This is a genomic window from Streptomyces sp. 2P-4 (assembly GCF_030167965.1).
In the GTDB taxonomy this organism is placed as follows: domain Bacteria; phylum Actinomycetota; class Actinomycetes; order Streptomycetales; family Streptomycetaceae; genus Streptomyces; species Streptomyces globosus_A.
Genome location: NZ_CP095011.1, coordinates 6,697,596 through 6,751,290, shown reverse-complemented (window position 1 = coordinate 6,751,290; position 53,695 = coordinate 6,697,596). Strand labels below are relative to the sequence as shown.

At 75.9% G+C, this 53,695-nt stretch carries 57 protein-coding genes and 1 pseudogene (2 of these 58 only partly in view); 34 read left to right on the top strand and 24 right to left on the bottom strand.

Annotated features, from left to right (window positions below; all coding sequences use genetic code 11):
• Window positions 1–1,029: the 3' portion of a hypothetical protein gene (locus MUK52_RS30205; RefSeq protein WP_284581532.1), read on the top strand. 255 nt of this gene lie to the left of the window's left edge; 1,029 of the gene's 1,284 nt are visible here — the last part of the coding sequence; its start codon lies beyond the left edge, outside the window; it ends in the stop codon at window positions 1,027–1,029.
• Between the two features lie 97 nt (window positions 1,030–1,126).
• On the top strand, window positions 1,127–1,579 hold the full coding sequence (locus tag MUK52_RS30200) for a hypothetical protein (RefSeq protein ID WP_284581531.1): 453 nt from the start codon (window positions 1,127–1,129) through the stop codon (window positions 1,577–1,579).
• Window positions 1,580–1,604: 25 nt separating this feature from the next.
• Here the strand turns inward: MUK52_RS30200 and MUK52_RS30195 are convergent, their stop codons facing one another.
• Window positions 1,605–2,489, bottom strand: coding sequence for a nuclease (locus MUK52_RS30195; protein ID WP_284581530.1), 885 nt, complete (start codon window positions 2,487–2,489; stop codon window positions 1,605–1,607).
• Between the two features lie 225 nt (window positions 2,490–2,714).
• A complete protein-coding gene (locus MUK52_RS30190) occupies window positions 2,715–3,389 on the bottom strand; it encodes a hypothetical protein (RefSeq protein ID WP_114056001.1) in 675 nt (224 codons plus the stop codon).
• 280 nt (window positions 3,390–3,669) lie between these two features.
• On the opposite strand from MUK52_RS30190, the gene MUK52_RS30185 reads away from it, so the two are divergent.
• The 4 genes from MUK52_RS30185 to MUK52_RS30170 all read left to right on the top strand — a co-directional run bounded on the left by MUK52_RS30185 (window position 3,670) and on the right by MUK52_RS30170 (window position 8,903).
• On the top strand, window positions 3,670–5,073 hold the full coding sequence (locus tag MUK52_RS30185; protein WP_284581529.1) for a hypothetical protein: 1,404 nt from the start codon (window positions 3,670–3,672) through the stop codon (window positions 5,071–5,073).
• Window positions 5,074–5,177: 104 nt separating this feature from the next.
• Window positions 5,178–6,428, top strand: coding sequence for an AAA family ATPase (locus tag MUK52_RS30180; protein WP_114056003.1), 1,251 nt, complete (start codon window positions 5,178–5,180; stop codon window positions 6,426–6,428).
• Window positions 6,425–7,759 carry a vWA domain-containing protein gene (locus MUK52_RS30175; RefSeq protein ID WP_284581527.1) on the top strand — a complete coding sequence of 445 codons (1,335 nt, stop codon included), beginning with the start codon at window positions 6,425–6,427 and terminating at the stop codon, window positions 7,757–7,759. The genes MUK52_RS30180 and MUK52_RS30175 overlap by 4 nt, the downstream gene beginning before the upstream one ends.
• Window positions 7,760–7,979: 220 nt before the next feature.
• On the top strand, window positions 7,980–8,903 hold the full coding sequence (locus MUK52_RS30170) for an SDR family oxidoreductase (protein WP_114056005.1): 924 nt from the start codon (window positions 7,980–7,982) through the stop codon (window positions 8,901–8,903).
• A 40-nt stretch (window positions 8,904–8,943) separates the two neighbouring features.
• Here MUK52_RS30170 and MUK52_RS30165 read toward each other — a convergent pair whose 3' ends face one another.
• Window positions 8,944–9,996, bottom strand: coding sequence for an aldo/keto reductase (locus tag MUK52_RS30165; RefSeq protein ID WP_114056006.1), 1,053 nt, complete (start codon window positions 9,994–9,996; stop codon window positions 8,944–8,946).
• A gap of 238 nt (window positions 9,997–10,234) precedes the next feature.
• Here MUK52_RS30165 and MUK52_RS30160 point away from each other — a divergent pair, with 238 nt between their 5' ends.
• Entirely contained in the window at window positions 10,235–10,813 is a 579-nt protein-coding gene (locus MUK52_RS30160) for an NUDIX domain-containing protein (protein WP_246042576.1), read from the top strand.
• A 148-nt stretch (window positions 10,814–10,961) separates the two neighbouring features.
• The gene (locus tag MUK52_RS30155) at window positions 10,962–11,177 is read left to right on the top strand and encodes a hypothetical protein (RefSeq protein ID WP_114056008.1); all 216 of its coding nucleotides are present in this window, start codon (window positions 10,962–10,964) and stop codon (window positions 11,175–11,177) included.
• Window positions 11,178–11,197: 20 nt separating this feature from the next.
• On the opposite strand, the gene MUK52_RS30150 is transcribed toward MUK52_RS30155, so the two are convergent.
• Window positions 11,198–12,094: an MBL fold metallo-hydrolase gene (locus MUK52_RS30150; RefSeq protein ID WP_114056009.1), complete on the bottom strand. Its 897-nt coding sequence runs from the start codon at window positions 12,092–12,094 to the stop codon at window positions 11,198–11,200.
• A gap of 147 nt (window positions 12,095–12,241) precedes the next feature.
• Here MUK52_RS30150 and MUK52_RS30145 point away from each other — a divergent pair, with 147 nt between their 5' ends.
• The 3 genes from MUK52_RS30145 (at window position 12,242) to MUK52_RS30135 (ending at window position 14,464) form a co-directional block, all read left to right on the top strand.
• A complete protein-coding gene (locus MUK52_RS30145; protein WP_114056010.1) occupies window positions 12,242–12,457 on the top strand; it encodes a hypothetical protein in 216 nt (71 codons plus the stop codon).
• A complete protein-coding gene (locus MUK52_RS30140; protein WP_284581526.1) occupies window positions 12,444–13,838 on the top strand; it encodes an amidase in 1,395 nt (464 codons plus the stop codon). Before MUK52_RS30145 ends, MUK52_RS30140 begins: the two co-directional genes overlap by 14 nt.
• A gap of 74 nt (window positions 13,839–13,912) precedes the next feature.
• On the top strand, window positions 13,913–14,464 hold the full coding sequence (locus MUK52_RS30135) for a TetR/AcrR family transcriptional regulator (RefSeq protein WP_114056012.1): 552 nt from the start codon (window positions 13,913–13,915) through the stop codon (window positions 14,462–14,464).
• A gap of 242 nt (window positions 14,465–14,706) precedes the next feature.
• Here MUK52_RS30135 and MUK52_RS30130 read toward each other — a convergent pair whose 3' ends face one another.
• Window positions 14,707–15,498 carry an SDR family NAD(P)-dependent oxidoreductase gene (locus MUK52_RS30130; RefSeq protein ID WP_284581525.1) on the bottom strand — a complete coding sequence of 264 codons (792 nt, stop codon included), beginning with the start codon at window positions 15,496–15,498 and terminating at the stop codon, window positions 14,707–14,709.
• A 143-nt stretch (window positions 15,499–15,641) separates the two neighbouring features.
• Here MUK52_RS30130 and MUK52_RS30125 point away from each other — a divergent pair, with 143 nt between their 5' ends.
• The gene (locus MUK52_RS30125; protein WP_284581524.1) at window positions 15,642–16,265 is read left to right on the top strand and encodes a TetR/AcrR family transcriptional regulator; all 624 of its coding nucleotides are present in this window, start codon (window positions 15,642–15,644) and stop codon (window positions 16,263–16,265) included.
• Between the two features lie 50 nt (window positions 16,266–16,315).
• Here MUK52_RS30125 and MUK52_RS30120 read toward each other — a convergent pair whose 3' ends face one another.
• Entirely contained in the window at window positions 16,316–16,873 is a 558-nt protein-coding gene (locus MUK52_RS30120) for a DinB family protein (RefSeq protein WP_114056014.1), read from the bottom strand.
• A gap of 49 nt (window positions 16,874–16,922) precedes the next feature.
• Window positions 16,923–18,212 carry a chloride channel protein gene (locus MUK52_RS30115; RefSeq protein ID WP_284581523.1) on the bottom strand — a complete coding sequence of 430 codons (1,290 nt, stop codon included), beginning with the start codon at window positions 18,210–18,212 and terminating at the stop codon, window positions 16,923–16,925.
• A gap of 290 nt (window positions 18,213–18,502) precedes the next feature.
• Between MUK52_RS30115 and MUK52_RS30110 the strand changes: the two genes are divergently transcribed.
• The gene (locus MUK52_RS30110; protein ID WP_246042577.1) at window positions 18,503–19,201 is read left to right on the top strand and encodes a YoaK family protein; all 699 of its coding nucleotides are present in this window, start codon (window positions 18,503–18,505) and stop codon (window positions 19,199–19,201) included.
• 17 nt (window positions 19,202–19,218) lie between these two features.
• Here MUK52_RS30110 and MUK52_RS30105 read toward each other — a convergent pair whose 3' ends face one another.
• Window positions 19,219–19,692, bottom strand: coding sequence for a class I SAM-dependent methyltransferase (locus MUK52_RS30105; protein ID WP_284581522.1), 474 nt, complete (start codon window positions 19,690–19,692; stop codon window positions 19,219–19,221).
• Between MUK52_RS30105 and MUK52_RS30100 the strand changes: the two genes are divergently transcribed.
• A complete protein-coding gene (locus tag MUK52_RS30100; protein WP_284581521.1) occupies window positions 19,691–20,041 on the top strand; it encodes an STAS domain-containing protein in 351 nt (116 codons plus the stop codon). The two genes, MUK52_RS30105 and MUK52_RS30100, sit on opposite strands and share 2 nt — an antisense overlap.
• Before the next feature lie 88 nt (window positions 20,042–20,129).
• Here the strand turns inward: MUK52_RS30100 and MUK52_RS30095 are convergent, their stop codons facing one another.
• The gene (locus tag MUK52_RS30095) at window positions 20,130–20,864 is read right to left on the bottom strand and encodes a class I SAM-dependent methyltransferase (protein WP_284581520.1); all 735 of its coding nucleotides are present in this window, start codon (window positions 20,862–20,864) and stop codon (window positions 20,130–20,132) included.
• A gap of 258 nt (window positions 20,865–21,122) precedes the next feature.
• Between MUK52_RS30095 and MUK52_RS30090 the strand changes: the two genes are divergently transcribed.
• Window positions 21,123–21,485 (top strand): cupin domain-containing protein, encoded by a 363-nt coding sequence (locus MUK52_RS30090; protein ID WP_114056019.1) that lies wholly within the window; start codon window positions 21,123–21,125, stop codon window positions 21,483–21,485.
• A 98-nt stretch (window positions 21,486–21,583) separates the two neighbouring features.
• Here the strand turns inward: MUK52_RS30090 and MUK52_RS30085 are convergent, their stop codons facing one another.
• Window positions 21,584–21,874, bottom strand: a complete 291-nt coding sequence (locus tag MUK52_RS30085; protein WP_114056020.1) for a hypothetical protein — start codon at window positions 21,872–21,874, stop codon at window positions 21,584–21,586.
• Window positions 21,871–22,434 carry an RNA polymerase sigma factor gene (locus tag MUK52_RS30080; protein ID WP_284581519.1) on the bottom strand — a complete coding sequence of 188 codons (564 nt, stop codon included), beginning with the start codon at window positions 22,432–22,434 and terminating at the stop codon, window positions 21,871–21,873. Before MUK52_RS30080 ends, MUK52_RS30085 begins: the two co-directional genes overlap by 4 nt.
• Before the next feature lie 352 nt (window positions 22,435–22,786).
• Between MUK52_RS30080 and MUK52_RS30075 the strand changes: the two genes are divergently transcribed.
• The 5 genes and pseudogenes from MUK52_RS30075 (at window position 22,787) to MUK52_RS30055 (ending at window position 27,785) form a co-directional block, all read left to right on the top strand.
• Complete coding sequence (locus MUK52_RS30075; protein WP_114056022.1) at window positions 22,787–23,143, top strand: hypothetical protein; 357 nt, start codon at window positions 22,787–22,789, stop codon at window positions 23,141–23,143.
• 76 nt (window positions 23,144–23,219) lie between these two features.
• Window positions 23,220–24,026: pseudogene (locus MUK52_RS30070) on the top strand (DUF4140 domain-containing protein); the annotation flags it as partial.
• Between the two features lie 568 nt (window positions 24,027–24,594).
• Window positions 24,595–25,320: a DUF4139 domain-containing protein gene (locus tag MUK52_RS33335; RefSeq protein ID WP_502963638.1), complete on the top strand. Its 726-nt coding sequence runs from the start codon at window positions 24,595–24,597 to the stop codon at window positions 25,318–25,320.
• 8 nt (window positions 25,321–25,328) lie between these two features.
• The gene (locus tag MUK52_RS30060) at window positions 25,329–26,930 is read left to right on the top strand and encodes a mucoidy inhibitor MuiA family protein (RefSeq protein ID WP_114056024.1); all 1,602 of its coding nucleotides are present in this window, start codon (window positions 25,329–25,331) and stop codon (window positions 26,928–26,930) included.
• A gap of 123 nt (window positions 26,931–27,053) precedes the next feature.
• Entirely contained in the window at window positions 27,054–27,785 is a 732-nt protein-coding gene (locus tag MUK52_RS30055) for a hypothetical protein (RefSeq protein ID WP_284581518.1), read from the top strand.
• Window positions 27,786–27,834: 49 nt separating this feature from the next.
• Here the strand turns inward: MUK52_RS30055 and MUK52_RS30050 are convergent, their stop codons facing one another.
• Entirely contained in the window at window positions 27,835–28,479 is a 645-nt protein-coding gene (locus MUK52_RS30050) for a dihydrofolate reductase family protein (RefSeq protein ID WP_114056026.1), read from the bottom strand.
• A gap of 222 nt (window positions 28,480–28,701) precedes the next feature.
• On the opposite strand from MUK52_RS30050, the gene MUK52_RS30045 reads away from it, so the two are divergent.
• Entirely contained in the window at window positions 28,702–29,070 is a 369-nt protein-coding gene (locus tag MUK52_RS30045) for a DUF6233 domain-containing protein (RefSeq protein ID WP_162793239.1), read from the top strand.
• Window positions 29,071–29,119: 49 nt separating this feature from the next.
• Here MUK52_RS30045 and MUK52_RS30040 read toward each other — a convergent pair whose 3' ends face one another.
• From MUK52_RS30040 to MUK52_RS30030, 3 genes are all read right to left on the bottom strand, one after another.
• Window positions 29,120–30,325 carry an FAD-dependent oxidoreductase gene (locus MUK52_RS30040; protein ID WP_284581517.1) on the bottom strand — a complete coding sequence of 402 codons (1,206 nt, stop codon included), beginning with the start codon at window positions 30,323–30,325 and terminating at the stop codon, window positions 29,120–29,122.
• 191 nt (window positions 30,326–30,516) lie between these two features.
• Window positions 30,517–31,464, bottom strand: a complete 948-nt coding sequence (locus MUK52_RS30035; RefSeq protein ID WP_114056029.1) for an NmrA/HSCARG family protein — start codon at window positions 31,462–31,464, stop codon at window positions 30,517–30,519.
• Window positions 31,465–31,648: 184 nt separating this feature from the next.
• Window positions 31,649–34,522, bottom strand: coding sequence for an ATP-binding protein (locus MUK52_RS30030; RefSeq protein WP_284581516.1), 2,874 nt, complete (start codon window positions 34,520–34,522; stop codon window positions 31,649–31,651).
• A 206-nt stretch (window positions 34,523–34,728) separates the two neighbouring features.
• Between MUK52_RS30030 and MUK52_RS30025 the strand changes: the two genes are divergently transcribed.
• Together MUK52_RS30025 and MUK52_RS30020 are read left to right on the top strand one after the other, a co-directional pair.
• A complete protein-coding gene (locus MUK52_RS30025) occupies window positions 34,729–35,088 on the top strand; it encodes a VOC family protein (protein WP_284581515.1) in 360 nt (119 codons plus the stop codon).
• A gap of 87 nt (window positions 35,089–35,175) precedes the next feature.
• On the top strand, window positions 35,176–35,628 hold the full coding sequence (locus tag MUK52_RS30020; RefSeq protein WP_284581514.1) for an iron chaperone: 453 nt from the start codon (window positions 35,176–35,178) through the stop codon (window positions 35,626–35,628).
• A 150-nt stretch (window positions 35,629–35,778) separates the two neighbouring features.
• Here the strand turns inward: MUK52_RS30020 and MUK52_RS30015 are convergent, their stop codons facing one another.
• Entirely contained in the window at window positions 35,779–35,910 is a 132-nt protein-coding gene (locus MUK52_RS30015; protein WP_281277937.1) for a hypothetical protein, read from the bottom strand.
• A gap of 100 nt (window positions 35,911–36,010) precedes the next feature.
• Window positions 36,011–36,886 (bottom strand): helix-turn-helix domain-containing protein, encoded by an 876-nt coding sequence (locus tag MUK52_RS30010; RefSeq protein ID WP_114056033.1) that lies wholly within the window; start codon window positions 36,884–36,886, stop codon window positions 36,011–36,013.
• 179 nt (window positions 36,887–37,065) lie between these two features.
• Between MUK52_RS30010 and MUK52_RS30005 the strand changes: the two genes are divergently transcribed.
• Together MUK52_RS30005 and MUK52_RS30000 are read left to right on the top strand one after the other, a co-directional pair.
• Entirely contained in the window at window positions 37,066–38,148 is a 1,083-nt protein-coding gene (locus tag MUK52_RS30005; protein ID WP_284581513.1) for a lactonase family protein, read from the top strand.
• 347 nt (window positions 38,149–38,495) lie between these two features.
• Window positions 38,496–38,984, top strand: coding sequence for a lamin tail domain-containing protein (locus MUK52_RS30000; RefSeq protein ID WP_114056035.1), 489 nt, complete (start codon window positions 38,496–38,498; stop codon window positions 38,982–38,984).
• Window positions 38,985–39,081: 97 nt separating this feature from the next.
• Here MUK52_RS30000 and MUK52_RS29995 read toward each other — a convergent pair whose 3' ends face one another.
• From MUK52_RS29995 to MUK52_RS29985, 3 genes are all read right to left on the bottom strand, one after another.
• Complete coding sequence (locus tag MUK52_RS29995; RefSeq protein WP_284581512.1) at window positions 39,082–40,161, bottom strand: RNA ligase family protein; 1,080 nt, start codon at window positions 40,159–40,161, stop codon at window positions 39,082–39,084.
• A 109-nt stretch (window positions 40,162–40,270) separates the two neighbouring features.
• Window positions 40,271–40,639 (bottom strand): hypothetical protein, encoded by a 369-nt coding sequence (locus MUK52_RS29990; RefSeq protein WP_162793241.1) that lies wholly within the window; start codon window positions 40,637–40,639, stop codon window positions 40,271–40,273.
• A gap of 60 nt (window positions 40,640–40,699) precedes the next feature.
• Window positions 40,700–41,368 (bottom strand): type III effector protein, encoded by a 669-nt coding sequence (locus MUK52_RS29985; RefSeq protein ID WP_114056038.1) that lies wholly within the window; start codon window positions 41,366–41,368, stop codon window positions 40,700–40,702.
• A 177-nt stretch (window positions 41,369–41,545) separates the two neighbouring features.
• Here MUK52_RS29985 and MUK52_RS29980 point away from each other — a divergent pair, with 177 nt between their 5' ends.
• The 3 genes from MUK52_RS29980 to MUK52_RS29970 all read left to right on the top strand — a co-directional run bounded on the left by MUK52_RS29980 (window position 41,546) and on the right by MUK52_RS29970 (window position 43,875).
• A complete protein-coding gene (locus MUK52_RS29980) occupies window positions 41,546–41,974 on the top strand; it encodes an Hsp20/alpha crystallin family protein (RefSeq protein WP_114056039.1) in 429 nt (142 codons plus the stop codon).
• A gap of 51 nt (window positions 41,975–42,025) precedes the next feature.
• Window positions 42,026–42,421, top strand: coding sequence for a DUF2267 domain-containing protein (locus MUK52_RS29975; RefSeq protein ID WP_114056040.1), 396 nt, complete (start codon window positions 42,026–42,028; stop codon window positions 42,419–42,421).
• A 206-nt stretch (window positions 42,422–42,627) separates the two neighbouring features.
• Window positions 42,628–43,875, top strand: a complete 1,248-nt coding sequence (locus MUK52_RS29970) for a hypothetical protein (RefSeq protein WP_114056041.1) — start codon at window positions 42,628–42,630, stop codon at window positions 43,873–43,875.
• Between the two features lie 24 nt (window positions 43,876–43,899).
• On the opposite strand, the gene MUK52_RS29965 is transcribed toward MUK52_RS29970, so the two are convergent.
• Window positions 43,900–44,517, bottom strand: a complete 618-nt coding sequence (locus MUK52_RS29965; protein ID WP_114056042.1) for a DJ-1/PfpI family protein — start codon at window positions 44,515–44,517, stop codon at window positions 43,900–43,902.
• A 194-nt stretch (window positions 44,518–44,711) separates the two neighbouring features.
• Here MUK52_RS29965 and MUK52_RS29960 point away from each other — a divergent pair, with 194 nt between their 5' ends.
• Window positions 44,712–44,990: a GlsB/YeaQ/YmgE family stress response membrane protein gene (locus MUK52_RS29960; protein WP_114056043.1), complete on the top strand. Its 279-nt coding sequence runs from the start codon at window positions 44,712–44,714 to the stop codon at window positions 44,988–44,990.
• Between the two features lie 105 nt (window positions 44,991–45,095).
• Here MUK52_RS29960 and MUK52_RS29955 read toward each other — a convergent pair whose 3' ends face one another.
• Window positions 45,096–46,757 carry an ABC-F family ATP-binding cassette domain-containing protein gene (locus tag MUK52_RS29955; RefSeq protein ID WP_502963610.1) on the bottom strand — a complete coding sequence of 554 codons (1,662 nt, stop codon included), beginning with the start codon at window positions 46,755–46,757 and terminating at the stop codon, window positions 45,096–45,098.
• Window positions 46,758–46,956: 199 nt separating this feature from the next.
• On the opposite strand from MUK52_RS29955, the gene MUK52_RS29950 reads away from it, so the two are divergent.
• A complete protein-coding gene (locus tag MUK52_RS29950) occupies window positions 46,957–47,391 on the top strand; it encodes an ATP-binding protein (RefSeq protein WP_114056045.1) in 435 nt (144 codons plus the stop codon).
• Window positions 47,392–47,554: 163 nt separating this feature from the next.
• Window positions 47,555–47,821, top strand: coding sequence for a protealysin inhibitor emfourin (locus tag MUK52_RS29945; RefSeq protein WP_284581510.1), 267 nt, complete (start codon window positions 47,555–47,557; stop codon window positions 47,819–47,821).
• An 81-nt stretch (window positions 47,822–47,902) separates the two neighbouring features.
• Here the strand turns inward: MUK52_RS29945 and MUK52_RS29940 are convergent, their stop codons facing one another.
• Window positions 47,903–48,172 (bottom strand): hypothetical protein, encoded by a 270-nt coding sequence (locus MUK52_RS29940; RefSeq protein ID WP_284581508.1) that lies wholly within the window; start codon window positions 48,170–48,172, stop codon window positions 47,903–47,905.
• Between the two features lie 311 nt (window positions 48,173–48,483).
• Between MUK52_RS29940 and ctaD the strand changes: the two genes are divergently transcribed.
• Complete coding sequence (ctaD, locus tag MUK52_RS29935) at window positions 48,484–50,202, top strand: aa3-type cytochrome oxidase subunit I (protein ID WP_502963637.1); 1,719 nt, start codon at window positions 48,484–48,486, stop codon at window positions 50,200–50,202.
• Between the two features lie 136 nt (window positions 50,203–50,338).
• On the opposite strand, the gene katG is transcribed toward ctaD, so the two are convergent.
• A complete protein-coding gene (gene katG, locus MUK52_RS29930) occupies window positions 50,339–52,528 on the bottom strand; it encodes a catalase/peroxidase HPI (protein WP_284581507.1) in 2,190 nt (729 codons plus the stop codon).
• A gap of 348 nt (window positions 52,529–52,876) precedes the next feature.
• On the opposite strand from katG, the gene MUK52_RS29925 reads away from it, so the two are divergent.
• Together MUK52_RS29925 and MUK52_RS29920 are read left to right on the top strand one after the other, a co-directional pair.
• Window positions 52,877–53,128 (top strand): type II toxin-antitoxin system RelE family toxin, encoded by a 252-nt coding sequence (locus MUK52_RS29925; RefSeq protein WP_114056050.1) that lies wholly within the window; start codon window positions 52,877–52,879, stop codon window positions 53,126–53,128.
• 76 nt (window positions 53,129–53,204) lie between these two features.
• On the top strand, window positions 53,205–53,695 hold the beginning of the coding sequence (locus MUK52_RS29920) for a YihY/virulence factor BrkB family protein (protein ID WP_284581506.1). It continues 610 nt past the right edge of the window; the window shows 491 of its 1,101 coding nt (coding positions 1–491); the start codon lies at window positions 53,205–53,207; its stop codon lies beyond the right edge, outside the window.

Here is a 53,695-nt window from a genome sequence, read left to right as displayed (position 1 = left end):
CACATGTACCTGCGGGGCTTCGGCCACGGCGTGTCCATGGGCGTCGAGCACGACGGCGGCGTCTCGCGCCTGTGGACCGAGACCGCGTCCGTCCCGATGGGCTCGAACATGCCCGAGGAGGAGAAGGACGGCTACGGCACCGCCGTCACGCACTTCGAGTTCCGCAGCGGCACCACCCTCTCCCAGGGCTCGGCGCAGCTCGCCCCGGCGTACCGGCCGGTGTCCGGCGCCACGAACGTCACCTGCACCATCGACCCGACGACGAACCGCGTCATCGTCCGCTTCAAGAGCGGCGGCATGGTGTTCGAGTCGTACGACCTGGACCGGGCCCGGGCCGGTGACTGGACTCCGGTCGCCCGGATCGCCCAGCCGGACGCGAAGGGCACCTTCCAGGGGTACGCCTCCCTGGGCCGCGTCCTGTACATGGTGGCCGGCAACGGCTATTCGGACACCGTGAAGCCGCCGGGCAACACCTGGCTGACGGCCGTGGACTGGACGGACGGGTCGGTCCTCGACCAGCGGTTCACCACCGCCGCCCCCGGCCTGGAGCTGCGGGAGCCCGAGGGGATGGCCGTCTCGGTGCGCGGCGGGGTGCCGCACGTGCACGTCGGGTTCGCGGGCGAGGAGCCCGGCCCTCGCACCTGCACGATCGTGTCGTTGTCGGGGGCGCCCGAGGTCGACGGGGTGAAGGTGCTGGCCGACTGGCAGCCGATCCCCCTCGCGAGCGGCGTCACCGCGGACGTGCGGCCCCCGAGCGGACGCCTCGTCGCCATCGCGGGTACGACGGTGCTGCAGCTGAGCGGCGGGGTGAAGGGCACCTTCGAGGCGGACACCCTGATCGGCCGGCTGCCCGACGCCCTGGCTCCGAGCATGGCGGCCCAGTGCAGCGTCCCGCGCAACAACAGCGGCGGGGTGTGCACCGCGCGGGCGGAGGCGAACTCGATCCGCGAGCTGTGGCTCTACGGCGGGCGTACGGCGAACCCGGTCACGTGGGCGCAGCTGGACAACTACAGCGCCGTCTGGCGCTGACCGCACAGCGCCCTCCACCGTTCCCCGCTCCCTCCGTCCCCCGTTCCCTCCGTCCCCCGTTCCCCCTTCCCCGTACGGCCGAGGAGACCGCCCAGCCGTGACCCACAACCGCCGCCGCATCCTCGGCGCCGCCCTCGCCCTGCCCGCCGCACTGACCGCCGCCGAGGTGCTGTCCGCCGCGCCCGCCGTCGCCGCCGCCGGCGGGGTCGAGGCTCAGCCGTGGACGGACCTCGTCCTGGAACCCGGTGTCACCGCCCGGGCGGGTGCGGTGCCGCAGGTCCGGCTGGTCACGATCGCCGGTACGGCCTTCCTGCAGGCGCGCGGCTCGGTGGCCTGCAGCCTGACCGCCGATCGGAAGGTCGCCACGCTGCCTGCGGCGCTGCGGCCCACCGGCCTCGTCCGCGCCACCGCGCCGCGCAACAACAGCCAGGGCATCAACGCCTGCCGCTTCGAGGTCAACACCGCCGGTTCCCTGACCATCTACGGCGGCAACTCCGGGAACCCGATCACCTGGGTGCAGTTCGACTCCGTGCAGACGGTCTGGCACTGAACGGCAGCCGGACCGTCCGCCGCCGTCACTTCTCCGTGAAGACGATCTCCCGGCACGAGCGGGTCATCCGCACGATGTTGTCGGGGGTGACCTCCACGATGTGGTGCAGGCCCCGGTAGAGCCGCTTGGTGTCGGGCAGGAGGCGGTACTCGTCCGCCGCCCCGGCGAGGAAGGCGCGGAAGCAGTCCGCCGACGGGGTCGGGTCCCCGGTGAAGTCGAGGTAGTCCTTCAGGCGGCGGAACAGCTTCGGCAGGATCACCGCCCCCTCGCGGTCGTGCGTGATCGACTTCTTGCCGGTGACAGGGAAGCCCTGGAGGGTCCTGTCGACCGCCCACACCCCTGCGGCCGACGCCCGTGCCTTCTCCGCGGCCTCGGTGAGCAGCTCGCGCAGGTACACCGGGAGGCCGGAGTAGAACGCCGGGTAGGCCAGTCCGCGTTCGAGGAGGCGGTGGTTGGCGGTCCGCTCCAGCAGTCTCTCGCTGACGCCGGTCCAGTAGCCGCTGTAGACGGGAGGGGTGCCGCGGCCGACGAACGCCACGCAGCGGCCGTACGCGTCGGCGCCGCGGGTGAGAATCCAGCCGGGCACGCTGTCCGGGACGGTGGCGAGGGTCTCGTCGTCGTCGCGCAGGACCGTGCCGAAGCCGAGGGTCTTCAGCAGTTCGTCCGCGGCCTCGTGGGCCAGCGGGCGGGGCTGGTGGTCGACGGGGGCCGGCTCCTGGCCGTAGTGGGTCTCCAGGGCGTCGATGCCTTCGAGCCGGATGCTCGCGCGCCCGTCGGCGCCGGGGACGACCTGCCCGCCGGGTACGAGCTTCCAGTCGGCGACGTCGTCGGGAATGAAGGGGAGGGTGTCGCCGTCGGGCTTCGGGCCTCCCTCGACCTTGAACCTGCCCCTGATCAGCAGCATGGACATGAGGGCTCCCCTCCGCATCACTGTGCGCGGTCGTCGCTCACGCACAGTACACACGGGTGGGGTCGCCGTGTCGGGGCCGCGCCCGCCGGCCCCCCGTGTGGCGTCCACGGGCCCGGGCGGCGCTGCGGCTGTCCGGGGCTGGTGCGGGGCGGTCCCCGGTCCCGCGTGGGGTGGGACCGGGGACCGCCGTGTCACCGGGGAGCGCGGCCGGGGGTGCGTCCGCTGCTAGAGGGCGCGGACGACCGCCTTGCCGTTCGAGGAGCCTTCCTTGCAGGAACGCTTCTCCGCGGCCGTCATCTTCCGGGTCTTGACCACGACGGCGTTGCTCTTGCCGTCCGTGCCGTTCTTGGCCGGGCCGGTGATCGTGTCCTGGAAGAACCAGTAGTAGTGGCCCCACTTGGGGCTGTCGTAGTGGGTCTGCCACGTGCCGGTGACCTTCTGCATCACCTGGGCGCGGGATATCCAGCCCACCTCGCCCGGCTTCACCGTCATGTTGAGCGAGCTGCTCTCGGAGTGGCTGCTCGACCAACTGTGGCTGTAACTCGCCGTAACACTCAGGTCGACGAGCCCGGCGATGTTGCCGCCCGCCGTGACGGACACACCCAGCGAGTCCGTCGCGCCGACCGTGTCGTCCCAGGTCATCGACTGGGTGGCGTCGGACGTGCTGCAGTTGTAGAGCGAGTTGGAGACCTGCCGGAACTCGCCCAGGTACGCCTCCCCCAGCTTCGGGGAGTTGAACGTGCACTTGCCTTCGCCCGACCGGCAGTCCGCCATCAGCAGCTTGCGGGTGGGCTGGTCCGCGGCGGCCGCCGGGAGGGCCGTCGCCGCGGCGACCGCGCACGCCGACAGCGCCACGGAGAGCGCGCGGGCCGTGTGGCGCTTGACGCGGGTTGTTGTCATCGAGGTACCTCTCACCTTGCTGGGGGGATCAGTGAACGGCTGCGCCCCGGGCACACGTTCGACCGCGGCCCGGCTGCGCGTTCGATCACCGCCTGTTGCGAGGTGAGATTCTTCCGATGCCGGGCAGGGGCACGGCGGAAATGAGCCACTCCTGCCGGTCCCCCACCGTGCCCCGCGCGGAAAATTCCTGGCGCATCCGGCCGGGGCGGTCTACGCTCGCCGCGATGAAGACTTCTCCTCTGCACCGATTGGGGGAACCGTCCGCGCAAGGTGAGTGCTGATGGCCACTCACCTCCCGGACGACGACTCCCGTCTGTCCCTCTGGCTGCGCGTGCGCCGGTACGCCGTGCCGCCCTCCGTGATCCACACCGCGACCGCCCGCCGTTCCGCCGGCGACTGGGCGGGGGCCTGTGCCGCCGCCGGCGTGGACGTCGACCTGCACCTGCCGTCCGTGGCCCGGACCTACGGCCGCGACTGCGCCGCCCGGCTCCGGGCCGACCTCCGCCACCTGGCACCCGACCTGCTGCGCTGGCACATGCCGCGGACCGCCCCCGACGGGCTGCTGCGCCCCGGCCTGACCGTCGCCCTGGCCCGCTACGCCGGGACCGGGCCCGACGGCACGGGCTCGCTGTACCTCGTGGTGCGTACGCCGCCGGCCTGGGCGGACGCCGGCCAGCGGATCGTGCTCGGGCTCTGGGACCGGTCCCGGCCCGAGGCCGCGCCCGCCGCCCGCCGCCCGCATCCGCGGCCCGCGCGGCGGTTCCGGCTCGACCTGCACCGCCACCTGTGGGACGCGCGCAGGGCGGGCGAACTCCGGCACCGCTCGGGCGCCGACCGGCCGCCGGGCACCGCGCCCGCGCCGGCGCTCGCGCTGCCGCCCGGGCGGTCGGCCTCCGCCGCGCCGGCGTACCGCTGCGCCCCCGACCTGTGGCCCGACGAGGCCGGGCTCCTGCTCCGGGCCGACGGCCTGGAGCCCGGGCCCGTCGAGGTGCGCCTGGGCAGCCGGCACCGGCTGGTCATCGACCCGGCCACCGGCCGGCCCGCGGCGGCGCCCGCGGGCGGACTCCGGCTGCCCGTACTGCCCGACGCGGCGGCGTGGGTACCGCCCGACCTGGAGCTGCTGCGCGCCGGGCTGATCGGACCCGACCGGCTGCACCCCCTCGTCGCCGGCGCGCTCGTACCCGGCCACGTTCCGGCCGGCCCGCCGCCGGGCGCCGAACCGGACGACGGGCCCCGCCACGTGGACTGCCGGGGGTCCAGGCACCGGATCGGGCTGGTCGACGGTGTCCTGGCCGCACTGGACCACGGCCCGGACGAACTCCGGCGCGAGGAACTGCTGGTCGCCCTGACCGGCACTCCGCTGCCCTGCCTGCGGGCCATCGACCGGGCGCACCGCCGGCCCGAGTCGCTGCCCGGCATCCGCGAGCGCCTCGCCCACGGCGACACCGCCGGGGCACTGGAGGCCGTCGAGTCCCTCCTCGGGCCCGGGGCCGTCCTCCGGGACGGCCTGCTGCGGGACGAGCTGGAGTCGGCGGCCCGGCAGCGCATCACGTACGGGCTCTACCGGGCCGGCTTGGTCGGGCCCGGCCCCGGGCGCGGCCCGGCCGGGGCCGGTGGCGAGCCGCCGGCGCGGCGCGTCCGGCCCTCCCGCGCCCGGCAGCGCACCTCGGCCCTCTTCTACTGACCCCTCCCGACGACGGCGGCGGCGCCCGCGCGCCGCACCGCCACCCGCTCCCTTCCCCGTGCGCGCCCGCGCGCTCCCGCTCACACACACCCACGGTGATTACCATGCCTTCCACCCTGTCCGCTCCCGCCCCGTCCGCTCCCGCCCCGGCGCAGCTCGACGTCGCCTCCGAGCTGCTGGCGCTGCTCCGCGACACCACCACCGAGCCGCGCCCCGACGTACAGCTGGAGGCCCTGACCCTGGCCGTGGCCGCCGACCTGCCCGTCCTGCTGTGGGGCGAACCGGGCATCGGCAAGACCGCGGCCCTCACCCAGCTCGCCGAGAACCTGGGCCTCCCGCTGACCACGGTGATCGCGAGCGTGCACGAGCCGTCGGACTTCTCGGGCCTGCCCGTCATCGGCGACGACCCCGCCGTGCAGGGCGTGCCGATGGCGCCGCCGGACTGGGCCGTCCGCCTGGTGCGGGCCGGCCGCGGACTGCTGTTCCTGGACGAGCTGTCGACCGCGCCGCCGGCCGTGCAGGCCGCCCTGCTCCGCCTTGTACTGGAACGGCGCATCGGCTCCCTCCGGCTGCCGGACGGCGTGCGCATCGTGGCCGCGGCGAACCCGCGTGCGTCGGCGGCCGACGGATGGGAGCTGAGCCCCCCGCTGGCGAACCGGTTCGTCCACCTGCAGTGGGTGCACGACCACGACGTCGTCGTACGGGGCCTCGGCGGGACGTGGCCGCGGGCGACGCTGCCGCAGCTCGACCCCGCACGGCTCGCGGACGCCGTGGACCTCGCCCGCCGGGCGGTGTGCGGGCTGCTCGCCGGACGTCCGGCGCTCGTGCACCGGCTGCCGGCCGGGGAGACGCGCCGCGGCGGGGCCTGGCCGTCCCCGCGGAGCTGGGAGATGACGCTGCGTCTGATCGCGTTTGCCACCGCGGCCGGATCCTCCCGGGACGTCCTGTCCCTGCTGGTGCGTGGCGCGGTCGGGGACGGTCCGGGACTGGAGCTGCTGGCCGGCCTGGACCGGATGGACCTGCCGGACCCGGAGGACCTGCTGGCGGATCCGGAGGCGGCCGTCCTGCCCGAGCGGGGTGACCTGCGGCAGGCCGTGCTCGATTCCGTCGTCGCGGCCGTGCGCAGCCGCCCCGAGAAGTCCCGCTGGGACGCCGCCTGGACGCTCCTGGTGCGGGCCGTCGAATCCGGGGCCCCCGACCTGGTGGTGGTTCCCGCGACCACGCTCGCCTCGCTGCGCCGCGACGCGTGGGACGTCCCCGAGGCGATCGAGGAGCTCGCCGGGGTGGTGGCCCTCTCGCGCCGCGCCGACCGGGCGGCGGCGCGGACCGCGCCCGGCGCGAAGGCCGGCCGATGACGGGCGCGGCGGACACCGCGGACGCCGCACCGGGAGCGGGCGGGCCGTCGGAGGCGGAGCCGGGCGGGGCCGCGCCCGCGGCCGCCGACTCGGACGGGGACTCCGACCGGGGCCTGGACCTGGACAAGCTGTACGCCGCCCGGCTGCAGGCGGCGCGGGCCCGGCCGTATGTGGCGACGGCCCTGTACGCCCTGCATGCCGTCCCGTCGCGGCAGGTGCCGACGATGGCGGTCGACCGGCACTGGCGGTGCTACGTCTCCCCCGGCTTCGTGGACCGCACGCCGGTGGAGGAGCTCGCCGCCGTGTGGGTGCACGAGGTGTCGCACCTGCTGCGGGACCACCACGGGCGCAGCGACCGGGTGGCGCGGCAGCAGGGCCTCACCGGCCGGGCCGAGCGGCTGCGGATGAACATCGCCGCCGACTGCGAGATCAACGACGACGCGTTCGGCGACGGGCTGGTCACGCCGGAGGGCGCCGTCCTGCCGGAGACGCTGCAGTTGCCGGAGGGGCAGCTGATGGAGGACTACCTCCGGCAGTTCCGGCTCGGACCGCAGTTCGGGCACCTGTCCTGGCTGGACTGCGGCAGCGGCGCCGACGGGCTGGACCGGCAGTGGGACCTCGGTCGGGACGGGGCGCACGGGCTCAGTGCCCAGGAACGCGACGCGGTCCGGTTCCGTGTGGCGCAGGGCATCAAGGGCCGGCCGGGGAACGCCCCGCGGCAGTGGCAGCGGTGGGCGGAGGAGGCCTTCCATCCGCCGCAGCCCTGGCGGGACCTGCTGGGGGCGGCGATCCGCTCGGCCGTCTCCGGCTCGGGCGCCGGCGAGGACTACAGCTACGGCCGCCCCTCGCGGCGGTCGTCCGCGCTGCGGGGCACGGTCCTGCCCAGCCTGCGGCGCCGGCCGCCGCACGTCGCCGTGGTCATCGACACGTCGGGCTCGGTGAGCGACGCCGAGCTCGGCGGTGCGCTCCTCGAAGTCGCCGCGATATGCCGGGCCGTGGGCGGCCGCCGGGACCTGGTGACCGTACTGACCTGCGACGCCGCGGCCCGGGTCGTGGGGCCGCTGTGCCGGGCCGAGGGGATCCCGCTGGTCGGCGGCGGGGGCACGGACCTCCGCCGGGGCTTCGCGCGGGCGCTGCGGTCCCGCCCGCGGCCCGATGTCGTCGTGGCCCTCACCGACGGCCAGACGCCCTGGCCGTCGGACCCCCCGCCGTGCCGGACGGTGGTGGGCCTCTTCCCCCGCCCGGCCCCGCCCGGCACCCCTTGCGAGGACGACCCCGACTACCGGCCGGACGAGCCGCCGCAGTGGGCCCGCGTGGTCACACTCGGCTGACCCCGCCTGCGGGGCGATCGGTCCGCTGCTCGCCGTCGTCCGGTCAGGCCGACGCCGCAGAGCGGCCTCTCCGTACGGGGTCTGCACGACGCCCCGGTCGGCGGAACGGGGGACGGTGGGGGCGGCCGGGGGTGATGCGGGGCGTGTCGTGCGGGGGTGCCGGGCGGCCGAGGGGGACGATCGGCGTCCGTCGGGTCCCCCGCGGAGGAATGAGGACGGAATGCGCGAGATCCGCTCCGGCGGCCGGCACGGGACCGGCTCTCCGTTGCGCGGGCGGGTCGCGGTCGTCACCGGTGCCGCCCGCGGGATCGGGGCGGCGCTGGCGCGGAACCTGTCGGAGTCCGGGATGCACGTGGCCCTGCTGGGCCGCGAGGAGGCGTCCCTGCGTGCCACGGCCGCCACCCTGCCGCACCGGAGCATCTGCTTCGAAGCGGACGTCACCGACGACGCGGCCCTCCGCGCCGCCGCCCGCTACGTCGAGGAGCGGCTCGGGCCGGCCGGCGTGGTCGCCGCCAACGCGGGCATCGCCGTCGGCGGCCCGTTCGCCGACACCGCCGCCGACCTGTGGCAGCGGGTCATCGACGTCAACCTCACCGGGTCCGCCAACACCGCCCGCGCCTTCCTGCCCCACCTGACCCGCACGCGCGGCTACTTCCTCCAGGTCGCCTCGACCGCCGCGCTGGGCTCGGCGCCCATGATGAGCGCCTACTGCGCCTCCAAGGCGGGCGTGGAGTCGTTCGCACAGGCGCTGCGGGGCGAGGTCGAGCCGGACGGGGTCGCCGTCGGGATCGCCTACGTCCACTGGACCGGCACCGACATGATCAGCGGCATCGACGACCACCCCGTCCTGCGGGCCCTGCGCCGCCACCAGCCGGGCTTCGCCCGCCGCGTCCGCACCCCCGAGCAGGTCGCCGCCTGGCTCGCCGAGGGGATCGCCCGCCGCTCCCCGTCGGTGTACGCGCCGCCCTGGCTGCGCTGGTGCCAGCCGCTGCGGCCGCTGTTTCCGGCGGTGGTCGCCCGCATCGCCCGCCGCGAACTGCGCACCCGTACGCGCGCCGAACTGGCCGCGGACGTCGGTGTGCTGGGCGACGGCGGCCTCGCGGACTGGCACGCCCACCGGCACCCGGGGCACCGGGACGGCTGACCCCGCCCGCAGACACGGGTGCCCGGGCAGGCGTCAGGCGTCAGGCGGCTGCCGGGCGGTCCGCGGGCGGGCGCCTGCGCGCCGCGGTGTCGGTCAGCGACGGCGGCTGCCAGACGCCGTCGGCCCGGTAGAGGTCGGTGCCGGGCGCCACGATCGCGTCGATGCGGTCGAGGGCCGCGTCGTCGAGCAGCAGGTCGGCCCCCTTGAGCAGGGAGGTCAGCTGGTCCATGGTGCGCGGGCCGATGATCACCGAGGTGACGGCCGGGTGGACGAGCGGGAACGCGACGGCCAGCTCCGGGAGGGTGCAGCCGATCTCCCCGGCCAGGGCGACGAGTTCCTCGACCGCCTCGAACTTGGCGGCGTTGCCCGGGAGGGCGGGGTCGAAGCGGTGCGGGGTGCGCGCGGCCCGGCCGGTGGTGAGGTCCACGGGCCGGCCCTGCCGGACGGCCCCGGAGAGGAACCCGGACGCGAGCGGCGACCACGTCAGGACGCCCATGCCGAGGCGCTGCGCGGTCGGCAGCACGGCCCGCTCGACGCCGCGCGCGAGGATCGAGTACGGGGGCTGCTCGGTGCGCATCCGCATCAGCCCGCGCCGCTCGGCGACATGGTGGGCCTCGACGAGGTCCTCCGCGGGGAACGCGGAGCAGCCGAACGCCCGGATCCTGCCGGCCGTCACCAGGTCGCCGAGGACGGACAGCGTCTCCTCGATGTCGGTGGTGTGGTCGGGGCGGTGCACCTGGTAGAGGTCGATCCAGTCGGTGTCCAGGCGCCGGAGACTGTCCTCGACGGCCTTCAGGATCCAGCGGCGGGAGTTCCCGCTGCGGTTGCGGCCCTCGCCGAGCGGGAAGTGCACCTTCGTGGCGAGGACGACGTCGTCGCGCCTTCCCTTGAGGGCCTTGCCGACGATCTCCTCGCTCTCGCCGGCCGAGTACATGTCGGCGGTGTCGACGAAGTTGACGCCTGCGTCGAGGGCGGTGTGGATGATGCGGGCGGCGTCTTCGTGGTCGGGGTTGCCGACGCCCCCGAACATCATCGTGCCGAGGCAGTGGGTGCTGACCTCGATGCCGGTCTTGCCGAGGACGCGGTAGCGCATGCCGGTGCTCCGTCGCAGGTGGGGGTGGGTGGAAGCGGCGCCAGTCTAGGACTTGGAGCACACTCGACGGCAAGGTCCGCGGGCCGGACCCCCGCCGCCGGCCTGGCGGAGGACGCGGCACGCGCGGGGCACGAACCGGCCGTCGCAGGGCGGCAGATGGCCGAGGGCCTGGAACGGGCCTGATCCCGGCCCGGTGTCCCGGTCCGCGCTGTCACACCCGTGCGGCAGGCTGCCTGTCATGAGTGACCATCACCCCGGCGCAATGCCGTCCCCGGACCGGCCACGGGCCGGGACCGCCTGGTGCGGGCTGCTCGGCCGGAGGGTCGCCGAGGCCGTGGCGGCCGATGTCATGTCGGCGGCTTCGGTCTTCGACGGAGCCGACGCGCTGCCGGAGTCCGCCGACCGCGGGTTCGCGGTGCCTCTCGCGGCGGAGGTGTGGGTTTTCGACGACTCCCTCAGCCGTGTCCTGCTGGTCCGTCACCCGTGGCGCGGCTGGGTGGCGCCGGGCGGTCGCGTCGAGCCCGGCGAGACACCGAGGGAGGCGGCGCGGCGTGAGCTGTTCGAGGAGACGGGCGTGCGGGCGAGGCTGTTGGCGGAACCGGCTGCGGCCACCGTCCGTTCCTACCGTGCGGGCGCGCCGGCGTGTCTGGGGCTGTCGTATGCGGCGGTCGTGGACGGGGCGGTCCCGCTCGTCGCCGAGGACGGGCAGGCCGTGGCGTGGACATCGCTGCGGCGGGGATGGACCGGGTGGTTTCCCGAGGACGTGGCGCGGGTGCGCCGGTACGCCGGGCGGCTGCGTGGCGGTGCCGGGGACTGAAGTGCGCGGACCTGCCTGCATCGGGAGGCGGTTCGGGGGCAGGAGCGGGGCTGTGAAGTCCGTTCGGCACATCGTCTCGTTCCCGCGGGTCGCCGCGGCGGCCGGTGTGCCGGTCCAACCACCTCGCCCGAACGCGGAGGAGCACCCCATGCGCGGCATAGGCGGCTGCATCGCACTGATCCTGGTGGGGGCGATCCTCACCTTCGCAAGCGACTGGAAGATGGAGGGCGTCAACCTGGACGTCGTCGGACTGCTCATGATGGGCACCGGCATTCTGGGTCTGGCGGTGTACGCGAGCGTCCTGCGGCGGCGGCGCGTCTCGGCGGTCGTGCCGGTCGTCGAGGAGACCCGGGAGCGCCCCTGACCGCCGCCGGCCTTCGGCCGTCACCGGCCGGCCGGGACCGGGGTGAGGCGGTAGGAGTCCCCCCGGCGGACGACGCGCCCGGCGGTGGGCGGCGCGAAGTGCGTTCCCAGCAGCAGGGTGTCGGTGCCGGCCAGTGAGGCCAGGAGTTCGCGCCGGGTGGCTTCGGCGAGCTCGGGGTCGATGTCGGCGCACGAACCGATGCCGGGGCGGGCCACCTGGACGGGGTGGTGGATGCAGTCGCCGGTGATCACCGCCGTACCGCCGCGGCCGGCCACCTCGACGGCCGTGTGTCCGGGGGTGTGGCCCGGAGTGGGCAGGAGTCTCACCTGCGGCGTGATGCCGACGCCCCCTGCCGGGACGTCGACGAGGTCGAGCAGGCCCGCCTCCTCCACCGGGACCACCGAGTCGAGGAACATCCGGCGGCGGGCTTCGTCCATGGCGTGTCCGGCCCAGAACTCCCGTTCCGTGCGGGAGGCGACGTAGCGGGCGTGGGGGAAGGTCGGGATCCACCTTCCGTTCTGCTTGCGGGTGTTCCAGCCGACGTGGTCGGCGTGGAGGTGGGTGAGGAGGACCAGGTCGACGGCTTCCGGCGGGTAGCCGGCCGCGGTGAGGCGCTCCAGGTAGCCGGTGTCCAGGTCGTGCCAGGCGGGGTTGGCCCGCTGCTTGCCGTTGCCGATGCCGGTGTCGACGAGGACGCGCAGCCCGCCTGCGGTGAACGCGAAGCTGTGGCTGTCGAGGTGCAGGACGCCCGCGCCGTCCGCGAAGTGGGGGCGCAGCCAGTCCTCGCCGGCGACGACCTCGGGGGTGGCGGCAGGCAGCAGCCACGGCCCGGTGGCGGGCGGCAGGGGCGTTTCGTCGATGCGGTGGACGGTGATGTCGTCGCCGACGGTCCAGGCCGGTCCGGTGGTGGTGCTCACGGTTGTTCGTCTCCTCGGCGCGGTGCGGGCCCTGCAACGGCGGTCATGGACGGGCCTCTTGACGCTAAACGCAATCCGTTTGCGTTTGGCCACCGTACGGCCTTAGAGTCCAAATGCAAACTCTTGGCTTTTGCGTGAGAGGAATCCATGCCGGACACCGACCCCGAACCGACGGCTGCACAGGCGGCCTTGTGGGCCGCCCGCGCCGGGCTCCCCCTGCCCCCCGGCCGCCGGGCCGCCGCAGCCGCGGCGGCCCGCCACATCCACTCCGTCGTCGTCGTCCTGCGGGAGCTCGACTTCGCGGACACCCCGCCTGCCTTCGCCTACCGCGCACACCAGGAGGCCCCCGATGCAGCCGTGTGAACTGAGCCTCGCGGAGGCGGCGGAGGCCATCCGCACCCGCCGCCTCTCCCCCGTCGAGCTGACGGACTCCGTCCTCCGGCGCCTCGAACTCACGGAGCCGCGCCTGAACGCGTACGCCGCGGTCACCGCCGAGCGCGCCCGGGCCGACGCCCGCACCGCGGCACGCGAGATCGCGGCCGGCCGCCGCCGCGGCCCGCTGCACGGCATCCCGATGGGCCTGAAGGACCTCATCGACGTGGCCGGCGTGCCGACTTCGGCCGGCTCCCGGGTGCGCACCGGTCACCGCGCCCGGGCCGACAGCACGGTCGCCGCACGCCTGGCGGCGGCGGGCGCCGTCCTGCTCGGCAAGACCCACACCCACGAGTTCGCGTACGGCCTCACCACCCCGCAGACCCGGAACGCCGTGGACCCCGGCCGGATCGCAGGCGGGTCCAGCGGCGGGTCCGCGGTCGCCGTGGCGGCCGGCTCCGCGACCTTCGCCGTCGGAACCGACACCGGCGGCTCGATCCGGGTGCCCGCCGCCCTGAACGGCGTCGTCGGCCTCAAGCCGACGCACGGCCTCGTCCCCCGCCACGGCGTGACGTCCCTGTCCTGGTCCCTCGACCACGTCGGCCCGATCACCCGTACCGTCCGGGACGCCGGCCTCGTCCTCGACGCGCTGGCAGGCCACGACCCGCGCGACCCCGCCTCGATCGCCGCACCGCTCGCCGCCGACCGCCGGCCGCCCGCCGGCACCGGGCTCGCGGGGCTGCGGATCGGCGTGCCGCGCACCTACTACTTCGACCGCGTCGACGCGGACGTCGAGGCCGCCGTCCGGCGGGCCATCGACGGCCTCCGCGGGCTCGGCGCCCGCCTCGTCGGCGTCGACATCCCCATGGCCCGCCACATCCAGGCCGTCCAGTGGGGCCTGATGGTGCCCGAGGCCACCGCGTACCACGAACGCACCCTGCGCACCGTGCCCGAGCTGTACCAGGACGACGTCCGCGTCCTGCTGGAGGCCGGCGCGCTCATGCCGGCCGGCGACTACCTGCGCGCGCAGCGCGCCCGCACCCTCATGCGGCGGGAGTGGTCCCGCCTGCTCCGGGGCGTCCACCTCGTCGCCGCGCCCGCCGTCCCGACGACCGCGGTGCGGGCGGGGCAGGAGTGCGTCACCTGGTCCGACGGCACCACGGAGGCCGTCTCGGACGCCTACGTGCGCCTCTCCTCCCCCGCCAACATCACCGGCTTCCCCGCTCTCACCGTGCCCGTCGGACGCGACGCCTCCGGCCTGCCCGTCGGCATGCAGCTGCTGGGGCGGCCGCTGGGCGAGGAGGTACTCCTGCGCGTCGGGCACGCGTACGAGCAGGCCCGCGAGGCCGACCGCCCGGCACACGCCGCGTAGCCCCGGCACCCGGCCGGGCACCCCGCCGGAAAAAGCCACGCCTTTGCCTTAAGGTGGTGCGTGTGAGCAGGCAGATGGTGCGTCCGGGCGGGCGCAGCGCGCGGGTCCAGGCGTCCGTGCACGCCGCGGTGCGCGAACTCACCGCCGAGGTGGGCCGGGACGCCCTCACGGTCCCGCTGATCGCCCAGCGTGCCGGTGTCACCCCCTCGACGGTCTACCGCCGCTGGGGCGACCTGCAGGAGCTGCTGTCGGACGTGGCCGTGGAGCGCCTCCGGCCCGACACCGCCCCGGCCGACCACGGCACGCTGGCCGCCGACCTGACGGCCTGGGCAGAGCAGTTCCTCGACGAGATGTCCTCCCCCGCCGGCCGCGCCTACGTCCGCGACGCGCTGCTCGGCGACCCGGACGGCGGCAACGCCGGCCAGTGCTCGGCCTACGCCGCCGGGCACATCGGCGTCATCCTCGAACGGGCGGCCGCCCGGGGCGAGCGGGCACCGGACACAGAAGCGGTCATCGACCGCGTCGTCGCACCACTGGTGTACCGCATCCTGTTCCGGCCGGACGGCCTGGACACGGCCCGCGCCCGCGCCCTCGTGGTCTCGCTCCTGGCCCCGGCGCCCCGCTGACGGGACGCCCACCTCCCCGCCGCGCCCGGTGGCGGTGTCGGCCCGGGCGAGGGCCGCGGGGACCGCGGCGGCGAGTCCGCCGGCGGCCAGGAGGGTGTCGAGGCGCAGGAGGTCCCGGCGGCCCGGCCCCGTGCCGGCGGCGGCGCGGTGTGCCGCGGGGCGGGGGAGGTGCCGTCCATCGGGTCGCCTTTCCGTTCTCCGGCGGAGGAGGGGTGACGCGGATCCGGCGAGTGGGGTCGGGGTCAGCGGGCGTCGCGCTGGGCGGTCACGATGTCGTTGAGGGTGCGCTCGACACCCATGCGGCCCTGCACCCTTTCGGCGAAGGCGGGGAACTGCCCGGCGATCGCGCTCAGCAGCTTCAACTCGGCCGGGGCGACGTTGACTTCGCACAGGTTCCGCTCGACGGCGCGGACGAGGCCGTCGCATACCTGCGCCGGGGAGACCGTGCGCATCCCGGCCGGCGGCTTGGCGCCCGTCGCGGCGAACATGCCGGCGTCGCGGACGAATCCGGGCTGGACGAGGGACACGCCGACGCCCGTACCGTGCAGGTCCTGGCGGAAGGCGAGGGCGAAGCCGCGCAGCCCGAACTTCGTCGCGCTGTAGAGCGCGGAGGACCTGGTGGCCGCCTTGCCGGAGATGGAGCCGACGAACGCGATGTGGCCGCGGCGGGCCCGGACCATGCGCGGCGCGAGGAGCCGGGCGAGGAGGACGGGCGCGTGCAGGTTCACGGCGAGGGCGCGTTCCACCTGGGCCGGGGTGTAGTCGAGTACGTCGCCGCTGGAGGGGAGGGCGGCGTTCGCGACGAGGACGTCGACGTCGCCGCACTCCTCGGCGAGGCGCTCCACGTCGGCGGGGTCGGCCAGGTCGGCGACGACGGCGCGGGCTGCGAACCGGTCGGCGACGGCCTGCAGCGCGTCCTTCCTGCGGCCGGTGAGCACGAGGGAGGCACCCTTGCCGGCGAGCGCTCCGGCGAGCTCCGTCCCGAGGCCGCCGGTGGCTCCGGTCAGCAGAACCGTCGATCCGTCGAATCGCATCCGTGGTCGCCCTCTCCCCTTGTTCGTTCGAACGAACGGGACCATAGAGCAGCCCGACCGAACGTGTCCATGCCATCGCGTGGATCGGTTGCCGATGCACCCGGCCCGCGGGGCGGTTTCCGCCGGATGCGACCATGGCGCGCATGGAGAAGGCAGCCGACACCCGCCAGCGCATCATCGACGCCGTCCTTCGGATCATCGGCGCGGAGGGCATCGCCGCGCTGAGCAACCGGCGGATCGCGAAGGAGGCGCAGGTGTCGCTGGGCTCGGTCACCTACCACTTCACGACCCAGCACGAACTGCTGCGGGAGAGCCTGCTGCACTTCGTCGCCCAGGAGACGCAGCACTTCACCGAGCTGGCCGAGAACTGCGCCCGCGCAGACGGCCTGGACATCCCGGGCGCGGCCGAGATGGTGGAGACGGTGGCGGGCGGAACCGCCTTCGACAGCAGGCACATCGCGCCGTTCGAGCTGTACATCCAGGCGGGGCGCGACGAGCGGCTCCGGGCCGCCGCCGCGGAGTGCTTCGCCGCGTACGACTCGCTCGCCCGCGGCATCCTCCGGCGGCTCGGCCTGCCGGACCCCGATCGCCTGGCCGGCGCGGTGGTGGCCCTGGTCTTCGGGCAGCAGCTGCGGAGACTGGCCACCGGCTCACCGGCGGAGGACCTCGTCGACACCCTCCTGCTCCTGACGGGCGCGGCGGCCGGAGCGGGCCCCGCCCCGTGCGGCGCGGCCGGCCGCCCGCCGTCCGGGAACCGTCCCGGCTGACCGCGCGGACGTGCCGTGCCGGCCGTCGGGGCGGCCCGCCCACGCCGCGGCTACTGGCCGACCCTCCCGTCGATGCACTCGCGCAGCAGGTCCGCGTGGCCGCAGTGGCGGGCGTACTCCTCGATCCTGTGCACCATCAGCTCCCGTACCGCGACCCGCTCGCGGCCGACCCGCGCGCCGAGATCGGCGTGGCGGGCCAGTTCGGCGTCGGTCGCGGCCTGCTCGCGGGCGAGGTCGGCGTACGCGGCGTCCACCACCGGCTGCTCGGCGACCGCCCCTTCGAAGTCCGCGTCCTTCGCGCCGTACAGACGGGGCAGCGGCTCCCCCTCGGTGATCCAGTTGTGCCAGTCGCGCTCGGCCTCGGCGAGGTGCCGTATCAGGCCGAGCAGGGACATCGTCGAGGGCGGCACCGAGCGCCGGGCGAGCCGGCCGGGGTCGAGGCCCTCGCACTTCATGCGCAGGGTGAGGCGGTAGTTCGCCAGGAAGTCCAGCAGCGTGGCGAGTTCGCCGTCCGCTGCGGACTCGTTGTTGCGGGGGTCTTCGGCGGGATCGGCCCACATGTCGGGGTACACGGTCGCCTTGGTCCACCGCTCGGTCTGCTCGCTCATGCACGCATGATCACCCGCCACGGGCCGTCGGCGCGAGGGAGTTGTGCGGTCAGGGACGCTCCTGCATGCGGCGCCGCAGGCGGTCGTAGACCGGTTCGCTGCCCAGCCGGTCCGCGGTGAGTGCGGCGGCGAAGCACGCGGCCAGCAGCGGCAGGACGAGCGAGGTGGCGCCGGTCATCTCCACGACCAGGACGATGCCCGTTGCGGGCGCCCGTACGACGGCGGCGAACAGGGCGGCCATGCCGACCACGGCGAACGCCCCGGACCCGGCTGCCTGGCCCGGCAGCAGCGGCCCCGCGGCGGCGTGCGCGAGGGCGCCCCACAGCGCACCGACGGCCAGGAGCGGGGCGAACAGCCCGCCGGGCGTTCCGGCGGCGTAGCTGAGCGGTCCTGCGGCGAAGCGCACGGCCAGGTAGGCGGCGAGGACGCCGACGGCCGGGCTCCAGCCGGCCAGGAGCCGTTCGCCGAGCGGGTCGCCCCCGCCGGCGAACAGCGGGTCGACCGCCATCAGCAGTCCGACCACGGCCCCGATCAGGGCCGCGCGGGCGGTGGCGGGCACCCGGGCGGCGAGCCGGTCGGACAGGGCCAGGCTGCCGATGACGAGGCCCCCGTACGCGGCTCCCAGCAGCCCGGCGGTGGCGCCGAACAGCATGAAGACGGGCAGCAGCCACACGGGCGGGGCGGGCGCGTCGGGGAAGGGGAAGATCGGCGCGCCGCCGGCGATCAGCGCGGAGACGGCTGCGGCGGCAGCCGTGCCGACGAGGGTCATCAGCACGAGCCGCGGCCGCACGGACCGGGTGACCTCCTCGCAGACAAACAGCAGGCCCCCGAGTGGCGCGGCGAACGCCACGGCGAGTCCGGCGCCGGCGAGCGAGGTGTGCAGCAGCCGGATGTCGTCGGCGCCCAGGCCGGTGCGCCGGCCCGCCTCGGCTCCGATCGCGGCTCCCATGTGCACCGCCGGGCCCTCCCGTCCCAGGACGAGCCCGGAGCCGATCGCGACGACGCCGCCGGCGAACTTGGCGGGGAGCAGCCGCCATGTGGGGGCCTCGCTCTCCCCGCGCCAGACCGCCTCGACGTGCTGGATGCCGCTGCCCGCCGCGTGCGGAACGCGCCGGGCGATGGCGCAGGCGAGGGCCGCCCCCGCGGCTGTGAGCGCGACGGGCACCAGCCATCCGAGACCGCCGCCGAGCCCGGCGGCGGTCTCCAGCAGGCGGCCGCGCAGCGCGTCGGCCCGTTGCAGGCACCACCGGAACGCCCCGCCGACCAGGCCCACCAGGCAGCCGGCCAGGGCCGCCACGAGGTGGGCGCGGCAGGCGCCGCGGAGCCGACGCGCCGTCACCGCGGCGCCCCGTGCGCGGGGCCGGGGTGGGGACCCGCCATGTGCCGACCTCCCGTGCCGAGCCTGCGGGCGCCCGTCCGGGGTCCGCCCCGCGGCCGTCCGGGCCGCGGTCCGTCCGAGCGTGGACCGCCCCCTGCGGCCGCCGTCGGGAAGCGCGCCGCGGCGCGCCGGGATGCGCCCCGACCGGACGACGCGCGCGGCGACGGCGTTGCGGCGTCCGCGGCCGGGCGCGGCGGCGGAGACTGGTGGCGTCGGGCCGCGCGTCGGGCCCGGGGGACCCGGGAGGGGCTGTGGAGCCGAAGACCGCGTCAGTGCTGGCCCCGTTCATGGCGGTGCTCACCCTGACGACCGGGCTGGTGGAGGCGGTGAGCCTGCTCGCGCTGGGGCCGGTGTTCACGGCCATGCAGACGGGGAACGTCCTCTTCTTCGCGTTCGGCCTGGTCGGCGAGGGCGGCCTGTCGGTGGTGGCGCCCGCGGTGTCGCTGGGGGCGTTCACCGCGGGGGCCGTGGGCGGCGCCCGGCTGGAGACCCGGCTGGAGGCCGGCCGGCACCGCTGGTTCATCCTCTCGCTCGTCGCGGAGGCGGTCCTCGTCGGGGCGGCCGCCGTCGCCGTGTGGGGGGTGCCGCCGGTCCACCAAGCGCCCACGGGCCGGCATCTCGCCGCGATCGGCGTGCTGTCGGCCGCCATGGGCATCCGCAACGTGACCAGCCTGCGCCTCCAGGTCCCCGACCTGCCGACGACGCTGGTCACCCGCGCCATGACCGCCCTGCTCGCCGGGTCCCTGCTGGGCCGCGACTCCTTCCTCGCCCGCGGCACGGCGGCGACCGCGCGCCGGGCCGCCTCCGTGGGCGCGATGTTCGCGGGCGGGCTCGCCGGCGCGCTGTGGGTCCACGCCGGCTGGCCGGTGTCGGGGCTGCTGCTCGTGGCGGCGGGCATCCTGCTGGCGGTCGCGGCGGCATACGTCCCGAAGCCGCACCTGCACACGTGAGCGGCGCGGCAACGGTGCTACGGGGCTGCGGGGAGCCAGGCGCGGACCATGAGGGTGCCGAGGCCGGCGGGGTCGGGGGCGGGGAGCACCGCGGCGTCGACGCGCTCGAACCCGGCGGCCCGCAGGAGGCCTGTCCACCTGCGCGGGGTGTAGGACCAGCGGCGCACCGCGAGGGGCCGCCCGCGCAGTCCGCCGGGGTGCGTGCCCTGCGGGCCGTAGCAGCCGGGCAGGGCGGGCGCGTGGCTGAAGGCGAGCAGGCCGCCGGGGCCCAGCCGGTCGCGGACGAGGGGGAGCAGGCGGCGGGGGTCGTGGAACCACACGGCGCCGAACCGGGACACGACCGCGTTCCGGCGGCGCTCCGTGCCCGCGAGGAAGGCGGTGGCGTCGGCCCTGTGGAACTCGGCGGGCAGGCCGGCGCAGCGGGCGCGGGCGCGCGGGGCATGGCGGGCGGTTCGCGGGGCAGGTGCCGGGCGTACGAGGAGGTGCGCCATGGCTGTCGACGAGGAGCGCACTGCGGATCCCGCGGCCCCGCCCTCGGCCGGAGCACGGTGCGTGGTGCGTGTGAGCGGCGAGATGGACCTCGACCACGCCGCGGAGTTCCGCACGGCGCTCGACACGGCCATCTCCCGGGCGCCTGACCGCGCGGACGTGGTGGTCGACCTCCGCCACTCCTCGTTCTGCGACTCCTCGGGCCTCACCGTCCTGCTGGCGGCCCGGGAGAGGGCCTGGGCCGGCGGGCACGCCATGCGGCTCGCGGCGCCGAGCCACCAGCTGCTGCGGCTGCTGGAGCTGACCGGGTCCGTCGAGCTGTTCTCGTTCGTGCCGGCCGCCGCGGACTGAGCTTCCCTCCCCGGCGTGCACCGCGCTGCTTCCGGTCGCGGCGGCGGGCCCGCACCGCAGCCAGCCGCTCCGGGCGCCTGGTTCCCCCTCACCGGGACGGGCGCCTGCCCTGGGCCGTCCACGCCCGGGCGGACAGGGTGATCGACCCGTCGGCCGCGGCGGGCAGGGACGCCCTCAGCCGCTCCTGCAGGAGGTCGCGCCGCGCCTGCGGCAGGGAGGCCAGGTACGCGGGTGCCGGCCCCTGGCCGCCCCGGAACGGCTCCCAGTAGTCCGCGAAGTCCCGGAAGCGGGTCCGAACCACGATCTCGCCGACGGTGACGCCGGCCAGCCCGGAGCCGCGCAGCAGCAGCCGCAGCGGTTCGGGCGCGCACAGCGGGAAGCGGGCGCCCTCGTCCAGCGGCCCGGCGCCCGCGTCCACCTCCGCCGCGGCGTCCCAGAAGTGCCGCAGGAGCTCCATCCCGCCCTGCGTGTAGTCCCACACGTACACCGCGGCCACGCCCCCGGGGTGCACCACCCGGAGCATCTCGGCGACAGCACGGGCCGGTTCGGGCACGAAGTTGAGGACCAGTCCGCTGACCGCGGCGCCCGCCGCACCGTCCGGCGCGGGCAGCCGGCGGGCGTCGGCGCGCACGAAGCCGGCCCGCGGGTCTCCGACGGTCCGCCGCGCGTACCGCAGATAGCTCTCCGACGGGTCGGCGCCCACGACCCGGCCGGGGTCCGCCGCCTCCAGGACGGCGCGGGTGACGGCGCCGGTACCGCAGCCGACGTCCCACCACACCGCCCCGGCCGGAACGGACAGCCGGCGTACGAACTCCCCTGCCACGCACCGGCTCCACCGGCCGATGTACGGCTCGTACGCCTCTCCGTCACCCCACACGGGCGACCACCCGCTCCCGCACGGCCACCGTCCGGAGACGGGGGGCGGCCCGGCACCGCCCGGAACCAGCATCCCCCGCCCCCGCCGCCGCGGCACCCGCTGCACCGCGCACCGGCCGCGCCGGCGCCCGCCTGGCGCGCTCCGGCCGCCGCGGCCACGCTGGAAGCGGGGGACACCCCTGCGGACATGGGAAGCGAGGCAGCCATGACGGCGATCACACGGGGCGACACACCGGTGGCGGTCGAAGGCGACGGCGTCGAACTCCGCACCCAGCCGGCCGGCGGCGACCTGTCCGTCGCCTTCGTACGGCTGCCTGCGGGGGCGGACCTCCGCCCGGCGCTGCAGGGCATGCCCGACGACCTGTGCCCCTGTCCCCACTGGGGCTACATGCTCAAGGGCCGCCTGAAGATGGTGACGAAGGACGGCGAGGAGGTCTACGAGGCGGGCCAGGCGTTCCACTGGCCTCCCGGGCACGCCCCCGTGGCCCTGGAGGACTGCGAGTACGTGGACTTCTCCCCGACGGCGGAGTTCACCGCCGTCCTCGACCACATCACGTCCCGGTCCTGACCCCCTCCCCCGGCTCCGGCTCCGGCCCCGCCCTGCCCGCCGGGGTAGCGGCTGCCGGCGCGGCGCCCGACCCCGTACGGGGCGCCGCGCCGGCGCCGTCAGGAGGGGCGGGCCGGGACGGTGAGGGTGCAGCGGCCGTTCTCGCAGGAGCGCCGGAGGCGTCCCCGCGAGACGGTCTGCACGAGGCCGATCGTCCAGCACACCGGGCACCCCCGGAGCGCCACCAGCCCCACCGGCAGGAGCAGCAGGGCCACCGGGCCGACGGTGAACGCCAGGCCCGTCCCGCCGATCAGGGAGCCGAAGCCCACCGCGCCGCGGGCCAGGTGCCGGGGCAGGGACGCGCTCGCGTAGTCGGGCCCGCCGTCCTTCCCGGTCGCTGCCGTCCTCACCGTCCGCCTCCCGCCGGTACGCCGTCCCCGTCCCCGTCCCCGAGCCGGCTCCGGACCGCTGCCCGGGCCCGGTGGAGCCGCGACTTCATCGCCGCCGTGCCGATCCCGAGCGCGTCTGCGACCATCCGCCCGCTCAGCCCCTGCACGTCCCGCATGACCAGCACCTGCCGCTGCTCCGCGGGCAGCGCGGCGATCGCCGCCGCCACCCGGCCCGCCTCCAGCCGTCGGAGGGCCTCCTCCTCGGCGGAGGGCCGGGCCTCGTCCCGCAGGGTTGCGGTGTCCCGTCCGATCGTCCGGGCGCGCCGCAGGCACTCGTTGCGGACGATGCGGAACATCCACGACGCGAGGGCGCCGGACGCGCGGAGCGTCCCGATCTTCCGGTACAGGATGATCAGCGCTTCCTGGGCGGCGTCCTGCGCGTCCTCGGGTGTGGCGCACAGGGAGCGGGCGAACCGCTGCACGTTCGGGTGCGATCCCGACACCAGGGCCGTGAGCGAGTCGACGTCGCCGCGCCGGGCGCCTGCGACCAACTGCTCGCCGGGCCATGCGTACTCAGCCACGCGTCCGCCCCCGCTTGCGCGAGACCGCGTACACGCACGCGCACACGAGCACCGCTCCTACGGCCACTGCCATTCCCACGATCATGTTCTTCCTCCGGCTTCCCCGTCCCGACGGCTGTCGGCACGTGTACAAGAGGAGCCGTCCGCCGAAAAGGATTCACCGGCACGGCCCCCGACCGCCGGTGACAACCGATCGGCCCGGTTCCGCGTCCTTCCCGCAGAGCCGGCTTCCGTCCGAGCGGGGGCGGAGCGGCGCGGTACCCGGAGGAACGCCATCAGCACTTCGTACACCCCCGGCCCGGACGCCGGCGGCGCGGGCGGCGCGGGCGGCCGCCGCCGGCGCGGAATCGGCATGCTGCTGCTGGGCGTCGCGGCCGGCGTCGTGCTGAGCACCGCCGTGCTGACGGCAGCGTCGTGGCCGCGGACCGAGGTGGCGTACCGCAGCGCCTCCCCCGCGTCTCTGCCCTACGACGGCTCCCGGTACTTCCTGCGGATGGAGCACCTCCGCGACCTGTCCGGTGACGACTCGTACCGGATGGTGATCGGCAGGCAGCCCGATGCGTCGTACGGGCACTGGCTGCACATCGACACCTACCTGGGCGCGGAGGGCATCCGGTCCGCGACGTGGACGGAGTCGGAGGTGCGCGTCCGGTTCTCCACCGGGCACGAGCTCTCCGTACCGGCCGGCGCCTTCACGGGCGGCAGGTGAGCGGCACCGCCGCGGGCGCCCGTACGCAGGTGGGTAGGCTTCGCTCAGCACGGACGCACGTCGGGGGGCAGCACGCATGACGGCTCGGACTGCACGGTGGGAATCGGCCCTGGATTCCGTCGTGGTGTACGCACAGGGCGCACTGTGCCGCCGGCTCGCCCGCGGCACCGTACCGCCGGACGGACGGCTGCGGGTGACGGGCCTGCCGCGCTCCCTGGATCCCGGCTCGCTGCGGGCCCGTGTCCTCGGCTCGCCCGGCGTCCGCGTCGTGGAGGCGCGGGTCGAGGTCGAGGCCGAGCCTTCCGGCCCGCGCGCGCCGCACGGGTTGCGGAGCGAGGTCGAGCGGCTGCGCGACCGGTATGCGGCGGTGCAGGCCCGCCGGGACCGGCAGCTGACGCTGATCGAGGAGGCAGGCGGCCTGCACCCGGCGCCGCCGGCCCGCCCCCGCGAGGACGCGCCGCGCCGGACGCCCGTCGAGGCGTGGCTGGAGCTCGCCGACTTCGTGGACCGGCGGCTGGCCGCCCTCCAGACGCGGCTGGCGGAGCTGGAGGGGGAACTGCTGCGCGCCGGGCACGAGCTGGCCGTCGCCGAGGACCGGCTCGCCCGCGCCTCCGGCGACGCGCCGCAGGTGCACGTGGACACCACCGTCTGCGCGGTCCTCACCCTGGCCGGCACCGGCGCGCCCGGGACGGACACCGGGGAGGACGCCGGCTCCGAGGTCGAACTGGAGGTGGAGTACGGGGTTCCGGGCGCGGTCTGGGTGCCCGCGTACCGCCTCGCCCACCGGCAGGGCGACGACACGGGCCGGCTGGTGCTGCGCGCCTCGGTCGCCCAGCGCACCGGCGAGGACTGGAACGGCGTACGCATCGCCCTGGCCACCTCGGACCTGCGGCGCCGCACCGACCTGCCCAGGCTCCACTCGGTCCGGATCGGGCGCCGCCAGCCCGCCCCTGCCCCGTCCGGCTGGCGCGAGCCGCCGGCGGGGCTCGCCGACCTGTTCGCCGGGTACGCGGGCGCGGGCCCACGGCCGGGCCCGCCAGCCCCCGCACCCGCGGCTCCGCGGCCCGGCGCGGCCGCCGACCCCGTACCCCCGCTGCCGCCGCCCGCGATGCCGGTGCAGCCGGCGCCGCAGGCGTACGGGGCGCCGCCGCCCGCGATGCCCGCCCCGGCTGCCCTGGCCGCCCCGGCCGCGCCCGCTCCGCCCGGCTTCGGCGGCGGGGCCCCGGGTTCGCGCCGCAGGTCCCGGCGCGGCCGGCCGCGCGGCGGTCACGCAGCGGGCCCCGGCGGCCCCGGGCGGACTTCCGCCGGGCGCACCCGCCGCACCGCCCGCGCCGGTCGGCCCGCCGCGGCCGAGCGGCGCCGAACTCGACTACCGCGCCCTCGTCCTCGCCGGTCCCGAGGACCAGGCCGCCCGCCGGGGCCGCCTGTTTCCCGGCGCCCCCTCGGACCCGGTGGGCGCCGAGCACCGCCGGCGCGCCGAGGCGGTGGCCGCGCTGCCGCTGCCCGGGCACGCCGTACGGCCCCGCGAGTCGGCCGGCTCGTTCGACCACCGCTTCGACGCCGCCGCCCGCGCCGACGTCCCCTCCGACGGCACCTGGCACACCGTCACCGTCGGCGAGGTCCCGCTGGGGCTGCGCACCGAGTACCTCTGCGTGCCGTCGGTCGAGCAGACCGTGTACGCGACGCTGGTGCTCTCCAACGCCACCGGCCAGGCGCTGCTGGCGGGGCCGGTGGAGGTCACCGTCGACGACGAGTTCCTGCTGACCGCCGCGCTGCCGACGCTCGCGCCGGGCGCCGTCTCCCGGCTGGGCCTCGGCCCCGCCGAGGGCGTCCGGGTCGCGCGGCGCACGAACCTGCACGAGTCGGCGGCCGGGCTGCGGGGCGGTACCACCGTCCTGGACCACCGCGTCCACGTGGAGCTGGCGAACCGGCTCTCCCGGCCCGTCACCGTCGAGGTCCGCGAGCGGGTGCCGGTCACCTCCGACGCGGACGTCCGGATCGAGGAGCGGGCCGACTGGACGGCCCCCGAGGCCGGCGCCGGACCGGAGCACCATGCTCCGGGCACCCGCATCTGGCGGGTGGAGCTGCCCGCCGGCGGCGCCACCGCGCTGGAGGGCCGCTTCGAGATCCGCATCCCGGCCGCAAAGGCCCTCGTCGGCGGCAACCGCAGGAGCTGACACACGCCATGCCACACGACACGCCCCGCGCCACCTCGCGCACCGCCTCCCCCGCCGCGGCCGGGGAGCCGATCGCCCTTCCGGTCACCGCCGTCACCTGCCTGGAGGACCGCGCCCACGTCGAGCGCACCGCAGTCCTCGACCTCGAAGCCGGGGTGCAGCGCCTCCGCCTCGGGCCGGTCAGCGCGCTGGCCGTCGACCGCACCCTGCACGCCGAGCTGGACGCCGGCCTGCCGGCCGCCGTCCTGGACGTGCGGATCGTCCGTACGTGGACGCCCCGCGGGCCGCTGCCGTCCGCCGACGACTCGGCACTGCGGCAGCACCTGCACGCCCTCGAAGCGGAGCAGGTCTCGGTGCAGCACCGGCGGGACCGGCTGGACGTCCGCCTCGGCCTGCTCGGCAGGCTCGCCGACCGGCTGCTGCGGGAGATCCGCGAAAGCGCCGGCGCCGGCGAGAGCGACCCGGACCGCTGGGCGCGGGAACTGGACCGGCTCGACGCCGAACGCGACACGTACGGCGAGCAGCTGCGCACCGCGCAGGCGCGGCTGGCCGCCCTCGACGCGGAACTCGCGGACGTCCGGCGGGGCCTGGCCGCCGCCGAGGGGCAGCCGGCCGACCTGGTGGCGCACGTCGAGGTGACCGTCCGGGCCTCGGCGGCCGGGCCGGCCCGGCTGCGGCTCGGCCACCTCACGGCCTGCGCGCTGTGGCGGCCCGTCTACCGGGCCGTGCTCGACGGCGGCTCGCTGACGCTGGAGAGCGACGCCATGGTGTGGCAGCGCACCGGGGAGGACTGGTCGGGCGTGCGCCTGACCCTGTCGACGGCCCGGTCGGCGCTGGCCACCGAACCGCCCCGGCTCGGCGAGGACCGGCTGGCGCTCACCGAGCGGACCGCCGCCGAACGCCGCACGGTCGACGTCGAGCTGCGCGAGGAGGAGGTCGCGGAGCTCGGCCCGGCACCGGTGTCGGGCCTGCCGGGCGTGGACGACGGCGGCGAGACGCGCGTTTTCGCCGCCCCCGGCCCCGTCTCGGTGCCGTCGGACGGACGCGCCCACCGGGTGCCGCTGTCGTCCTTCACCGCGGACGCGGCCGCCGAGTACGCGGCCACGCCCGAGCTGTCGCCGCTGGTGGCGCAGGTGGTGCGGGTTCCGAACCGGTCCGGGCACGCCCTGCTGGCCGGGCCGGTGGACCTGGTCCGCGGCAGCGGTTTCAGCGGCCGGGGCACCCTGGAGTTCACGGCGCCCGGCGCCACCGCCGAACTCGCCTTCGGCAGCTGCGACGACCTGCGGGTGGTGCGGCAGGCCGACGAGTCCCGCGAAACGGGCGGGATCATGCAGCGGACGGTGGTCACGCGAACGGTGCGGCTGCACCTGTCCCGGTTCTCGGCCCCCGGCGAGGAGGGCGAGCGGACCGTCGCCGTCCGCGAGCGGATCCCGGTCTCGGAGATCTCGGCGGTGGAGGTGCGCCTGCGCAAGGAGGCCTGCTCCCCGGCCCCGGACGCGGTCGACGCCGACGGCATTGCCCGCTGGGACATCGCCCTCCCGCCGGGCGGCCGCCGCAGCATCACCCTGGCGTACGAGGTGTCGGCGGGCGCGAAGGTCGCCGGCCTCTGACCGTACGGGCGCCGTGTGCGGCGCGGGTGCGCGCCGCCGGGAGCCCGGTGCCCGCAGGTGCCGGAATGCGCCGGTCCGCCGCATAAGCTCGCTCCGGCGCCCCCTATGACCGAGGAGGATCCGATGAACCCCGCCGGGGAAGGGCCACTGCACCTGGACGCGGTCAGCGTCCTGAACGCGAAGACGACGCTCGTCCGGCTCCTCGGCAGGGCCGGTATCCACCCCGGCGACGCCGAGGAGCTGATCGGGCTGGTCTCGGCCGGGGCGGTCGCCGTCGCGGCCGCGGAGGTCGCGGGGCGGGCGGAGGACGCCCCGACGGCAGAGGGCGGGCCCTACGCGTCCGGCTGGCTCGACGGCGCCCGCACCGTCACCGGGGCACTCGGGGGGATCGCCGAGCGGATGCTGCGCGACGCCGTCGGCGCCGACGCGCCCGGGGACCCCCTGGACGCGCGCCCGCCCGCGGGGCGGATGGAGCTGGAGCGGGCGAAGGTGGCCGTGCTGCCGCTGTACCTGTCGTTCGCCCCGGAGTCCGACCTCGACCCGGATGTCTCCGAGCCGGTCCTGACGGCCGTCCTCGGCACCATGACCACGCGGCAGCGGACCGGGTACGCGGGGCGCCTGACCGCGTTCGCCGCGGAGCACCGGGCGCGGCTTGAGCGGATGTACGCGCAGTACGGCCCGGGCAGCCCGATCGCCATCCACGGGCGGTACTCGCTGCTGCACTCCCCCACCAGCGTCGCCGTGCTGGAGCGCCTGCTGACGGAGCCGGCGGCACTGCGGGGGGAATGGGACGCCGCGGAGCTGCCGCCGGCGTGGCTGGAGGGTCTGACGACGGCCTGGGGGCCGTCGGCGTAGCGGCCCCGCACCCGGCGGCAAGGGGTGCGGAGCCGCGAGGGTGTCGGCTTCAGGCGCCGTCTGGCAGGCCGCGGTCGGGTGCGCTCATGTCGCCCGTGGCGGGGGCGCCGTCCGCCAGCCCGTAGCGCAGGTACACCGTGCCCGACGGGCCGGCCGCCGGGGGCGCGAGCAGCGTGACGTTGGCCGGCACGGCGCCCTCGCCGAACACCTTCTTCCCGACGCCGAGCACGATCGGGTGCACCCAGAGGTCGAGGCGGTCGAAGAGCCTCTCGCGCAGGAGGGTCTGCACGAGGTCCAGGCTTCCGACGACCTTGACGTGCTCGTGGCGGTCGCGGATCTCGCGCACGGCGGCGGCCAGGTCCGGGCCGAGCTGCGTGGAGCCGGCCCAGGAGAGGTCGGGGGTGCCGCGGGAGGCCACGTACTTCGGGACCCGGTTGAAGAGCTCGGCGATCGCACCGTCCTCGCCGCCCTTCTGGTGGGGCCAGTAGGCGGCGAAGATGTCGTACGTGCGCCGGCCGAGCAGGAGGGCGTCCGTGCCCTCGTACGCGGCGCCGATCTGCATGCCGGTGTCCTCGTCCAGCAGGGGTGCCTGCCAGCCGCCGAACGGGAAGCCGTCCGGGTCTTCGTCGGGGCCGCCGGGCGCCTGTCCGACGAGGTCGAGGGTCGCGAACATCGCGATGTGGATGAGGCCCATGGTGTGCTCCGGTGTGCGAGGAGTGGTGTCCGTCCCAGGGATAGACCGGCAGGCGGACGGGAACTCATCGGCGCGCCGGAGGCGCGGGTCGAGACCCGGATTCGAACAGGTTTACGATTGAGGGGTGAGTGCGTACGACCTGCCGTCTGCCGATCGCGGCCCGGGCCTCTCGGCCGTCGGCGCCGCCGCGCCGTGCGCCCCGCCCCGGCGGGGGGTGTGACGGTGGCCGGCGGGCGGGACACCGGGTGGCTGCTCCCGCCGGACCTGGCGCGGCTGAAGACCCTGGAGCGGTGGTGCGAGCTGCTGCTGGAGCTCGTCCGGGAGCGGATCGCAGAGATCGAGACCACCGCGCGGATCGCGGAGGCCGCGGCGGGCCGGCCCGTGCCCTCCCCGGTCGTCGAGTGGCAGATCCAGTACGGGATCGGCGCCTCGAACGCCCCGATGCTGATCCACACCGGCGACTGCACCCTGACCTCCGGGCGGACCCGGCCGGCGACCCGCGCCCAGGCCGTCGACGCCCTGCGCCACCCGCAGGTCGAGCCCTGCGGCGTCTGCGACGCGGGCCGGCTCCTCGGCGCCGGCGACCCCTGAGCGGCCGGTACCGGAGCAGGCCCGGGCCGGAGCGCTACCGCTCCGCCGGCTACCGGGCCGGGAGGCGGAAGCCGTTGAAGAGGTCGTCCATGCCGCGCAGGGCCAGGCGGTCCGGGACGGCGCGGACCGCGGCGTCGCGGGCCGCCGCCGCGAGGGGGTGGCGGAGGGCGCCCAGGCGGCCGACCCGGCGGGCCCGGACGCGCACGGCGTCGGTGCGGTCGCGCCGGGCCGCGGTGTACGCGGCGAGGGCGGCCCGGACGGGATCCGCGGCGCCCGCCCCCGGGGCCGGGTCCGGGGCGCCGCCCGCGGGGAGGAGGTGGGCGAGGACCACCGCGTCCTCGATGGCCTGGCAGCCGCCCTGCCCCAGGTTGGGCGCCATCGCGTGGGCGGCGTCGCCGACCCAGGCGATCCGGCCGTGGTGCAGGCGGGGCAGCGGGGCGGCCAGGTCGTGGAGGTCGTGCTGCAGGACGCCGGCCGGGTCGAGGTGCCGCACCCGGTCCAGCAGGGCGGGGATCGGGTCGTGCCAGGAGCCGAAGCGCTCCAGGAGTTCCGCGCGGGGGTCGGCCGACCGGGTGCCGGCGGGGGCGAGCGCGGTGGCGTAGAGGTAGTAGCGGCCGTCTGCCAGCGGGGTGATGCCGAACCGCTCGCCGCGCCCCCACGTCTCGCTCATGGCCCGGATGCCGAGGTCCGGGGCGTCCACGATGGTCCGCCAGGCCGTCTCGCCCAGGTAGCGGAGCCCGGGGTGGCCGGGGAAGTGGGTGCGGCGCAGGGGGCTGCGGATGCCGTCGGCGGCGACGACGAGGTCCGCGGGCAGTTCCGCGCCGCCGGCCGTGCGGACGGTGGGGCGCCGGCCCTCCGCGTCGTCCACGGCGGTCACGGCGGCCCCGTACCGGAGGACGCCGGGCGGGAGCGCGGCGGCCAGGGCGGCCGTGAAGGCCGGGCGGGGGACGGCGATCGGGGCCGTGCCGTAGCGGGCCGTCATCTCGGCGGTGCCGGCCCCGGTCAGCCGGCGGCCGTCGGCGCGGCGGACGCCCATCGTGTCGGGTATCGCGCTGCCGGCCGCGCGGGCCGCGTCGACGCCTATGGCGTCGAGGGCGCGCAGCGCGTTGGGGGCCAGGCCGATGCCCGCGCCGGCGGCGGGCGGTTCGGGGGCGCGTTCGCAGACGGTGACGTCCCACCCGCGGCGGTGCAGGGCGATGGCCGCGGTGAGGCCGCCGATTCCGGCTCCGACCACCACGGCGCGGCGTATCGGCATGGGACGCCGTCCGCCCGGAAGTCCGGCGGCGGCCGGCGGACCGGCGCCCCTTCGGCCTGCCATGGTCCCCCCGCCGCAGATCACGCGGACCCGCCACGCGGATCACACCCGTTCGGCAGATTATGGCACCTGCGGGACAGGGGCGGTGATCGCGCTGACCGGCCGTGTGGGAGGGGGCAGGGGGGCCGCGGTCAGGACAGGTCGAACTGCGCGCGGTGTGCGGTCACCCAGGTACGGAAGTCCTGCAGGCCGGGGTGGAGGGCGCGGACGGCGGCCAGGTCGCGGGCGGCGGTGAAGGCGTGCTCGCAGTCGGCGTAGTACTGGAACATGTTGCCCGCCTCGTCGGCGCCGGGGAACCCGAGCGCCCGGAAGGCGTCAGGGGTGAGCGGCCGGTAGCGGAAGGGCTGCCCGAGCACGTCGGTCATCGTGGCGGCCATCTCGGCGACGGTCAGGTGCTCGCCAGCGATGCTGACCGTGGCGGCGATGAAGTCGGTGCCGCCCTTGAAGACGGCCAGGGCGGTCTTGCCGATGTCGTCGACGGCGATACCGGAGAGGCGGCTGTCGCCCATGGGGTAGACGAGTTCGAAGGTGCCGTCCTCGCCGCGCTGCGGGGCGAACATCGACAGCAGGTTCTCCCAGTAGAACGTGGTCCGCAGGAAGGTGGTGGGGACGCCGTCGTCGGTGAAGAAGTGGTCCGCCTCCGCCTTGGCGTCGAAGTGCGGGACGTTGTACGAGCCTTGCAGCGTCGGCATCCGGCCGTCGCCGAGCGGGATGCACTCGCGGGTGTCCTCCAGCGTGGACCAGACCGCGTGCTGGATGCCGGCGTGTCCGGCCGCCCGGGAGAGTGCCTGGGCCTGTTCCTTCTCGTGGGCCGCGCTCATGTGCTCCCAGAAGTTGGTCACCATGAAGGCCCCGTAGGCGCCGTCGAGGGCGGACCGCAGGCTGGCTTCGTCGTCGAGGTCGGCCCGGACGACCTCGGCGCCGAGCTGTTCCAGCTCCCTGGCGCGGCCGGAGTCGGGGTGGCGGGTCACGGCGCGGACGGCGAAGGCGCCGTCCGCGTCCGCCAGGGCGGCCCGGGCCAGTGCACCGCCCTGCTGCCCCGTCGCGCCGAACACGGTGATGGTCCGCCTGCCGTCCATCGCCAGCACCTCTTCCCTGCCGCAGCCACCCTCGGAACCTGGAAGCGAAACCTACGGTCGGGCGGCCCCGCAGCCCCGGCGCACACGCCGCCGTGTGGTCCGTTCCGGTGACGTCAGCGGGCGGGCGGGCGGTGCCGGCGTGCCGCCCACCGCAGCCGCCGGCGCGCGCCGGCCGGCCTCCGGGTCAGTGCGCCGCGGCGGGTCCGGCGGGCCCGGGCCGCAGACCGAGGGCGTCGAGCGCGGCGGCGCCGGCAGCGGCATGCCGTCCTCCGGCGAGCAGGAGGGTGCGCGCCGCCTGGTAGGGGCAGCCTGCGGCGGTGAAGGCGTCCGCGGTGGCGAGCAGCCGCTGCCGGTCGCCGTCGAGGAGGGCCTGGGCGCGGTCCGCGAGGGCGGTCGCGACGGGGTTGCCGGTGACGAGGTCCCGGGCGGCGGCGGTGCGGGCCGCGGCTGCGGGGTGTCCGGCGAGGACGGCCGCCTCGGCCCGGAGCGCCGCGTACCAGTGCAGCCAGACCCAGCAGACCCACTTCCACACGGATTCGGGTTCGGGCGCGGTCCGTTCGAGGGCGGCGGCCGGGTCGCCGTGGTGGAGCAGGACGATGCTGTCGAAGACGGCTCCGTGGCCGTGCCGGTGGTCGTCCTCGGCGCCGGCCCGGTCGGCTGTGGCGAGCCATGCGGCGCGGGCGTCGCGGTCTGCGCGCAGTCCGTGGACCATGGCGACGGCGGCGGCGGCCGGGCCGAGGGAGAAGGAGCGCTGCCGGCCGGCCCGTTCCCAGGCGTCGAGGAAGCGGGGGCTGGTGGCGAGGACGTCGTCGGCCCGGCCGGCCAGCGCGTCGGCGACGAGCAGCCAGGAGGTGGCGTGGTCGCCGACCTCGGCGAGGAGGGGTCGGCCGGCGAGGCGCTCGCCCCAGGCGCGGGCCTGCGTCAGTTCGCCGGTGCCGACGGCGGTGGCGGCGGCCATCGCGAGGGCGTCGACGAGTTCGTGCGTGGCGGCGGGTGTGGCGGCGCCGGACCGGTCCAGGAGGCCGAGGCGGTGCCGGGCGGCGGCCGCGGCGGCGAAGGGGTCGCCCGCCCAGCTCTGCGCGCCGGACAGCGCGTCGAGGGCGGCGGACCGGGCGGCGCCGTCGCCCGCGCGGAGGGCCAGGTCGACGGCCCGCTCGGCGGCGGCGACGGTGTCCGCCGCGCTGTTGTCGGCGTCCCCCTGGACGGCGCCGAAGGCGTCGGCGACCACGGCCGCCTCGGCGAGCGCCACGGCCGCCTCGGCGGCCGGGTCCCCGCAGGCGGCGGCCTGCTCGCGGGCTTCGCCGAGCAGCGCCCGGGCCTCCGAGGCGGCCGGGATCTCTGCGAACGTGCTGGAGAAGCGGTAGGCGACGGTGGCTGCTGTGGCCAGGTCGCGGGCGGCCGCGGCGGGGTCCCCGGCGCGGCGGGCCGCTTCGCCGGCGGCCCGGTGCAGCCGGTACATGTCGTCGCCCAGCCTGCGGCACCCGGCGACTCCGGCGGCCTGGCGCAGGGCGGCGGCCGCGTCCGTGTCGTGGGCTGCGAGCCCGGCCGCCTGCTCGTGGCGCTGCTGGGCCTCGCCGAGCAGGTTCCGCGCGAAGGCCGAGGATGCGAGGGCGCACGCGAGGCGGTGGGCGTCGGCGCGGTGCTCCGGCAGGCCGGCGGCCCAGGCGAGGGCTGCCCTGAGGTCGTCGGCTGCGGCGTCGAAGCGGACCCGCCACGCCGCGCCGCCCCGCGGGCCGGGGTCGGGGCCTCCGGCGACCGCGGCGTCCTCGGCGAGGGCGGCCGCGGCGTCCTCGGCGAGGGCGGCCGCGGCGTCCAGGCACCAGGCCAGGTGGCGGCCGCGTACGCCGCCGAGCTCACCGGTGCCGGCGAGCAGCTCGGTCCCGTACTGGCGGATGGTCTCCAGGGCGTGGTAGCGGGTTCCGCCCGGGGCGGCCGTCACGGTGAGCAGGCTCTGTTCGGCGAGCCTGCCGAGCCCGTCGGCCACGGCCGCCGCATCCAGCGGGGCGAAGCCCGCCACGTCGGCCGCGGCCTGCGCCGTGAACGGCACGGCGAACACGGACACGCGCCGCAGCAGGGCCCGGTCCTCCGGGGTGAGCAGGTCGTGGCTCCAGTCGAGTACGGCCCGCACGGACCGGTGCCGGCCGTCGGCGCGGGGCCCGCCGGCGAGGATGCGCAGCTGGTCGGAGAGACCGGCCGTGAGGCCGTCGAGGCCCAGGGTGGACCAGCGCGCTGCGGCCAGTTCGATCGCCAGGGCCATGCCGTCGAGGCGCTCGCACAGGGCCGTCACGTGGCCGTACTCCGCCGGATCGGGGGCCCGGCCGACCGCCGCCGCCCGCTCCAGGAACAGGGCGGCCGCCTCCGACCGGCCGCCGCCGACGCGGGACAGCGGCGGGACGGGGAACACCCGCTCGAAGGGGACCATGAGCCGGGCGCGGCTCGTCGCGAGTACGTGCAGGCCGGGGCAGGCGGTGAGCAGCCGTTCCAGGAAGGGGGCGACTCCCTCGCGGACCTGCTCGCAGTTGTCCAGGACCAGCAGCGCACGGCGGTCGGCGAGGGCGGCCGGGAGGACGTCGTCGAGGCTGCGGCCCGGCTGCTCGCCCACACCGGTGGCGGCGGCGACGGCGGCTGCCACCCGCCCTGGGTCGGTGACCGGGACGAGGTCGGCGAAGCACACGCCGTCCGGGAAGCCGCCGGCCGCCCGGGCCGCAACCGCCAGCGCGAGGCGCGTCTTTCCGACGCCGCCCGGGCCGACGGCGGTGACCAGCCGGCCCGCCGTGACGGCCTCGGCGAGCTCCGCCTGCTCCCGCGCCCTCCCGACGAACGCCGTCAGCGGGACGGGCAGCGCGGCCGCGGCGGTGCGGGGCGCCGTACCGCCGGGCGAGCGGCGGGAGAGCGCGCGGCGGTCGGGGAGCTCCAGCTTCCGCAGCAGCGAGGAGACGTGTGACTCGACCGTGCGTACGGAGATGAACAGCCGGGCGGCGATCTCCGCGTTGCTGAGGTGCTCCCCGAGCAGGTCGAGGACTTCGGCCTCGCGGGACGAGACGGCTGGAGTGGTCACCGCCCCATTATCCGATGATCTTCCGAACTCCCGGCGGGGGCGGGGGCCGTGGTGTCTGCGTGGTGCTTTCCGTGGTGCTTTCCGTGGTGAGCACGGAGGCGGTGCGTACGCCTGCCGCGGGAAGCTGGGGGCACAGCGAGAACGGGCCCGCCGGACGCACCGGACCGGGCCGATCCGATGCGATCCAGCGAACCGAAGGAGTTGCCGTGACGACCGCTTCCGACCACCAGGGCTTCCGCACCGTGCTGGTCCCCGTCTCCGACCTGGGGCAGGCCAAGGCGGTGTACACGGCCCTGCTGGGCGTCCCGCCGCAGGTCGACGCCCCCTACTACGCCGGCTTCGAGTCCTGCGGGCAGCACCTCGGGCTGCTGCCGGCCGGCGGGCCGCAGGGCCTGACCGCGCCGCTCGCCTACTGGCACGTGTCCGACATCGAGGCGAAGCTCGCCGAGCTGACCGCGGCCGGCGCGACCGTGAAGGACCCGGTCGGCGACGTCGGCGGCGGCCGCCTGACGGCCACCGTGATCGACCCCGACGGCAACCTCGTCGGCCTCCTCCAGGACCGCTGAGCCCGCGCCGCGCCGCGCGGCCGCACCGCCCGTCCGCACCTCCAAGACCCCGCCGAGACCCCGCCGAGACCCCAGGAGCCTTACCCCATGAGCACCGCCGAGAGCAGCACGTACGCCGGTTTCACCGCCGAGGAGCGGGCCGCGATGCGCGACCACGCGCAGGAGGTGAAGAAGGCCGCCCGGCGCGGCTCGGCCGCGGAGAAGGCCGCGGCCGCCGAACGCGATGTCCTCGCGAAGATCGCCGACATGCAGGAGTCGGACCGGGTGATGGCCGAGCGCGTGCACGCCGTCGTCCGGGCGCACGCACCGGAGCTCGCCCCGAAGCTGTGGTACGGCATGCCCGCCTACGCCCGGGACGGCAAGGTCGTCTGCTTCTTCCAGAGCGCCGAGAAGTTCAAGGCGCGCTACGCCACCCTCGGCTTCAGCGATCTGGCCGCCCTGGACGACGGCCCCATGTGGGCGGCCGGCTTCGCCCTCACCGAGGTGACGGACGAGGTGGAGGAGCGGATTGCCGCCCTCGTGGGGCGGGCGGCCGGCTGACCTGCACACGGCACGCGGTGAAGGGGTGGAGGGCGGGCGTCCTGGGCGGGTGCCACCCGTTCGGCCACGGCCCTCGCATGCGCTGCACGGCAGCGGGGCCGGGGCGGGGTCCGCTCCCCCGTGGCGGACCGCGCCCCGGCCCCGGGGCCGTCAGCGGCGTTCCGTGCCGCCGCCCCCGCCGCCTTCGCGGCGCCTGCGGCTGCGGCGTCCGAGGGCGCCGGCCGCTCCGACCAGCGCACCCGTGAGCGCGCCCGCGACGAGGATGCGCAGCAGCTCTTCCATCGACCACTCCCTGGTTCCGCGGGCCGGGTGCCCGTTCGGCGATGCATGGGGACACTAGCGGCGGCGGAGACGGCCTGGCTTGGACGAATTTGACCTCGCCTCAGAGGGTGAGCGCCCCTTCCGCGAGCCGGGCCCCGGCCATCCGGCCGGGGGTGGTGTCGGCCAGGGCGCGGAACTCTCGGTTCAGGTGGGCCTGGTCGTAGTAGCCGCATGCGGCGGTCACGTCGGCGGGGGTGACGTGCTCGCTGGTGAGCAGGCGCACGGCCCGCCGGAAGCGAAGTACGCGCGCGGACGCCTTCGGTGTGAGGCCGACCTGCTGGGTGAAGCGGCGGACCAGATGCCCCTGGCTCCAGCCCACTTCGGCGGCGATCCGGCCGATCGGGACCGTGCCGCCGGTGCGGCGCAGCAGCCGCCACGCCTGGACGACCTCCGGGGCGGGCACCGGGCCGCTGTCGAGCCGCGCGGTCAACGCGGCGTCCAGCAGGTCGAACCGGGTCGTCCAACTGCGGGTGGCGGCCATCCGGTCCACCAGGAGCCGTGCCGACGGCCCGAGGATGTCGCCGAGTCCGACGGCCCTGTTGGTCAGCTCCCCCATGGGCAGGGCGAACAGCCGGTAGGCGCCGAGCGGGGTCAGTTCCAGGCGGATCGCCTCCTGCCCGCCGGGGTGGTCGCAGACGCGGGGACCGTCCTCCAGGCCCACCACGAGCGCGCCGGTGGCCTGGCCGGTCAGGCCCGTGTCGTCCGCGAGCCGCCGCACCTGGGCGAACGGCTCGCCGAGGTTGATCAGCACCACGGCGCGGCCGGTCGGTACGAGCCGCACCCGGTAGGGCGTGGCCGCCGCCTCCCAGTAGCCGGCGTAGCTGTGCAGGAAGGGCCTCAGGTGGGCGGGCCACGGCCGGGTCACCCGCCATCGGCCGCCCGTACGGGTCATCCGTACGCCGTGGCCGTCCGCCCTCGTCGCCCCGGTCACCGGCATGCACGCCCTCCCTCTGCCTGCCGGGCCCCCGCCCCCGTCCGGTCGGTGCGGCCCGGCCCGAGCCCCCGATCGGCTTCAGGATTCCAGACGCGCCGGAGGGCCGGCGAAAGATCCGGACATCCCTATTGTCCTGTTATCGTCCTTCTCGGCTCCCACAGGGCGGCGGGAAGGACACCTCGGTGGACGGCGGCGCGAGCACCACGGACCAGGGCGACCGGCCGCGCGGACCGCGCGCCTACATCGGGTCGTTCACCACGGGCGGCGGCCACGGCATCACGACCGCCGCGGTGGATCCCGCCACGGGGGCGCTGACTCCCCTCGCCGCCGCGAACGGGATCGTGAACCCGGCCTGCCTGGCGCTCGGCGGCGGGGGGCGGTTCCTGTATGCGGTGAGCGACAGCGACGACGGCGAGGGCGTCGTCGCGGCATACCGGACCGCGGCCGACGGGCTCGTCCCGGTCGGCCGGCCGGCACCGGTCGGCGGGCGCGGGCCCACCCACCTGGGCCTGGCCGGCGGCCGGCTGCTGACCGCCCACTACGCCTCCGGCAGCGTGAGCAGCCTCCGTCTCGGCGCGGACGGCAGCCCCGCCGGGGACCTGTGCGTCCTCGCCCATGAGGGCGCGGGCCCCGACCCGGACCGGCAGACCGGCCCGCACGCCCACCAGGTGCTGGCCGACCCGTCGGGCCGCTGGATCCTCAGCGTCGACCTCGGCACCGACTCCGTACGCGTCTGCGCCCTCGACCCTGCGACGGGCGCGCTGCGCCTGCACGCGGAGACGGCCCTTCCGGCCGGGAGCGGGCCGCGCCACCTGGTGTTCGCCCCGGGCGGGGGCACCGCGTACGTCGTGCACGAACTGGAGCCTCTCCTGACGGTCTGCCGCTGGGACGCGGCGACAGGCAGGCTCGATCCCGCCGGCGGGGTGCCGCTGGCCTCGCCGGAGGCGGCGGGCGTACGCGAGTACCCCTCGGTGGGCCTGGTGTCGGGCGACGGGCGGTTCCTGCGGGTGGCGGTCCGCGGCAGCAACGTGCTCCACACGTTCGCCCTGTCCGGGGACGCGGGGGAGCCACGGCACGTGCAGACGCTGCCGTGCGGCGGGAGTTGGCCGCGCGACCTCGCGGCCGACCCGTCGGGGCGGCGCGTCTACGTCTCCAACGAGTGGTCGGGGGACGTCACGTGGTTCGAGGCCGACTCCCGGACCGGGCGGCTGAGCCGCTCCGGGCAGGTGGAGGTCCCGGCAGCCGCCTGCGTCGTGTTCGCCTGACACCCGGCGGCGCCCGCCGCCGACGCGGGCAGGCTGTTACGAGACGCCCCGCCCGTTCGGCGTACGCGGCCACGCGGCCGGGCATCCGGCCGCCGAGCCCGGAGGCCAAGCGGCGCACGGGCCGTCACGGGGCCGCACCCCCGCGCCCGTCACACGCCGTTGACCCCTGTCCGTTACACGGGAGTGTTACGGAATTGTCCGCATGGGGAAACACGCGCCCGAGATGCGGCGTTCGGCGGTGCGGGGGCGCCAGAGTGTGGCGCCTCGGCACGATGCCGGGAACCGCACGGAGTCCGGCCGGCGCGATGGCGTCCCGTCCGGGCTCGCCTCTCGAAGGAGTCACCCCCATGTCTGCTTCCCTCCCCACCCGCCGCCTGCTCGCCGCGGTCCTCGCCGCCGGATCCCTGGTCGGCGCGACCGCGCTGCCGGCCGCCGCCCACGACGACGACCGGCGCGACCGCCGTGCGGCCCGCTACTCCGCCCTCGCCATCGGCGACGTTCAGCACGAGAGCCTCACCCGCACCCGCGGCCGCACCGTGAACGACCTGAACCGCGAGTGGGTCGAGGTGCGGAACAACGGCCGGCAGGCCGTGGAGCTGCGCGGGTTCACCCTCACCGACCGCGAGGGCAACCGCTACCGCTTCGACCGCCTCCGCCTCGACGGCCGTTCCAGTGTCCGGGTCCACACCGGTCAGGGCCGCGACACGCGCACCGACGTCTACCAGGACAGCCGCCGCGAGATCTGGGACGAGCGCGACACCGCCACGCTGCGCGACGCCCGCGGGAACATCGTCGACACCCAGTCGTGGGGCGGCCGCGAGGGCCGCCGCCGCTGACCTCTGACGCCCTGCCGCCGGTGCTGCCCGGTCCGGCGGAGTCCGCGGCCGGAAGCGGGACACGGCGGTCGTCCGAGTGCCGGAGGGCGCCGTCCGGTCAGGGCCGCCGGCGGCGGTCGGCCGCGTCGAAGCGGGCGAGGGCGAGCGCCCCGGGGTGCAGTGAGCGCTCCAGGGCAGCGGCCAGGGCGCCGTCGAGGCCGCCGACGGAGTCGGCGAGGTCCAGGGCGGCGTCGCGGGCGATCTCCGCGGCGACCTCCCCGGCCGGGGTGCGCGGGCCCAGTTTGCCGACGGCGGCCGCGGCCCGCGCCGGCGTGAGGAGCGCGGCCGCCTGGGAGAGGAGCCAGCCGGGCACCCCGGCGGCGCCTTCGGGCGGCGCGGTGTAGGGGCGCGAGCCGGCGTAGCGCTGGTCCTCGGCGAAGGCCGGGTGCTTCGCCTTGGCCACCGGGCGGGCGCCCCCGCCCGTGGCGGGGTCCGGCCCGGGCACCACCCACCAGTCGCAGGCGGGCTTGACGACGATCCCCTCCGCGAGGTTGCCGGGCAGCGCGGGCAGGCCGAGGAGCGCCGGCACCCTGGTCTCGAACACCGGCGACGCCTCCTGGACCCGGGCCAGGGTGCCGCGGGCGAGGAGCGGGGCGCAGTGCAGGCCCGCGGCCGCCGCGGCCTCCCGCAGGGCGCGCTCGCCCGCCCAGCAGGTGCCGTCGCCGGTCCGGACGACGGCGTCGAACGGCAGCCAGAGCAGTCCCGGCGCATACCAGACGCCGGTCTGGACGGGCTCCGCGCCGGGGGCGTGCGGGACGTCGGGGTGCGGGTAGCGTCCGCCGGCGAGTTCCCCGTACAGGGTGACCGGGGCCGTGGGGTCCGCCCCGTAGCGGCGGCGCAGTGCGGCGGCGCACCGTCCGGCGGCGACGGCGAGGGCGGGCCAGATCCGGGCGACGCCGAAGAAGTCGTCCAGGCCGCCCTCCGCGAGCAGTTCGCGGCGCTTGGCCGGGCGGACTCCCCTCCGGTCGCAGTGCACGGCGAAGTTCGCGCCGTGGACCTTCTCCTGGGCGACCCACTCGCGGGCAGCCCGCCCCGCACCGCCGGGCCGGGCCCGGGAGGGGATCTTGGGGTAGGGCGACCAGTCGGCGTCCGGGCCGCGGGCGCCCGCCGGGGGCGTCCGCGGGGCGGACCCGTCCATCGTGGCCTCCGTGGCGTCCGTCGGGGGAAGGCCTGATCATAACGGCCGCAAGCGTCCCCGGCCGCCTGTTTTTCCGCGGGCCCGGGGGCGTGCGAGGGACGCGGCGGGGTCAGGGGGTGCCGTCGTCGTAGGTGCCGCGTTCGACCTCGAGGGCCAGGGTGCGCAGGACGTCGGTGGAGGTGAGGTCCGTACGGCCGTTGTCGTGGGCCATGGCCAGGCTGGTGAAGGCGAGGCTGAAGCCGGCGACCATGCTCTGGAGGGCCGGCCCGAGCGAGCCCGCGACCAGGCGGACGACCTCCTTCGGGGCGGCGTCGGCAGGGACGCGGACCGAGGGGAGCATCTCGTTGAGGAGCTCCGTGACGACCTGTGACTCCGCCTCGGGGACCTCGGGATCCTCGCCCGCCTCCACCGCGTGCCGGATCTCCTGGACCTCCGTCAGGATGGCGATGACCCGCTTCAGGATTTCCGCGCGTTCCATCCCAGGATCGTACCGGCGCCCCCGCGGGCGGGACATGGGGCGCGCGCCGGGAGCCTGCCGCTACTCGACGCCGTCCGCGCCCTGGCGGCGGCGGTCGCTGGCACGGCGGACGCGGTCGGTGTGCCGGTTCACGGCGTCGATGCGGTCGGCGAGCTCGGGGTGCCCGGCCCGTACGTGCGGTGCGGCCGCGCTGAGCGGGCCGAGCAGGTCGGCGGCGTCGTCGCCGGCGAGTGCGCTGCGGACCCTGCCGATCGAGGCGCTGCCCGGCCTGTCGAGGCCGGTGAGCGCGCTGACCTGGCCGGCGAGCTGGCGCAGGTCCCCCGCGTTCTGCCGGGCCCAGGTGTTGACGCTGCGCTGTGCCGCGCGGGAGTCGCGGGTGGCCTGGACGCGCTGCTCGCCCGTCGCGCCGACGGCTCCGGGACGCAGCCGCAGGTAGCGGCGCTCGGCGGCCTGCCGGCTGGCGACGCCGAGGGGGCCGGCCAGGTCGGCCCAGCTCGCGCCGGCGGCGCGGGCCGTCTCGATGAGCCCGCTCTCCCACGAGGCGAGCTGTTCGCGGACCTCGCGCAGGAGCAGCAGGGCGGCCAGGGCGGAGTCCGTGTCGCGGGGGCCGTCCGCCTCCTGGCCGTGGGCGTCCTGGACGGCCCTGCCGATCGCGTCGAGGGCGGCCGCGGCGGCCGGGAAGGAGGCCGGGGAGCCGGGCGGCCCGGCGGGCTGCTGGGGTGTGGTCACGGATACCTCCCGGGTGTGGGGACCGGTACGCGCACCGGTGGCGAGGAGACTACCCCGGCCCCCGACTCGTCATCCACAGGGTTACATCACTGCTTGTCATCGGTTGGATGACATGCTACAACGGAGGTGTCCGAAGCGCACTGGCACCGCAGCCGAGACGACCGGAGGTGTTCTTCCATGCTGATGCGCACCGACCCCTTCCGTGAGATGGACCGCCTCGCCCAGCAGCTCCTCGGCCCGGGGACGTGGTCCAGGCCGTCCGCCATGCCGATGGACGCGTACCGGGACGGCGACACGTACGTGATCGCCTTCGACATCCCGGGCGTGGCGAAGGAGGCCGTCGACATCGACGTCGAGCGGAACATGCTGACGGTCCGCGCCGAGCGCAGGCCCGCGGCCAAGTCGGACCAGGCTCAGGTGGAGCTGTCCGAGCGGCCCCTCGGGGTGTTCTCCCGGCAGGTCGTGCTGGCCGACACCCTCGACACCGAGCACATCGAGGCCGACTACGACGCGGGCGTGCTGACGCTCCGCATCCCGATCGCCGAGCGCGCCAAGCCCCGCAAGATCGCCATCGGCGACGGCTCCCGCAGGCAGATCAGCAGCTGACGGCCGGCGGCCTGCGGGCCGCCCACACCCCCGGGCCGTAAGGAGCCGGCGATGACCCTGCGATGGGACGCCTTCATCGAACGCGTCCGCGAACGCGGCGAGTACGGCAGCCGCGACGAGGCCGACCGGGCGGCGCGGGTGGTCCTCGCGCTGCTCGGCGCGCACCTGGTGGGCGAGGACCGGGCCCGGGTCGCCGCGGGCCTGCCCGAGGCCTACGCCCTGATCCTGCTCAACCCGCTGCGGGCTGCCGAACCGCTCGACCCGCAGCGGTTCGTACGGGCCACCGCGGCCTGGATCGAGGGGGCGACGGAGGCGACGGCCCGGTGGGACGTCAGCGCGGTCCTCAGCGTCGTCGCCGACAGCCTCGACGACGAGGTGCTGCGGAGGGTCCTGCTCCAACTCCCGCCGGGCTACGACCTGCTCTTCGGCCGCCCGCAGGAGGCCTGACCGGGTACCGGAGCGCCGGTCCCGCCGCCTCGGCCGGGCAACCGCCGCCGGGCAACCGCCGCCGCCGGGGCGGCGCGTCACCCGTTCGCCCCGCCGCCCGCGGCCGCGGGCGGCAGCGGCGGCGGGCATGCTGGGCACATGGCCGTGCCCGCCGCTCCCCCGCCGACGGCAAGAGCAGCCCGCCGCGCGCTGCCGGCGTCCCGCCGGTGACCGGCGCGGCCGCCCCGTCCTCCGCGGCCCACCCGGCAGGGCCGCCGCGTCCCCCACGCCCGGGCCGGGTCCGCGGGCTGCTGCCGCCGGTCGCCGCCTGGCTCGCCGCGAACCTCGCCACCTGGCTGGTCGCCGCCCTGTCAGCGGCCAGCGACGGCTCCCGGATCGCCTACTGGTCCACGGCCGCCAGGCGCCGGTGGGACGCCGAGCACTACCTCTCCATCGCCCGCGCCGGCTACGAGCTGTTCCCGTGCCGTGAGCGGCACCCGGATTTCGCTGACGTCCTGTGCGGCAACACCGCCTGGTTCCCCGGCTACCCCATGGCCGTGCGGGCCGTGTCCGCCACGGGGCTGCCGTACGAGGCCGCCGCCGCGGTCGTCACGGAGGCGTCCCTGCTCGGCATGTTCGTCCTGCTGTGGCGGCTCCTCGGAGACCGGCCCGGCCGGGCCGGCGGCCTGACCCTCGCCATCGGGGCGGTCTTCCCCGGCGGGATCTACTTCCACGCCCTGTTCCCCCTCGCCGCCGGGACGCTGGCCCTGCTCGTCTGCGTCGCCGGGGTCAGGCGCGGCTCCTGGCCCGTGGCCGCCGCGGGCGGGTTCGCCGCGGCGGCCTGCCACCTCGTCGGCGCGGCCGCCGTCGGGATGCTGCTGCTGAGCGCCTTGTTCGCCTGGCGGGGGGACAGCCGTCCGGTGCGGTGCGCGAAGGCCGCGGGCTCCGCGGCCGCCGCCGCCTGCGGAGTGCTGTGGGCCAAGTGGCTGATGTGGCAGGGGACGGGCCGCTGGGACGCGTACGAGGCGCTCCAGGCGTCCAGCTACGGTCAGGGCGGCCTGCGGCTGCCCTTCGAGGAGATCCTGAACGCCTACGACTTCCCGTTCGCCGACTGGTACCGCCCGGAGGGGCCCCTCCCCTGGCTCGTGGAGCACGGGCTCGCCGCCCACCGCGGCCAGCTCTGGCTGAACGCGGTGTTCGTCCTGCTCGTACTCGCGGCGGCTGCCGCCCGGCTCGTGCGGCAGCGGCGGCTGGACACCGCCGAATGGGCCGCCCTGGTCCTGGTGCTCGCCGTCTTCTGGACCCCGTTCCTCGCCGGCGCCGGGATGTCGTGGTACCGCAACCACGCCCAGATGTTCGTGGGACTCCTCCTCGCCAGACACCTCCCGCGATGGGTCCAGGTCCTGCTGCTCGCGGCGTGCGCCGCCCAGTACGCCTTGCTGGGGGCCATGTTCTTCGCCGGCGTGCTCGTGTGACGGCGGAGGCCGGACCGGCGGGTGTCAGGGCCGTGCGGCGGGGGCCGGCTCCCCCGTCCGGACCGCCCGGAGGGCGCGTTCGACCGTCTCGCGGTTCTCGCCGACCGGGGCGGCGTAGTCCAGTACGCCGCGGGCGGCCGCCTCGCCGAGGGTCCGGGTGATCACCCACGTGGCGAGGTACTGGGAGGCCAGGCAGCCGCCCGCCGTGGCGAGGTTGCCCTCGGCGTGGAAGGGCGCGTCCAGCACGGTGACCCCGAAGTCCTCCACGAACGGCCGGCTCGTCCGGTCCGTGCACGCCGGCACGCCGTCCAGCAGGCCGAGCCGGGCCAGCACCAGGGCGCCCGAGCACTGCGCACCGATCAGCTGCCGGGAGGGGTCGAGCGGCAGCAGGGACACGAGCCGGTCGTCGGCGACGACGTCGCGCGTCCGGATCCCGCTGCCGATGAGGACGACGTCGGCCTCGGCCGCGAACTCCAGGGGCCGCTGCCCGGTCACGGGCACGCCGTTCATCGAGGTGACCACGGGTGCGGGCGTGGTGATGAAGGCCTCCAGGCCGTCCTTGCGGCACCGGTTCAGCAGCGCTGATGCGATGAAGCTGTCCAGTTCGTTGAACCCGTCGAACGTGACCACGGCCACCTGCATGGCGACTCCTCCGTGTCTGAGTGGGTCTCCGAGTCTTCCCCGGAGCGCCGGACCGCGGGAGGGCCAATGGGCGGGGAGTGGCCTGGCGGCGGGGAGTGGCCTGTCGGCAGGGGATTCGCACCCCGGCACGTTTGAAAAGTCCCGCAGCGTCAAAACGGGAGTCACACAAGCCTTACACCAGGAGGAGACGCGTCATGGGCATCATCGCGTGGATACTCATCGGCCTGCTCGCGGGCCTCATCGCCAAGGCGCTCATGCCGGGCAAGGACCCCGGCGGCATCATCATCACCACACTCATCGGCATCGCCGGCGGCCTGCTCGGCGGGTGGCTGGGGAAGGTCCTCTTCGGGGTCGACTCGATCGACGGGTTCTTCGACCTCTCCACCTGGATCGCCGCCGTCGTCGGCTCCGTCATCCTCCTGGCCCTCTACCGGCTGGCCACAGGCGGCCGGCACGCCCACCGGCACACGTGACCTGACCCGACCTGGTCCGCCCGGCGCGGCGGACGGGCGCAGCACATCGGCGAACGGCTCCTTCCCCGTCCGGGGGCAGGGGCCGTTCGCCGTACGCCTGCGGGATCACCGGGCCGCGAGGGCGCGGGCCGCCGCAGGTCCCGCGGGGGCGGCGGCACCGGGCCACGGCTCCAGCTCCAGGCGCCGGCCGGCGAAGCCCGCCCGCAGCCGGCGGTCGTGGCTGACCACGACCAGGGTGCCCGCGTACCGGCCGAGCGCGGCCTCGATCTCCTCCACCAGGCCGGGTGCCAGGTGGTTGGTCGGCTCGTCGAGCAGGAGCAGGTCGGCGGGCGCGGTCACCAGGCGGGCGAGTTCCAGCTTGCGGCGCTGCCCGGTCGACAGGCAGCGGACCGGGGTGCGCAGGTCGGCCTCGGCGAACAGGCCGAGCGTCAAAAGCTCCTCCTCCCGGCCCGCTCCGAACGCGGCGGCGAGGGTCCTCGGATCGTCGGGCAGGGCGGTGTCCTGGGCGAGCATGCCGACCCGCGCCGGGGCGCGCACCGTTCCGGCGTCCGGGGTGAGCCGGCCGGCGAGGAGCCGCAGCAGGGTGGTCTTGCCGGCCCCGTTCGGCCCGGTGACCAGGATCCGCTCGCCGGGCTCCAGGCGCAGGGCGTCCAGCCGGAGCCGCCCGTCGACCCGTACGCCGGCCAGCTCGACGGCCGCCGCCCGGCCTTCGATCCGGGCGGCGAACCGCAGCGGCTCCGGCGGCTTCGGGACCGGGTGTTCGGCGAGCCGCCGCAGCTGTTCGCGGGCGGCGCGGATGCGGCCCATCGCACCGTGCGCCCTGGACCGGGCCCGGAAGGCCCCCGCACCGCTGAACGCGGCGGGCGCCTTGCGCGGGATCGCGGCGAGCCGGTCGATGCCGCTGTCGGCGAGGGCCGCGTACCGGGCGGTACCGGCGCGCCACTCCTCGTACTGCCGCTCGCGGCGCACCCGGTCGGCGGCCCGGCCCGCCAGGTAGCCGCCGTAGCCGTTGCCGTACCGGCGCACGGTCCGGGTCTCCTGGGCGACCTCGACGACGGCCGTGGTGACCCGGTCGAGGAAGGCGCGGTCGTGGGTGACGGCGACGACCGTCCCCCGGTGGGCGAGGAGCCGCTCCTCCAGCCAGCCGACGGCCTCGTCGTCGAGGTCGTTGGTGGGCTCGTCGAGGAGGAGCAGCTCGGGGTCGGCCGCGAGGGCCGCGGCGAGCGCGAGGCGGGAGCGCCGGCCGCCGGAGAGGGTGCCGAGGGGGCGGCCGCGGTCGAGGGTTTCGCGCTCGCCGAGCCGCCGCAGCGCGCTGTCGACGCGGCGGTCGGCGCCGGCGCCGCCGCGCGCCTCGTAGGCGGCGAGCAGGGCCGCGTAGCCCTCCAGGTCGCCGGTGCGGTGCAGCGCTGCCTCGGCCGAGCGGATGGCCTCCTCCAGCCGGCGCACGTGGGCGAGGGCGAGGTCGATCGCGGCGCCGACGGTCGCGGTGCCCGGCAGGTCGAGGGTCTGGGCGAGGTGGCCGGTGCCGCCGGGGGACTCGACGGTGACGCTGCCGTTGTCGGGGGCTTCGAGGCCGGCGAGGAGCTTCAGGAGGGTGGACTTACCGGAGCCGTTGTCGCCGACGACGCCGATGCGCTCGCCGGGGCGGACGGAGAGGGAGACGCGGTCGAGGACGATCCGGTCTTCGTAGCGCTTGGTGACGTCGGAGAGTTGGACACGGAACAAGGGCGGGACTCCCGGGGTGGGCGACAGGTCGGCACTGCACATGCACAAGACGAACCGTCTCGTCTCGTTGACGTCCACGACCTTACGGGCCGCCGGGCCCCGACGCAAGACGTTTCGTCTCGCAAGACGGGGTGCGCGGCCCACGGGCGGATGTACGGGCCTCGGCCGGGTATCCGCGCAGTGACACAACGACAGGACGGCGCGCCGCGCAGCGCGTTGCGGAGACGAAGCGGAGGTGGGGATGGTGACGGTCAGGGCCGTGGGTTGGGCCCGCTCCTTCCCGGTGTCGCGCGGGGTGCGGGCGGCCCGTGAATGGACGGCGGAGCACCTGGAGTCGGTGCCGTGGGACGAGGACACGAGGCGGGAGGCGACGTACTCGGTGCTCCTGACGGTGTCCGAGCTGGTGACCAACTCCCACCGATACGCGGGTGGTTCGGCGCGGCTGGTGCTGACCTGGGACGGCAGCTGCCTGCACGTCAGCGTCGCGGACGACGACCCGCGCATGCCGCTGATGCGCCCCGCCGACGCCGACCTCGGGGCCACCTCGGGGCGCGGGCTCGGGATCGTGAGCGCCGTGGCCGACTCCTGCGACGTGCACGCCGTCCACGGCGGCAAGGCCGTGACCGCGTGCTTCGGCCCGCGCGGCGGGCCGGGGCCGCACGGCAGCGGCACCTGAGCGTGTGCCCCTCGGCACGGGCCGATTTCGGCCGTTCTCGGCGGGCGGGATCTCGGGGCCTGCGGGACGGCCTCCGCGCTCCGGCCGGACAATGGTGCGCCGCCCCTGCCGGAGCCTGTCGGCCCGGCGGCGAGGGCGGCACAGAAGGGAAGAGGAGGAACCCATGCTGATCACGGTGACGCGTACGGGCGGCTTCGCCGGCCTGGAGCGCAGCGGCTCCCTCGACACGGAGTGCCGCACCGACGGCGCCGCTCTGGAGGCGCTGGCCGCTCGGGCGCTGCGCGGCGGGTGCCCGCCCGACCGGCCGGCGGTGCCCGACGGGTTCGCGTACGTCGTGGAGGCCGCCGGGCGGGCCGTGGAGCTGCGCGACCCGTACCTGACGGAGGACCAGCGGGAGCTGATCGGCACCGTCCTCGGCGAAGGCGCCTGACGGGCGGGCGCCGCGGCCCCGGGCGCGGGGCGTTCGTACGCCATGCCGGGCACGGGCCGCCGCACGGACGGCCGTGGGGTGTCACACCTCGATGTACGCGACGACCACCACCGTGCGCAGGGCCGTGACGAAGTACAGGACGCGGACGGGTTCGATGTCGTCGGTGTACCGGAGCAGGCGGGTGCCGGGGCCGGTGCCGGGGAGCGGCTCGCCGATGTCGGGGTCGACGGAGATGACGACCAGGGCGCGGTCCAGGGCGTGGAGCTCTGCCTCGCTGGTGATGTCCTCCAGCTGCTTGGCCGCGGAGTCGGAGAAGGCGATGCGGGCGCGGCGTCCGCGCGGCGCGGCCATCAGGCGCCGGCCCGGGGCCGGGGGGTGCGGTCGGCGGGGACCGGCATGTCGCTCATCACTCAGGCTCCAGGGGACACCGACGGCTTGCCGCCGCCACGGTATCGCCCGGCGGGCCGGCGGCGGGCGGCATCCCCCAAACGCGGCGCGTACCGGCCGCGGCCCCGCGTGGTGGCCGCACCGCGGGGACCCGTCCTGCGACGGTGGAGGACGCCCGGCCCGGCCGCGCGCCGCCGCCGCCGGGCGGGAGGACCGTCCGTCAGAGTGAGGAGTACCGGTTGTCTGCATCGGCTGCCACCGAGCCCGTCGCGCCCGTGCCGGCACCGGCCCGGTCCAGGGGGAAGGTGATGGTGGAGTGGCTGTCCACCACCGACCACAAGAAGATCGGTCACCTCTACCTGATCGCCTCGTTCCTCTTCTTCCTCGTGGGCGGCGTGCTGGCCCTGCTGATGCGGGCGGAGCTGGCGCGGCCCGGCCTGCAGATCGTCTCCGCGGAGCAGTACAACCAGGCGTTCACGCTGCACGGGACGGTGATGCTGCTGTTCTTCGCGACGCCGACGTTCGCCGGGTTCGCCAACGCGATCATGCCGTTGCAGATCGGGGCGCCGGACGTGGCGTTCCCGCGGCTGAACATGCTGTCGTTCTGGTTCTTCCTGTTCGGCGGGATCATCGTCGTCGCGAGCCTGCTGACCCCGCAGGGGACGGCGGACTTCGGCTGGACCGCGTACACGCCGCTGAGCGGGGCCGAGCGGAGCCCGTACATCGGCGGCGACATGTGGATCATGGGGCTGGTGCTGTCGGGGTTCGGGACGATCCTCGGCGCCGTCAACTTCGTCACCACGATCATCTGCCTGCGCGGGCCGGGGATGACGATGTTCCGGATGCCGATCTTCACCTGGAACATCCTGCTGACGTCGGTGCTGGTGCTGTTCGCCTTCCCCGTCCTCGCGGCGGCCCTGCTGGTGCTGGAGTCGGACCGGAAGTTCGGCAGCCACGTCTACGACCCGGCCAACGGCGGACCGCTGCTGTGGCAGCACCTGTTCTGGTTCTTCGGGCACCCCGAGGTCTACATCATCGCGCTGCCGTTCTTCGGGATCGTCACCGAGATCCTGCCCGTCTTCTCGCGGAAGCCGGTGTTCGGCTACATCGGGCTGATCGGGGCGACGATCGCGATCGCCGGGCTGTCGATGACGGTGTGGGCGCACCACATGTTCGCGACGGGGGCGGTGCTGCTGCCGTTCTTCTCGTTCATGACCTTCCTGATCGCGGTGCCGACCGGCGTGAAGTTCTTCAACTGGATCGGCACCATGTGGAGGGGGTCGTTGTCGTTCGAGACGCCGATGCTGTGGTCGATCGGCTTCCTGGTGACGTTCCTGTTCGGCGGGCTGACCGGGGTCGTCCTGGCGTCCCCGCCGATGGACTTCCACGTCACCGACACCTACTTCGTCGTCGCCCACTTCCACTACGTCGTCTTCGGCACGGTGGTCTTCGCCATGTTCGCCGGCTTCTACTTCTGGTGGCCGAAGATGACCGGCACCATGCTCGACGAACGCCTCGGGAAGATCCACTTCTGGACGCTGTTCGTCGGCTTCCACACCACCTTCCTGGTCCAGCACTGGCTGGGGGCGGAGGGCATGCCCCGGCGCTACGCCGACTACCTGGCCGCCGACGGGTTCACCGTCCTCAACTCGGTGTCCACGGTGGGGGCGTTCCTGCTCGGCCTGTCCACGCTGCCCTTCCTCTACAACGTGTGGAAGACCGCCGTGTCCGCGCCGCGGGTGGCCGTCGACGACCCGTGGGGCTTCGGGCGGTCCCTGGAGTGGGCGACCTCCTGCCCGCCGCCCCGCCACAACTTCGTGACGCTGCCCCGGGTGCGGTCCGAGTCCCCGGCGTTCGACCTGCACCACTACGAGATCGCCGAGTACGGGCGCCGCGAGAACGAGGGCCGGCGCGACCTCGCCGACGAGGACCGCGCGCACCTGCCGCCGGAGGGCTCGCAGGACCGCGACGGCGGGCCCGGCCCGCGCGGGTAGCGCGGCGGACCGCCGCCCCGCGGCGGGGAGCCGGAACGCGGCGGGGAGCCGGAACGCGCGGCGCCGCCCGGGCGGCCGGGGAGGCCGGCGCCCGGGCGGCGGGCAGGAAGCGGGGCGGCGCGGGAAGCTGGGCCGGTCAGGCCAGGTCGAACCGGTCCAGGTTCATGACCTTGTTCCAGGCGGCGACGAAGTCCTGGACGAACTTGGCCTGCCCGTCCGAGGAGGCGTACACCTCCGCGATGGCGCGGAGCTGGGAGTGCGCGCCGAACACGAGGTCGACGGCGGTCGCCGTCCACTTCGGCTCGCCGGTGGCGCGGTCCTGCCCGTCGAAGACTCCCTCGGCGGTCGCGGACGCCTTCCATTCGGTGCCGGCGTCGAGCAGGTTGACGAAGAAGTCGTTCGTCAGCGTGCCCGGCCGGTCGGTCAGGACGCCGTGCGGTGCCTGGCGGACGTTCGCGTCGAGGGCCCGCATGCCTCCGACGAGGACCGTCATCTCGGGGGCCGTCAGGTCGAGCATGTTGGCCCGGTCCAGCAGGAGGGTCTCCGGCGGCAGCTTCTCCCCGGTCCTGACGTGGTTGCGGAAGCCGTCCGCGCGCGGTTCGAGGACGGCGAAGGACTCCGTGTCGGTCTGCTCCTGCGACGCGTCCGTGCGGCCGGGCGCGAAGGGCACCCTGATGTCGTGGCCCGCGCGGCGCGCCGCCTGCTCGACGGCCGCGCAGCCGCCGAGGACGATCAGGTCGGCGAGCGAGACCTTCTTGCCGCCCGTCTGCGCGGAGTCGAACTCCCGGCGGATCCGCTCCAGGGCCTCCAGCGTCCCGGGGATCTCGGGCCCGGCGTTGGACTCCCAGCTGCGCTGCGGTTCCAGCCGGATCCGGGCGCCGTTGGCGCCGCCGCGCTTGTCGGTCCCGCGGAAGCTCGCCGCCGACGCCCACGCCGTGGCCACCAGGTGCCGCAGGGGCAGTCCGGAGTCGAGGATCTTCTGCTTGAGTGCCTCGACGTCCTCGTCGCCGACCAGCTCGTGGTCGACGGGGGGAACCGGGTCCTGCCACAGCTGCGGCTCCGGGACCCACGGGCCGAGGTAGCGGGAGACGGGGCCCATGTCGCGGTGCAGCAGCTTGTACCAGGCCTTCGCGAAGGCCTCCGCGAGCTCCTCGGGGTGCTCGTGGAAGCGCTTCGCGATCGGCCCGTAGACGGGGTCGACCCGCAGGGCGAGGTCCGTCGTCAGCATCATGGGGGCGTGCCGCTTCGACGGGTCGTGGGCGTCGGGCACGGTGCCCTGGGCCTCGGGGTTCTTCGGGGTCCACTGCCGGGCGCCGGCCGGGCTGGTCGTCAGCTCCCACTCGTAGCCGTACAGGTTGTCGAGGTAGCCGTTGTCCCAGGTGGTCGGCCTGGACGTCCAGGCGCCCTCGAGTCCGCTGGTGAGGGCGTGGGGGCCGGCGCCGGTGCCGTACGTGTTCTTCCAGCCGAGGCCTTGCGCCTCCAGCGGGGCGGCCTCGGGCTCAGGGCCGATGTACTGCGGGTCGACTGCGCCGTGGCACTTGCCGAAGGTGTGGCCGCCGATGATGAGTGCGGCCGTCTCCTCGTCGTTCATCGCCATCCGCCCGAACGTCTCGCGGATGTCCCTGGCGGCCGCCACCGGGTCCGGGTTGCCGTTGGGGCCTTCCGGGTTGACGTAGATGAGGCCCATCTGCACCGCGCCGAACGGGGCGGCCAGCTCGCGGTCGCCGCTGTAGCGCTCGTCGCCGAGCCAGGTGTCCTCCGGGCCCCAGAAGACCTCCTCGGGCTCCCAGATGTCCTGCCGCCCGAAGCCGAAGCCGAACGTCCTGAACCCCATGGACTCCATGGCGCAGTTCCCGGCGAAGACCAGCAGGTCCGCCCAGGAGACCTTCCGGCCGTACTTCTGCTTGACGGGCCACAGGAGGCGGCGCGCCTTGTCGAGGCTCGCGTTGTCGGGCCAGCTGTTGAGGGGGGCGAAGCGCTGGGCGCCGGACCCGCCGCCGCCCCGGCCGTCCGCGATGCGGTAGGTGCCGGCGGCGTGCCAGCTCATGCGGATGAAGAGCGGCCCGTAGTGGCCGTAGTCGGCGGGCCACCAGTCCTGCGAGGTGGTCATCACCTCGAAGACGTCGCGCTTGAGGGCCTCCACGTCGAGGCTGCGGAACTCCTCCGCATAGTCGTACTCCTCCCCCATCGGATTGGCCTGGGGCGAGTGCTGGTGGAGAACCTGGAGGTCCAGCTGATTCGGCCACCAGTCCCGGTTCGTCCTGGGCCGGGTCGGCGCCGGGGTCGGCGAAGGGATTGCAGGGTTCTCGCTCTCGCTGCCGGACACGTCGGGTCCTTCTTCCTGTCTCGGTGGTTCCCTGTGCGGTGCTGCCGGCGCCCGGCCCCTGCCGGGCACGCCTCGTCCCGTGCCCCGTGTTCCGCATCCGAACGCGTGAGTCCGATAGGCGAGCTTTGTCAGCTTCTATATGGTTGCGCACGGCTCTCCGCATCGCTACGAGAACACGCAGAGCGACGACTGGCGCGCCGACCGCGAGACGGAGCGCCGCAGGGGGGGGCGCTGCCCGGCCGGGGCAGGGGCCCCGCCGGGGCCGGGGCAGGCATAGGGGGCGCGGGGCCGGGCAGGATTCCGTGCGGGACTGCGGGAGACTCCGGGCCGGACCGGCAGGTGAGGGCGATGCCGTACGCCATCCTCTGGGACGAGGCCGCCATCGACGCGGCGGCCGGCTTCATGGCGGACGACCCCGAGGGGTTGCGCCAGCTGATGTACTCCGTCGACCTCCTGGCCGCCGGGCCCCGGCCGCAGGGCACCGTCGAGTACGGCTCACCGCGGCTGCGCCGGATGCACGTGGGCCGGTACCGGGTGCTGTACGAGGTCGTCGACGCCTCGGCCGCCGTCGTCCTGTTCCACGTGGGCCGGCTGGGCTGAGCGGGCCGCCGGCCCCGGATCGGGCGCAGTCCGGGCGGGACCGGTTCGGACGCCGGATTCGGGCAAGGCGTCCGGCATGGACAAGACCGAACGAGGCACACGGCAGGACACGGACGGCGCGGTTCCGAGCCGCGGCCCGGCCGCCGCGGCTCCCGGGCCGGAGCAGGACGGCCCCGAGAGGCCCACCGACCTGGGCAAGAGGTCCTGGAAGGCGGTACTGCGCCGCACCTTCGCGGAGTTCCGGGACGACGAACTGGCAGACCGGGCCGCTGCGCTCACCTATTACGGGGTGCTGGCGCTGTTCCCGGCGCTGCTCGTCCTCGTCTCGCTCCTCGGTGTGACGGGGAAGGCGGCGACGCAGGGCCTGCTGGACTCCGTGGCGAAGCTGACCCCGGGCGCGGCGCGCGACGTCATCGCCCGCGCGGTCGAGCAGTTGCAGGCGAGCAGCGGGACGGGCGGGGTGCTGGCGATCGTCGGCCTGCTGCTGGCCCTGTGGTCGGCGTCGGGCTACGTGGCGGCGTTCATCCGCTCGGCGAACGCCGTGTACGACGTGCCGGAGGGCCGTTC

What these genes read in the sequence shown, in the direction of transcription:
- MUK52_RS30170 (WP_114056005.1), top strand. Translation starts at nt 7,980, where the DNA reads ATGCGCGAGATCCGCTCCGGCGGCCGGCACGGGACCGGCTCTCCGTTG.
- MUK52_RS30165 (WP_114056006.1), bottom strand. Translation starts at nt 9,996, where the DNA reads ATGCGCTACCGCGTCCTCGGCAAGACCGGCATCGAGGTCAGCACCCAC.
- MUK52_RS30015 (WP_281277937.1), bottom strand. Translation starts at nt 35,910, where the DNA reads ATGGAAGAGCTGCTGCGCATCCTCGTCGCGGGCGCGCTCACGGGTGCG.
- MUK52_RS29950 (WP_114056045.1), top strand. Translation starts at nt 46,957, where the DNA reads ATGGTGACGGTCAGGGCCGTGGGTTGGGCCCGCTCCTTCCCGGTGTCG.
- MUK52_RS30035 (WP_114056029.1), bottom strand. Translation starts at nt 31,464, where the DNA reads ATGGACGGCAGGCGGACCATCACCGTGTTCGGCGCGACGGGGCAGCAG.
- MUK52_RS29925 (WP_114056050.1), top strand. Translation starts at nt 52,877, where the DNA reads ATGCCGTACGCCATCCTCTGGGACGAGGCCGCCATCGACGCGGCGGCC.
- MUK52_RS30155 (WP_114056008.1), top strand. Translation starts at nt 10,962, where the DNA reads ATGCGCGGCATAGGCGGCTGCATCGCACTGATCCTGGTGGGGGCGATC.
- MUK52_RS30040 (WP_284581517.1), bottom strand. Translation starts at nt 30,325, where the DNA reads ATGCCGATACGCCGCGCCGTGGTGGTCGGAGCCGGAATCGGCGGCCTC.
- MUK52_RS29995 (WP_284581512.1), bottom strand. Translation starts at nt 40,161, where the DNA reads ATGGACGGGTCCGCCCCGCGGACGCCCCCGGCGGGCGCCCGCGGCCCG.
- MUK52_RS29945 (WP_284581510.1), top strand. Translation starts at nt 47,555, where the DNA reads ATGCTGATCACGGTGACGCGTACGGGCGGCTTCGCCGGCCTGGAGCGC.
- MUK52_RS30000 (WP_114056035.1), top strand. Translation starts at nt 38,496, where the DNA reads ATGTCTGCTTCCCTCCCCACCCGCCGCCTGCTCGCCGCGGTCCTCGCC.
- MUK52_RS30185 (WP_284581529.1), top strand. Translation starts at nt 3,670, where the DNA reads ATGGCCACTCACCTCCCGGACGACGACTCCCGTCTGTCCCTCTGGCTG.
- MUK52_RS29955 (WP_502963610.1), bottom strand. Translation starts at nt 46,757, where the DNA reads ATGTGCAGTGCCGACCTGTCGCCCACCCCGGGAGTCCCGCCCTTGTTC.
- MUK52_RS30195 (WP_284581530.1), bottom strand. Translation starts at nt 2,489, where the DNA reads ATGTCCATGCTGCTGATCAGGGGCAGGTTCAAGGTCGAGGGAGGCCCG.
- MUK52_RS30190 (WP_114056001.1), bottom strand. Translation starts at nt 3,389, where the DNA reads ATGACAACAACCCGCGTCAAGCGCCACACGGCCCGCGCGCTCTCCGTG.
- MUK52_RS30160 (WP_246042576.1), top strand. Translation starts at nt 10,235, where the DNA reads ATGAGTGACCATCACCCCGGCGCAATGCCGTCCCCGGACCGGCCACGG.
- MUK52_RS30100 (WP_284581521.1), top strand. Translation starts at nt 19,691, where the DNA reads ATGGCTGTCGACGAGGAGCGCACTGCGGATCCCGCGGCCCCGCCCTCG.
- MUK52_RS30010 (WP_114056033.1), bottom strand. Translation starts at nt 36,886, where the DNA reads ATGCCGGTGACCGGGGCGACGAGGGCGGACGGCCACGGCGTACGGATG.
- MUK52_RS30120 (WP_114056014.1), bottom strand. Translation starts at nt 16,873, where the DNA reads ATGAGCGAGCAGACCGAGCGGTGGACCAAGGCGACCGTGTACCCCGAC.
- MUK52_RS30020 (WP_284581514.1), top strand. Translation starts at nt 35,176, where the DNA reads ATGAGCACCGCCGAGAGCAGCACGTACGCCGGTTTCACCGCCGAGGAG.
- MUK52_RS29940 (WP_284581508.1), bottom strand. Translation starts at nt 48,172, where the DNA reads ATGGCCGCGCCGCGCGGACGCCGCGCCCGCATCGCCTTCTCCGACTCC.
- MUK52_RS30130 (WP_284581525.1), bottom strand. Translation starts at nt 15,498, where the DNA reads ATGCGATTCGACGGATCGACGGTTCTGCTGACCGGAGCCACCGGCGGC.
- MUK52_RS29965 (WP_114056042.1), bottom strand. Translation starts at nt 44,517, where the DNA reads ATGCAGGTGGCCGTGGTCACGTTCGACGGGTTCAACGAACTGGACAGC.
- MUK52_RS30175 (WP_284581527.1), top strand. Translation starts at nt 6,425, where the DNA reads ATGACGGGCGCGGCGGACACCGCGGACGCCGCACCGGGAGCGGGCGGG.
- MUK52_RS30050 (WP_114056026.1), bottom strand. Translation starts at nt 28,479, where the DNA reads ATGGGCCTCATCCACATCGCGATGTTCGCGACCCTCGACCTCGTCGGA.
- MUK52_RS29990 (WP_162793241.1), bottom strand. Translation starts at nt 40,639, where the DNA reads ATGGAACGCGCGGAAATCCTGAAGCGGGTCATCGCCATCCTGACGGAG.
- MUK52_RS30105 (WP_284581522.1), bottom strand. Translation starts at nt 19,692, where the DNA reads ATGGCGCACCTCCTCGTACGCCCGGCACCTGCCCCGCGAACCGCCCGC.
- MUK52_RS29980 (WP_114056039.1), top strand. Translation starts at nt 41,546, where the DNA reads ATGCTGATGCGCACCGACCCCTTCCGTGAGATGGACCGCCTCGCCCAG.
- MUK52_RS30060 (WP_114056024.1), top strand. Translation starts at nt 25,329, where the DNA reads ATGCCACACGACACGCCCCGCGCCACCTCGCGCACCGCCTCCCCCGCC.
- MUK52_RS30135 (WP_114056012.1), top strand. Translation starts at nt 13,913, where the DNA reads ATGGTGCGTCCGGGCGGGCGCAGCGCGCGGGTCCAGGCGTCCGTGCAC.
- MUK52_RS30180 (WP_114056003.1), top strand. Translation starts at nt 5,178, where the DNA reads ATGCCTTCCACCCTGTCCGCTCCCGCCCCGTCCGCTCCCGCCCCGGCG.
- MUK52_RS30090 (WP_114056019.1), top strand. Translation starts at nt 21,123, where the DNA reads ATGACGGCGATCACACGGGGCGACACACCGGTGGCGGTCGAAGGCGAC.
- MUK52_RS30140 (WP_284581526.1), top strand. Translation starts at nt 12,444, where the DNA reads ATGCAGCCGTGTGAACTGAGCCTCGCGGAGGCGGCGGAGGCCATCCGC.
- MUK52_RS30145 (WP_114056010.1), top strand. Translation starts at nt 12,242, where the DNA reads ATGCCGGACACCGACCCCGAACCGACGGCTGCACAGGCGGCCTTGTGG.
- MUK52_RS30075 (WP_114056022.1), top strand. Translation starts at nt 22,787, where the DNA reads ATGCTGCTGCTGGGCGTCGCGGCCGGCGTCGTGCTGAGCACCGCCGTG.
- MUK52_RS29975 (WP_114056040.1), top strand. Translation starts at nt 42,026, where the DNA reads ATGACCCTGCGATGGGACGCCTTCATCGAACGCGTCCGCGAACGCGGC.
- MUK52_RS29960 (WP_114056043.1), top strand. Translation starts at nt 44,712, where the DNA reads ATGGGCATCATCGCGTGGATACTCATCGGCCTGCTCGCGGGCCTCATC.
- MUK52_RS30055 (WP_284581518.1), top strand. Translation starts at nt 27,054, where the DNA reads ATGAACCCCGCCGGGGAAGGGCCACTGCACCTGGACGCGGTCAGCGTC.
- MUK52_RS30125 (WP_284581524.1), top strand. Translation starts at nt 15,642, where the DNA reads ATGGAGAAGGCAGCCGACACCCGCCAGCGCATCATCGACGCCGTCCTT.